The organism is Streptomyces sp. NPDC127197 (assembly GCF_042672405.1).
Classification (GTDB): domain Bacteria; phylum Actinomycetota; class Actinomycetes; order Streptomycetales; family Streptomycetaceae; genus Streptomyces; species Streptomyces flavusporus.
Map to the genome: position 1 here is coordinate 1 of NZ_JBHXVG010000038.1, position 57671 is coordinate 57671.

Below are 57671 nucleotides of genomic sequence, written 5' to 3' on the forward strand. Positions count from 1 at the left end.
GGGCGAGGTCATCAAGACCGTCCCCGAGTCCAAGATCGTCGAGACGCTCATCGAGGAGGCCATGAAGCTGGCCGAGCAGATGGAGGCGGACGGGGTGACGTCGGGCGAGCCGTCGGTGTCGGTGGCGGGCTGACGGAGCTCAGGGCAGCGTCCCCAGGGGCGCGAGGCTGTGTCGATATGCGGCTCCGCCGCGTGGGCGCGACCAGCCACACACAACCCGCACTCGCCAGACCACAAGTCCTCCCGAGTTCTCAGGCGCCCGGCAGCCGACGGTCACCTTCAAGCGAGCGGCAACCAACACAGGGCGGCGCGGCAAAGCTTCCGCAGGTACAGTGCGGGGACCAGCAGATCCGACCCTGAGGCCCCGCCCGTGCTGACCCAGACGACCTCCCGGGTCCTCGAACCGAGCGACCTGGACGCCGCGCTCGCCGTCCTCGACCGTGAGCCCGTCGCGAACGCCTTCGTGACGTCCCGGGTCCAGGTCGCCGGACTGGACCCCTGGCGGCTCGGCGGCGAGATGTGGGGCTGGTACGAGGACGGCATGCTGACGTCCCTGTGCTACGCGGGCGCCAACCTCGTCCCCATCTGTGCCACGCCCCGCGCGGTCCGCGCCTTCGCCGACCGGGCGAGAAGGGCGGGCCGCCGCTGCTCCTCCATCGTGGGCCCCGCCGAACCCACCGCCCAGCTGTGGCGTCTCCTCGAACCGCAGTGGGGCCCGGCCCGCGAGGTCCGCGCACACCAGCCGCTCATGGTCACCGACCGCATGCCCGCCGACATCGCCCCGGACCCCTACGTCCGCCGCGTCCGCAAGGACGAGATGGAGACGATCATGCCGGCCTGCGTGGCGATGTTCACGGAGGAGGTCGGCGTCTCCCCGCTGACCGGTGACGGCGGCCTCCTCTACCAGGCCCGCGTCGCCGAACTCGTCGGCTCCGGCCGCTCCTTCGCCCGCCTCGACGAGCACGGCAAGGTCGTCTTCAAGGCCGAGATCGGCGCAGCGACCGACCGCGCCTGCCAGATCCAGGGCGTGTGGGTGGCCCCCGAGTACCGGGGGAGGGGCCTTGCGGCTCCCGGCATGGCAGCGGTCCTGCGCTACGCCCTCACCGACGTCGCCCCGGTGGTCAGCCTGTACGTCAACGACTACAACACGGCGGCGAGAAGGACGTACCGGAGAGTGGGCTTCCAGGAGGTCGGCGCCTTCATGAGCGTCCTGTTCTGAGGAACGCCGAGGTGACGCCCCCAGGGGCGCGGGGCTGTGTCGATATGCGGCTCCGCCGCGTGGGCGCGACCGGCCCCACCCACCTGCACCGGGACGACGACAGTAACCCCTGTACGCTCCCCCCATGCGCTTCCCCGGTCACGACCCCCACCACCATGAAGACATCGTGATCGGCCCCCTCGACCTCCCGTCCAGGGTTGACGAGGCCCTCGCCGTCCAAGCGGTAGCGTTCGGCCTCGGCGCCGACGAAATCGCCGTACGCCGACAGATCGTGCTGCGGCACATGACCTACCCGGGCGCCCGCGCCCTCGGCGCCACCACCCCTGACGGACGCCTCGTGGGTTTTGTGTACGGCATGCCCAACGACCGCACCCACTGGTGGTCCACCATCGTCGAGCCCTACCTCCGCGCCCAGGGCCTCGACGACTGGCTCGACAACTCCTTCGTGATCACCGAGCTGCATGTGCACCCGCGCTACCAGAACCGCGGTATCGGCCGTGCCCTGATCACCGCGATCACCGACACCGCCGACGAGCCCCGCTCCATCCTCTCCGCCATCGACACCGACAGCCCGGCCCGCGGCCTGTACCACTCCCTCGGCTACGTGGACCTCGCCCGCCAGGTCCTCTTCCCCAGCGCCCCCAAGCCGTACGCCGTGATGGGCGCCCCCCTCCCGCTCCGCCGCCGCGGTTAACCGATTTCCACCGTCCCGCACCGCCCGGCTAACCTCCTTGCCATCACCCTCCCCCACTCTCGGCTTCGCTCGAGCGGGGGGACCCCCATCCGGCAGGAGTACGAGAACGATGGCGAACGCACCGGTCCAGCGCATGTCCCAGTTGATGGCGAAGACGCTGCGCGACGACCCGGCGGACGCCGAGGTCCTCAGCCACAAGCTGCTCGTCCGCGCCGGCTACGTCCGCCGTACCGCCGCCGGGGTGTGGACCTGGCTGCCGCTCGGCAAGAAGGTCCTCGCCAACGTGGAGCGGATCGTCCGTGAGGAGATGGACGCGATCGGCGCCCAGGAGGTGCTGCTCCCCGCCCTGCTGCCGAGGGAGCCGTACGAGGCGACCGGCCGCTGGGACGAGTACGGCCCCGAGCTGTTCCGGCTGCAGGACCGCAAGGGCGGCGACTACCTCCTCGGCCCCACCCACGAGGAGATCTTCACCCTCCTCGTGAAGGACCAGGCGTCCTCCTACAAGGACCTGCCGGTGATCCTCTACCAGATCCAGACCAAGTTCCGCGACGAGGCCCGGCCCCGCGCGGGCATCCTGCGCGGCCGCGAGTTCCTGATGAAGGACTCCTACTCCTTCGACCTCGCCGACGAGGGCCTCGCCCAGTCGTACGCCCTGCACCGCCAGGCCTACCAGAAGGTCTTCGAGCGCCTCGGCCTCGACTACCGCATCTGCGCCGCGACCGCGGGCGCGATGGGCGGCTCGAAGTCGGAGGAGTTCCTCGCCCCGGCCGGTGCCGGCGAGGACACCTTCGCGGACTGCCCCCACTGCGACTTCGCAGCCAACACCGAGGCGATCTCGTACGAGCTCAAGCCGGTGGACGCCTCCGACGTCCCGGCCGCCGAGGAGATCCCGACCCCGGACACCCCCACCATCGAGACCCTCGCCGCCTCGCTCGGCGTCCCGGCCTCCGCCACCCTGAAGAACCTCCTCGTCAAGGTGGACGGCGAGATCGTCGCCGTCGGCGTCCCCGGCGACCGCGAGGTCGACATGGGCAAGGTCGAGGCACACTTCGCCCCGGCGGTCGTCGAGATGGTCACCGAGGCGGACTTCGCGGGCCGCCCGGACCTGGTCCGCGGTTACGTCGGCCCGCAGGGCCTGGGAGAGAAGGTCAAGTACCTCGCCGACCCGCGGGTGGCCCCCGGCACCTCGTGGATCACGGGCGCCAACAAGGAGCACACGCACGCGAAGAACGTCGTCGCGGGCCGTGACTTCGAGGTCGACGAGTACGTGGACGTGGTCGTGGTCCAGGAGGGCGACCCCTGCCCGAAGTGCGGCACCGGCCTCAAGCTGGACCGCGCCATCGAGATCGGCCACATCTTCCAGCTGGGCCGCAAGTACACCGACGCCCTCAAGCTCGACGTCCTCGGCCAGAACGGCAAGCCGGTCCGCGTGACCATGGGCTCCTACGGTATCGGCGTCTCCCGCGCGGTGGCCGCCCTCGCCGAGCAGACCGCCGACGACAAGGGCCTGTGCTGGCCCAAGGAGGTCGCCCCGGCCGACGTGCACGTCGTCGCCGCCGGCAAGGCCCTGCAGACCGAACTCGCCCTCGAGGTCGCCGAGAAGCTCGCCGCGGCCGGCGTTCGCGTGCTGGTCGACGACCGGGCCGGCGTCTCCCCGGGCGTGAAGTTCACCGACTCCGAGCTGATCGGCGTCCCGCAGATCCTGGTCGCCGGCCGCCGCTCCGCCGAGGGCGTGCTCGAGCTGAAGGACCGCAGGACCGGCGAGCGCGAGGAACTCCCGGTCGACGAGGCGATCGCCCGCCTCACGGCATGACCTCGCGGCCTCCGGGGACGGACGGCAGAAGCTGCTCGTCCCCGGAAGCGCCCGGCGGGCCTCACAACCAGCCCGCGAACTCCAGCAACAGTTCCCCGTCCTGAGTCCGCCCCACCCGGCGGGCCCGCACCCCCGACTCCACGGCCCGGAACAGCGTCCAGCCGCGCAGCCGCTCCTGGTCGACGTCCAGGGACTCGGCGAGGCGCTTGACACGCCGGCGGGTCGTCGCGGCGCCCGAGGGCGAGGCGATCAGGTCCTCCACCCGGTCGCGGACGAGGCGGGCCAGATCGAACGCGCACTCCCCGACCACCGGGTCCGGCCCCACTGCAAGCCACGGCATGCGGTCACCGGCGAGCACCTTGCTCTGCCGGAAGGTGCCGTGCAGCAGCCGGTGTTCGGGCGGTGCGCTCAGCAGCTCCGCACGGGCCGCGAGCGCCGCATCGACCAGCGGCGCCGCCTCCGGGTCGGCTGCGACACTCGCCCGCATCGCCTCGGCCTGCCGCCCGGTCCGCTCGGCCACGGTCTCGAAGGTGTGCTCTCCCGGCGGCGCCACCCACAGCCGCCGCAGCGTGCCCGCCGCCTCCAGCAGCGCCTTCGCCTCCGGCAGCGACCGCACCGACACATCCGGATGCAGCCGCTCCAGCAGCAGCGCGCCGTCGTCGGCAACCGGTTCGAGCAGCTGTACGGCGCCCAGGCCGCCCCAGTGCGCAAGCGCGGCCCCCTCGCTCTCCGGCCGGGCCCGGGGCGGCGCCAGCTTCAGCACCGCGGGCGTCCCGTCCGCCCGCCGCACCAGCAGCACCAGGCTGCTCCGCCCGCCCGGCACCTGCACGCGTTCCACGGTCAACTCGCGTAGAGCAACGGCCCGTTGGGCGACCTCCGGCAGCTTCTCCAACCAGGCGTCACCGTCCGGTGCCGTCTCACCGAGCGCCCTGACCAGACGCCGCGGCGGTTCGAAAGCCATACGCGAGTCGATTCCTTTCTGTACGGGTCACGCCGTCGGCGCCGAAGCCGAAGGCGGTGCCGAGGCCGGGGGAGTGGCGGTTTCCGGCCCCGGGCCCGTGGCCGCCCGCTCGGCGAGACCAGGGAAGGCTACGCTCCCGCCGCGCCAGCGCACCGCCCGCACCGCCGCCTCCCGCAGCGCTGCCGCGGCCGTGCGCCGCAGCCCGCCCCCGGCCGCCCGCACCAGGTCGGAGTACACGCCGGCCACACGTTCCTCCAGCTCGGCGGCGAGTCGTACGGCCGTCGTCGAGTCCGTCACCGGGAACGGCAACGCGTATCCGCCGGCCGCGGCGACCGGCTCACCGCCCAGGTCCCGCACCTCGCGCACCAGAGCGTCACGCCGCGCGCGATGGGCGTCGTACGCCGCCCGCGCCTCCGTACGCCGACCTTCTTCGATCCTCCCGCCGACCACGCCGTACCCGTACACGGCGGCGTGCTCGGCGGCCAGCGCCGCCTGGAGTGCCCGCAGCTCCCCGTCCTCCGCCTCGCTCATCTCTCACCCTCCGTCAGCAGGTACGCGTGCGCCGCCCCGGCCGCCGCCACCGAGGCCAGCAGCCGTGCCAGCTCGCCCGGCAGGTCGAGCAGCGCTTCGGCCCGCCGGTCCGCGAGCGACCGCTCGGCGCCCGCGAGCCGCGCGAGCGCATCTTTCTCGCTGCTCGGCACCGAGGACGGCGCCGGGGACGGTGCCGAGGACGGCGCGGAAACCGTGGGCGACGCCTTCGCCATCGTGTCCCCGAACGCCTCGGCATGCCGCGCGGTCTCGTCCCGCAACGGCCGCAACCGCTCGGCCAGCGCGGGATGTACGGCCATCACCGCGTCGTACTCGTCCACGAGTCCGCTGCTGTCCCGGGCCGCACGCGCGCGTGCCCGGTCGGTGACGGACGGACTGCCGCCGGTGGCGCCGGAGTCCTCGGGCCCGCCGGAGCAGCCCGTGAGGAACGCGACGCCCGCGGCCGAGGCGAGCAGGGTCCTTCTGCGCGGTCCCGAAGGGGTGCGCGGAGACAGGGGAAACGGCACGGCTGACGTCCTCGAAGGCTCGTACGAAAGGACTGGGCGGCATGCCCGTGATCACCGTACCCGCGCACACGTGTCCGACCACTCATCGGCACCGCTCGGACACAGGTGGACGGCAACACTCCCTGCGACCGGATACCCTTTGACCAGACACGCGACCAACCCACAACAGCACACGCGGCCGAGGAGTCACCCGGATGAGCACCACCCAGAGCGAGAGGCTGCGAGAACTGCTGGAACCGCTCGTCACCTCCCAGGGCCTCGATCTCGAAGAGATCGCAGTGGACTCCGTCGGACGCAAGCGGGTGCTGCGCGTCGTCGTCGACTCCGACACCGGAGCGGACTTGGACCGGATCGCCGATGTGAGCCGTGTGCTCTCGGCGAAGCTCGACGAGACGGACGCGATGGGTGAGGGCGAGTACACCCTCGAGGTCGGAACCCCGGGCGCGGAACGCCTCCTCACGCAGCACCGGCACTATGTGCGCGCCACCGGCCGGCTGGTCAGATTCCAGCTGGCCGAGGGCGAAGAACTGGTGGCCAGAATCCTCACCGTCGACGACGAGGGCGTCGACCTCGAGGTACCCGGGATCAAGGGGCGCAAGCCCACCGCGCGCAGGCTGCCCTTCGAGGACATCGCCAAGGCGCGCGTCCAGGTCGAGTTCAGCCGCAAGGACAAGAAGGACATGAAGGAAGAGGAGGAGGCGTAGCCGTGGACATCGACATGAGTGCCCTGCGGGGCTTGGTTCGGGAGAAGGAGATCTCCTTCGACCTGCTCGTCGAAGCGATCGAGGCGGCCCTCCTCATCGCCTACCACCGCACCGAGGGAAGCCGCCGACACGCGCGCGTGGAGCTCAACCGGGAGACCGGACATGTGACCGTGTGGGCGAAGGAGGATCCCGAGGACCTCGAGGAGGGCCAGGAGCCCCGCGAGTTCGACGACACCCCGTCCGGTTTCGGCCGGATCGCCGCGACCACCGCCAAGCAGGTCATCCTGCAGCGGCTGCGCGACGCCGAGGACGACGCCACGCTCGGTGAGTACGCCGGCCGCGAGGGCGACATCGTCACCGGCGTGGTGCAGCAGGGGCGCGACCCCAAGAACGTGCTCGTCGACATCGGCAAGCTGGAGGCGATCCTGCCGGTGCAGGAGCAGGTGCCGGGCGAGACGTACCCGCACGGCATGCGGCTCCGCTCGTACGTCGTACGGGTGGCGAAGGGCGTGCGCGGTCCCTCGGTGACCCTGTCCCGGACGCATCCCAATCTGGTGAAGAAGCTGTTCGCCCTGGAGGTGCCGGAGATCGCCGACGGGTCGGTCGAGATCGCGGCCATCGCACGTGAGGCCGGTCACCGCACCAAGATCGCCGTCCGCTCCACCCGGTCGGGTCTGAACGCCAAGGGCGCCTGCATCGGCCCCATGGGCGGCCGGGTGCGCAACGTGATGGGCGAGCTGAACGGCGAGAAGATCGACATCGTCGACTGGTCGGATGATCCGGCGGAAATGGTGGCGAACGCGCTGTCCCCCGCGCGGGTGTCCAAGGTCGAGGTCGTGGACATGGCGGCCCGCTCCGCCCGCGTGACGGTGCCGGACTACCAGCTGTCGCTGGCGATCGGCAAGGAAGGGCAGAATGCCCGGCTTGCGGCCCGCCTCACCGGCTGGCGGATCGACATCCGTCCGGACACCGAGCAGCCCGGGGAATAGATCCAGGCCGCAGGGCGCTAGGAACACGACAGATCTGTGCGCGGCAACTGTTCGATCTCTGCCCCAAAGGGGTGAGGTCGGTACGGGGAGGTAGACTTAAGCGTGTCTGGCCGGACGCCTGCCCGCGTATGCCCTGAACGCACCTGTGTGGGGTGCCGGGAGCGAGCGGCCAAGACAGATCTGCTGCGCATCGTGGCGATCAAGGACGCATGTGTCCCTGATCCTCGCGGTACGCTGCCCGGCCGGGGTGCGTATGTGCACCCCGCCCTGGTCTGTATCGACCAGGCGGTGCGCCGCCGGGCGTTCACGCGGGCGCTGCGCGCCCCGGGTGCGCTCGACACAAAGGCGTTGCGCCGGTACGTCGAGCAGACAACAGTTGCTGAGCAGGCAACACCGTAAGAAGCGTCGCGCGGAACCCCGTGCGGCCCTGGTACCTCGCGAGTCGAAAGCAGGTCGAGATTGCGATGAGCACTCGATGAGTACGCGATGAGTACGCCCATGAAGTAGCGACGGTCCGGCCGCAACCCGGACCTAAAAGGAGCGAAGTGGCTAAGGTCCGGGTATACGAACTCGCCAAGGAGTTCGGCGTCGAGAGCAAGGTCGTCATGGCCAAGCTCCAGGAACTCGGTGAATTCGTCCGATCGGCGTCTTCGACGATCGAGGCGCCCGTAGTACGCAAACTGACTGACGCCTTCCAGCAGGGTGGTGGCAACGGCAAGTCCGCCGCGAAACCCGCCCCCAGGAAGGCCGCCCCCAAGCCCGCCGCGCCCTCTCCGGCGCAGGCGGCACGTCCGGCTGCCCCGCGGCCGGCCGCACCCAAGCCCCCGACGGCACCGCAGCCGACGGCACCGCAGCCGACGGCACCCGCGGCCCCCGCAGCCCCTGCGGCGTCCGCGCCGGCCCCCGGCCCGCGTCCCACCCCGGGACCGAAGCCCGCGCCGCGTCCGGCTCCGGCTGCCCCGGAGTTCACCGCTCCGCCGGCGGCCCCGACCCCGGCCGCCGCGTCCGGCCCCAAGCCCGGCGCGCGTCCCGGTGCCCCCAAGCCCGGCGGCCGTCCCGGCGGCCAGGACCGACAGGGCGGCCAGCGTCCCGGCGGTCAGGCTCCGCGTCCCGGCGCCGGCGCACCGCGTCCCGGTGCCCGTCCGGCCGGTCCGCGTCCGGGCAACAACCCCTTCACCTCCGGTGGCTCCACCGGTATGGCGCGTCCGCAGGCGCCCCGTCCGCAGGGACAGCGTCCCGGCGGTGCCGGTGCTCCCGGCGGCGGTCCCCGTCCGCAGGGCCCCGGTGCCCAGGGCGGCGGTCCGCGTCCGCAGGCTCCGGGCGGTGCCCGTCCGAGCCCGGGCTCGATGCCGCGTCCGCAGGGCGGCGGCCCGCGTCCCGGCGGTGGCCCCGCCGGTCCGCGTCCGAACCCCGGCATGATGCCGCAGCGTCCTGCTGCCGGCCCGCGTCCCGGTGGCGGTGGCCCCGGTGGCCGTGGTCCCGGTGGCGGCGGTCGTCCCGGTGGCGGCGGCGGTCGCCCGGGTGGCGGCGGTTTCGCCGGTCGTCCCGGTGGTGGCGGTGGCGGCTTCGCCGGCCGTCCCGGCGGTCCGGGTGGCGGTGGCGGCGGTTTCGCCGGTCGTCCGGGTGGTCCCGGTGGCGGCGGTGGCCGTCCCGGCTTCGGTGGTCGTCCCGGTGGTCCCGGTGGCCGTGGTGGCACGCAGGGTGCCTTCGGTCGTCCCGGCGGTCCCGCGCGTCGTGGCCGTAAGTCGAAGCGGCAGAGGCGCCAGGAGTACGAGGCCATGCAGGCCCCGTCGGTCGGCGGTGTGATGCTGCCTCGCGGCAACGGCGAGACCATTCGCCTGTCGCGCGGTGCGTCGCTCACCGACTTCGCGGAGAAGATCAACGCCAACCCGGCGTCGCTCGTCGCGGTCATGATGAACCTCGGCGAGATGGTCACCGCGACCCAGTCCGTCTCCGACGAGACGCTGGAACTCCTCGCCAGCGAGATGAACTACACGGTTCAGATCGTCAGCCCCGAGGAGGAGGACCGCGAGCTGCTCGAGTCCTTCGACATCGAGTTCGGCGAGGACGAGGGCGACGACGAGGACCTGGTGGTCCGCCCGCCGGTCGTCACCGTCATGGGTCACGTCGACCACGGTAAGACCCGACTGCTCGACGCCATCCGCAAGACGAACGTCATCGCGGGCGAGGCCGGCGGCATCACCCAGCACATCGGTGCCTACCAGGTCGCGACCGAGGTCAACGACGAAGAGCGCAAGATCACCTTCATCGACACCCCGGGTCACGAGGCGTTCACCGCCATGCGTGCCCGTGGTGCGAAGTCGACCGACATCGCGATCCTGGTCGTCGCGGCCAACGACGGCGTCATGCCGCAGACGGTCGAGGCGCTCAACCACGCCAAGGCGGCCGACGTCCCGATCGTCGTCGCGGTCAACAAGATCGACGTCGAGGGCGCCGACCCGACCAAGGTGCGCGGTCAGCTCACCGAGTACGGCCTGGTGGCCGAGGAGTACGGCGGCGACACGATGTTCGTCGACATCTCCGCCAAGCAGGGTCTGCACATCGACTCCCTGCTGGAGGCCGTGATCCTCACGGCCGACGCCTCGCTCGACCTGCGGGCCAACCCGAACCAGGACGCGCAGGGCATCTCGATCGAGTCCCGTCTCGACCGCGGCCGTGGTGCCGTGGCGACGGTCCTCGTCCAGCGAGGCACGCTGCGGGTCGGTGACACGATGGTCGTGGGCGACGCCTACGGTCGCGTGCGCGCCATGCTCGACGACAACGGCAACAACGTCGCCGAGGCGGGCCCGTCGACGCCGGTCCAGGTCCTGGGCCTGACCAACGTCCCGGGCGCGGGCGACAACTTCCTCGTCGTCGAGGAGGACCGTACGGCCCGCCAGATCGCCGAGAAGCGTGCCGCCCGCGAGCGCAACGCGGCCTTCGCCAAGCGCACGCGTCGCGTCTCGCTGGAGGACCTGGACAAGGTGCTCAAGGCCGGCGAGGTCCAGCAGCTGAACCTGATCATCAAGGGTGACGCTTCTGGTTCCGTCGAGGCCCTGGAGTCCTCCCTGCTCCAGCTGGACGTCGGCGAAGAGGTCGACATCCGCGTCCTGCACCGCGGCGTCGGTGCGGTCACGGAGTCCGACATCGACCTGGCGATGGGCTCCGACGCCATCGTGATCGGCTTCAACGTCCGTGCGGCCGGCCGCGCGGCGCAGATGGCCGAGCGCGAGGGTGTGGACGTCCGCTACTACTCGGTCATCTACCAGGCGATCGAGGAGATCGAGGCGGCCCTCAAGGGCATGCTCAAGCCGGAGTTCGAGGAGGTCGAGCTCGGTACGGCGGAGATCCGCGAGGTCTTCAAGTCGTCCAAGCTGGGCAACATCGCCGGTGTGCTCATCCGCTCCGGCGAGGTCAGGCGCAACACCAAGGCGCGCCTCATCCGCGACGGCAAGGTGGTCGCGGAGAACCTCACCATCGAGGGCCTGCGTCGCTTCAAGGACGACGTCACCGAGATCCGCGAAGGGTTCGAGGGCGGTATCAACCTCGGCAACTTCAACGACATCAAGGTGGACGACGTCATCGCGACGTACGAGATGCGGGAGAAGCCGCGGGCGTAATTGCGCCGACGGTTTGTGCTGGCCGGCGGGACTTCGGTCCTGCCGGCCAGCGCGCCGTGTACTGGGGGCTCCACCCCAGACCTCGGCCGGTCGGCCAGGAGGCGGGCGAAAAGAATCCCGTCGAGCCGTCCGCCCGTTCGTTGTACCTTTCTTGATGTCCCTGCCGACTGAACAGCGGGGGCCATCGATCCCGTACCGGCGGGTGAACCGGTTACATACATGTATGTGGGGACGCTGTCCTTCGACCTGCTTCTCGGCGACGTACGGTCGCTGAAGGAGAAGCGCTCCGTCGTCCGTCCGATCGTCGCGGAACTCCAGCGGAAGTACGCCGTGAGCGCGGCCGAGGTGGATCACATGGACCTTCATCGCAGGGCCCTCATCGGTCTCGCGATGGTGTCCGGCGACGCGGGGCACCTGACGGACGTACTGGACCGGTGCGAGCGGCTGGTCGCCGGCCGCCCCGAGGTGGAGCTGCTGTCCGTGAGACGCCGCTTCCACGGCGACGACGACTGACCGAAGAACGTAGACAGGAAAGAACGGGAGACGGACCAGTGGCCGACAACGCGCGGGCTAAGAGGCTGGCGGACCTCATCCGAGAGGTGGTGGCCCAGAAGCTGCAGCGCGGGATCAAGGACCCGCGGCTCGGCTCGCACGTCACCATCACGGACACCCGGGTGACGGGCGATCTGCGGGAGGCGACCGTCTTCTACACCGTGTACGGGGACGAAGCGGAGCGGGCGGCCGCGGCCGCCGGTCTGGAGAGCGCCAAGGGCATCCTGCGCTCCGAGGTCGGCAGGGCGGCCGGTGTGAAGTTCACGCCGACCCTGACCTTCGTCGCCGACGCCCTCCCGGACACCGCCCGGACCATCGAGGACCTCCTCGACAAGGCGCGCGCCTCCGACGAGAAGGTGCGCGAGGCGGCCACCGGCGCCGCATACGCCGGAGACGCCGACCCGTACAAGAAGCCGGGTGACGACGAGGACGACACCACCGAATGACCCAGAAGCACACCACGCCCGACGGCCTCGTCATCGTCGACAAGCCGTCGGGCTTCACTTCGCACGACGTGGTCGCCAAGATGCGCGGCATCGCCAGGACGCGCCGCGTCGGCCACGCCGGCACCCTCGACCCGATGGCGACCGGCGTCCTCGTCCTCGGCGTCGAGAAGGCGACCAAGCTCCTCGGGCACCTCGCGCTGACCGAGAAGGAGTACCTGGGCACGATCCGCCTGGGCCAGACGACCGTGACGGACGATGCCGAGGGCGAGATCACGGGGTCGGTCGACGCCTCGAAGGTCACCCGGGAGGCCATCGACGCCGGGATCGCCAAGCTGACCGGCGACATCATGCAGGTACCGTCCAAGGTCAGCGCCATCAAGATCAACGGTGTGCGCTCCTACAAGCGGGCGCGGGAGGGCGAGGACTTCGACATCCCGGCCCGCCGCGTGACGGTGTCGTCGTTCAGCGTGTACGACGTCCGGGACGCCGTGGCCGAGGACGGCACGCCCGTGCTCGACCTGGTCGTGTCGGTGGTCTGCTCCTCCGGCACCTACATCCGCGCCCTCGCCCGCGACCTGGGCGCCGACCTCGGCGTCGGCGGCCACCTCACCGCGCTGCGCCGGACGCGCGTCGGACCGTACAAGCTCGACTCGGCCCGTACCCTCGACCAGCTCCAGGAGGAGCTGACCGTCATGCCGATCGCCGAGGCCGCCACGGCCGCGTTCCCGCGCTGGGACGTGGACGCCAGACGGGCCCGGCTGCTCACCAACGGTGTCCGGCTCGACATGCCCGACGTGTACGCGGACCGTGGCCCGGTGGCCGTCTTCGACCCCGAGGGCCGCTTCCTCGCGCTCGTGGAGGAGCAGCGGGGCAAGGCGAAGAGCCTCGCCGTCTTCGGCTGACGGCTCGGGGCTGCCCGTGGAGCGGCGGTCACGGGGTCGTGCACTCCCGCCGCTCCACGGTCCCCCTCGGTTCCCCCATCCCTAGGGTGTATCCAACGACCCCTTCCCGTTCACCCGTCCGGGCAGGCGCTCGGAGTGAAGCGGGGGAGTGCAAGGGGGCGCGTTGGGTCCGCGATCTGTCCGTCTGATCATCCCGCCCCTACCGTCGAATGCAGGGCACGTGTACGACGGGGAGGTTCGACCATGGCGGTACGGGGCCGGCGGACCGCACCGCAGGGCGGCTCGCGTGAGAACGCCGGGCGCGCGCCACACCACGACGCCCTTGTACGCATCCACGACCTGGCCGGACGCCCGCGCGGCACGGGTGTCGTCGCCGACCACGACGGCACGGTCCTCACCAGCCACGAAACCGTCGACGGGCTGACCCGCCTCGTTCTCCACGACGCCAGGGGCCGCAGCTGTGTCGTCACCGCCGATGCCGTGACCCCGCTGCCCGAGCTCGACCTGGCTCTCGTACAGACCGAGGGCCTCGGCGCGAACCCGCTCCCCGTCACCGTGCGGGACCACATCGAGAGCGGCACGTATGTGCGGATCGCCGCCGGCGGCTGGCGCGAGGCCCGTGTGCTGGGCGCGACCAGTGTGACGTACACGGCCACGGACCGCTTCCATCTCCTCGACGACGTACTGGAGTTGGCGATCGGCACGGCCGGCCGGGACGCGCTGCGGCTGGGCGGTGGCGCGGCAGGGGGGCCGGTCGTCGACGTCACGACCGGCGCCGTGGTCGCGGTCCTCGGCACCGCCCTGCAGGCCGGTCACCGCGACACCGGCTTCGCCGTTCCGCTGCGCCGCACCGAGAGCGGCCCACTCGCCGACCTGCTCGCCCGCAACGCCGCGACGGTGCCGGCGTACGGGGCCGACCTCAACCTTGCCGGAGTACTGGAGCTGACGGGCACGTCGGTGGGGCAGGACGGGGCGGGCGGGGCGGTTGTGGGCTGCCTTGGCGGGGTGGGTGCCGGGGCGGTTGCGAGCCAGCTCGGCGTGGACGGTGGGGCGTTTGCGAGCGACCGCGGCTGGGCGGGCGCCGGGGCCGCCTTCGGCGCGGTCCAGCCAGTCGAACGGGCCGCGGCGGTGCGGGAGTTCGACGCGTTCACCGCGGGCCCGGCCATCGTCCTCGGGCTCGTCGGGCCGCCGGGCAGCGGTCGTACGACGGAACTCGCGGCCCTTGCCGACCGCCGCAGCCGGGGCGCGGAACCGGCGCCCACGCTGTGGCTGCGCGGCTCCGACCTGAGGGACGACGACGCCTCGGTGGCGGACGCGGCCCGCCGGGCGCTGACCCGGGCGGCCCGCATCGTGGCGGCGTCCGGCGCCGGCCTGCCGACCGACCTGCGGCATGCCGATCCCGACGGCTTCGCGGTGGATGGCGGTGACGCCGATTCCGGGGGCTCGTGCGGCGATCCTGACGCCCCCGACCCCGCTGGCCTGGGCGACATCCGGCCCGAACGGGTCGCCGCCCTGGCCCGTGCCGCGGGCCGGCCCCTGTTGTTGCTGCTCGACGGTCCCGAGGAGATGCCGCCGGTTCTGGCTCACCGGCTGCCCGAGTGGACGGACGGGACGGCGAGGTGGCTGCGGGAGACGGGGGCGCGGCTGGTGGTCGCGTGCCGGGCGGAGTACTGGGAGCGGGCGGGGGCGGAGTTCCCGCGGGAGTTCCTTCATGCGGGCGGGCAGTACGACGAAGGCCCCGGCAACCTTCCGCCCTACGTCCACCTCGGCGACCTGGACGAGGCCGAGGCCCGCGAGGCCCGCGCCCGCTACGGCCTGCCCGAGGACGCTCTCACCGGCCCCGATGCCCGCCACCCCCTCACCCTCCGCCTCCTCTCCGAGGTCCGCGCCGCCCTCCCGGATGCCCCCGTCGCCACTCCCGTGGACCGGCACGACGTCCTCTCCGCCCACCTCGACCTGATGTGCCTGCGTGTCGCGGTCCGGCTCGCCGCCGAGAACGGCCTGCGCGGCACCGCCGTACGGCGCCTCGCGGCGAGGGTGGCCGGGCAGGTCCACGAGGCCGCCCGGCGCAGCCTCGGCCCCGGACAGGGCGAACTGGACCGGGAGTCGTTCGAGGCCCTCTTCCCGTGGGGACCCGCACCCGCTCGGCTCGGCGGCGGAACCGGCTGGGCGTCCGCCGTCCTCACCGAAGGCCTCCTCGTCCCCGCCGGCACCGGCTACCGCTTCGCGCACGAGGAGCTCGCCGACTGGCTCCAGGGCACACACCTCGACCTCGACGAGGCCCTGCGCGCCCTGGTCCACCGCCCCCTCACCCCGCACACCCCGCACCCCCTCCCCGTTCCGCACCACCGCATCGGCCCCGTCGTCCAGGCCCTCCTCCTCGTCGCCCGCCAGCAGGGCACCCGCCAACTCGCCCGCCGCCTGGAAGAGCTGGTGCACGCCCTGGACGCCGACCCGCGCTCCTGGTGGGCCGCCCGCCTGCTCGCCGAGGTCCTGCGCAGGGTGCCGGACGCCACGCCGTACGTCGGTGTCCTGCGGCTGCTCGCCGACGGCATCGCCGACTGGCGGCGGCAACAGCGGCCCGTCCCCGGGGAGTTCGGGCCCGCCTTCTGGACGGACCTGCCGCTGTCCGAGGCCGAGCGTCTCGACCTGCTGCGCCGGCTCGTCCGCGCCGACACCACCACCGGTGGCGCCCGGTACCTCGACGCCGCCGCACACCTCCTCGCCGCCGACCCCACCGCCGTACAACCGCATCTCGCCCGCTGGTTCGACGACGAGCGGCCGTTGCCCGCGACCCCGCACGCCACCGTTGCCACGGCCGCACAGGCGCTGCTGCACACGCACCGGCACCGGGCGCTGGACGACCTCACCGAGGTGCTCGTGGACAGCGCGCACCCGCGCGGCGACGAACTGCTCGCCGTACTCGCCGAGGAGGAGCCGTCCGCCGTATGCCGGGCGGTCGACCGGTGGGCGCACGACGAGCGGCCCGCGCGGCGGGTGGCGGCGGTGGCGTACGGACTGCGCGCCGCCCCGCACGCGCGCACCGAGGCCGACCGGCAGCTCCTGCGCTACGCCGCCCTCACGCTGCTCGCCCGCCCCGCCGACGGCACGCTGCACGGGGGCGCACTCGGCATCCTCGTACGGGATCCGCTCGCCCGCGCCCGCCACCTCCCGCGGGCGCTCGAACACTTCGCGGCGGGCGATCCCCAGCTGCCGCCCAGCGCGCTGGCCGCGGCCCTGCCCACCCACCCGGAGGCCGTCCTCGACGCCTTCCGCACCCGGCTGCACCGGCCGGACGCCGGGGCGGCACTGCTCGCGCTCGCCGATGTCACGACACCGGCGCTGGCCCGCCGGGTCGCCGATCTCGTACGGGAGGCCGTGGCGCGGCGCCCCGACCGTGCCGCGGCCGTCGCCGCGTACGTCGACCGGCGCCTCGACCAGGGGCCCCTCGCCCGGACCGTACTGTTCCCGCTGGTCACCGGCGTACTGGACGGCGGACCGGAGCCGGTGCGGACCGCGCTCGCCGCCGTGCTCGCCGGCCCCGGCCCCCTGCGCCGCGAACTGCGCGCCTTCCTTCTCGCCCACGAGTGCACGCCCGCGGTCCTGGAGTCCCTGCTGCGCGCCGCCGCCCGGCACGACGCCGACGACCTCGGCGACCTCGTCCACCACACCGGCCTGCTCCTGGTCCGCACCCCGGACGGAGCCACCCGCTTCGACCGCGCCCTCGTCGACCTCGGCCGCGAGGTGCCGGGCTTCGCCGCACGGGCCGCGGGCTGGCTGGCCGACGCCCCGCAGGACTGGGCCGTGGTGGTCGGCCCCAGCACCCGCCGGATGATCGAGAACCTGGCCGGCGTCCGGGTCCCCGCATGACCGGGGACCGGCACGTGCGTCAGGTCACAGCCCCCATGCCGATGCGGGCCGGACCCCCGCGGCATGGCACCCTTAGACCTGCGTAAGAGGTAGACGGCAAGTACCGACACGGGTTCGAGGAGCGGTCACAGTGCAGCGCTGGCGTGGCTTGGAGGACATCCCCGAGGACTGGGGACGCAGCGTCGTCACCATCGGCTCCTACGACGGTGTCCACCGCGGACACCAGCTGATCATCCGGCATGCCGTGGAACGCGCCCGCGAGCTGGGCGTTCCCACCGTCGTCGTCACCTTCGACCCGCACCCCAGCGAGGTCGTCCGCCCCGGCAGCCACCCCCCGCTGCTCGCCCCGCACCACCGCCGCGCCGAACTGATGGCGGAGCTGGGCGTGGACGCGGTCCTCATCCTCCCCTTCACGACGGAGTTCTCGAAGCTGTCGCCCGCCGACTTCGTCGTCAAGGTCCTGGTCGACAAGCTGCACGCCAAGGCGGTCGTCGAGGGCCCCAACTTCCGCTTCGGCCACAAGGCCGCGGGCAACGTGGACTTCCTCGCCGAGCAGGGCAAGGTCTACGACTTCGAGGTCGAGGTCGTGGATCTGTACGTGACCGGCGAGGCGGGCGGCGGGGAACCCTTCTCCTCGACGCTGACCCGACGCCTGGTCGCCGAGGGCGACGTCGAGGGCGCCGCCGAGATCCTCGGGCGTCCGCACCGGGTCGAGGGCGTGGTCGTGCGCGGCGCCCAGCGGGGCCGCGAGCTGGGCTTCCCGACGGCGAACGTCGAGACGCTGCCGCACACCGCCATCCCGGCCGACGGGGTCTACGCGGGCTGGCTGCACGTGGAGGGCGAGGCCATGCCGGCCGCGATCTCCGTGGGCACCAATCCCCAGTTCGACGGCACCGCGCGCACGGTCGAGGCGTACGCCATCGACCGGGTGGGGCTGGACCTGTACGGGCTCCATGTCGCCGTCGACTTCCTGGCCTTTGTACGCGGGCAGGCGAAGTTCGACACCCTGGAGGCCCTGCTCGAGCAGATGGCCGACGACGTGAAGAAGTGCCGGGAGCTGGTCGCGGCGGCGCAGTAGTCGGGCGTGCGACGCCAGTAGTCGCGTACGACGCCGAAGGGCGGCCGGTGCCTGCGGGACACCGGCCGCCCTTCGTGTGTGGCGGCTGCGGTTACTGCTGGGGCGGCTGCTGACCGGGCTGCGGCTGCTGGGGGTGGCCGGGCTGCGGGTAGGGCTGGCCGGGCTGCTGCTGGCCCGGCTGTGGGTAGGGCTGCGGCTGGCCGGGCTGGCCGGGCTGGGCGGGCTGGCCGGGCTGGGCGGGGGGCTGAGCCGGGTGCGCCGGTTGTCCTGGGTGGCCGGGCTGCGGGTAGGGCTGGCCGGGCTGCTGCTGGTACGGCTGGCCCGGCATGGGCTGGCCCGGGAGCGGCGGCGCGGCCACCGGTGGCGGGTTGCCGTCGCTCGTCCACAGACCGTGCATCTGCTGGTGGCGGACGAAGTCCTCGGCGACCATGGCCGCGAGGTTGAAGTACGCCTCCCGTACCTTGGGCCGCATCATGTCGAGGTCGACCTCGGCACCGGCGGCCAGGTGCTCGTCGAAGGGAACGACGACCACGCCCCGGCACCGGGTCTCGAAGTGCGTCACGATGTCCTCGACCTTGATCATCTTGCCGGTTTCGCGCACACCCGAGATGACGGTGATGGACCGGGAGACGAGGTCCGCGTACCCGTGCGCGGACAGCCAGTCCAGCGTCGTACTGGCGCTGCTCGCACCGTCCACGGACGGCGTCGAGATGATGATGAGCTGGTCGGCGAGGTCGAGCACACCGCGCATGGCGCTGTAGAGCAGACCGGTGCCCGAGTCGGTGAGGATGATCGGGTACTGCTTGCCCAGGACGTCGATCGCGCGCCGGTAGTCCTCGTCGTTGAAGGTCGTGGACACGGCCGGGTCGACGTCGTTGGCGATGATCTCCAGGCCCGAGGCGGCCTGCGAGGTGAACCGCCGGATGTCCATGTACGAGTTGAGGTACGGGATCGCCTGGACGAGGTCACGGATGGTGGCCCCGGTCTCGCGGCGTACACGGCGGCCGAGCGTACCGGCGTCCGGGTTGGCGTCGATCGCGAGGATCTTGTCCTGCCGCTCACTGGCGAGGGTGGAGCCCAGCGCGGTGGTCGTCGTGGTCTTGCCGACGCCGCCCTTGAGGCTGATGACGGCGATGCGGTAGCAGGACAGCACCGGCGTCCGGATCAGCTGGAGCTTCTGCAGCCGCTCGGCTTCTTCCTTCTTGCCGCCGAGCTTGAACCGCGAGCCCGCGGTCGGCCGGCCGCTCTTCGGCTTCTGCCGCTTGTTGTTGAGCAGCCGGTCGGAGGACAGCTCCACGGCCGCGGTGTAACCGAGCGGCGCGGCACCGGGATTGGTGGGCTGCCGCTGGTCATGCTGCACGGGCTGCGGCCATGCAGTGCCGGCTCGGGGGTCTACGGGCGGCTGGTGCGGGGCTTGGGGCTGCTGCGGAGGCTGGGGCTGCTGTGGAATTTGCGGGGCGAAGCCCTGCGGGGCTCCTTGAGGGGCGCCGGCCGGGTTCTGGATGTCGGGCTGCGGCTGCGCCGGCTGTGCGGGCACGCCGGGGTGCCCCTGCTGCCCGGGCTGCTGCTGCGGGAAGCCGTAACCGCCAGGCTGAGCGGGGGAGTTGGGGGCGGGAGGGGGGTTGGGGATGGCGCCGGGCTGGGGGAAGCCGTAGCCGCCGGGGGTGTTGGGCGGGGTTGGTGCCTGGGGAGCGGAAGGCGCTTGGTGCGGTTGGGCATTCGGGGCGGCGGAGGCCGGGGTGCCGGGCCGGGGGAAGCCATAGCCGCCCGGTGTGGTGGCCGGGGCCTGAGGGGCGGAAGGTGCTTGTTCCGGCTGGGGGTTGACGGCGGTGGGGGCTGGGGAGCCGGGCTGCGGGAAGCCGTAGCCGCCCTGGGCGTTGGGCACGCCGGGGGGCGGGAAGCCGTAGCCCTGTTGCGGGTTGGGCGTGGGCGCGGAGCCCGGCTGCTGGGCGGCTGGAGCCGGGGTGCCGACCGGCGGGAAGCCGGGGGTGGGCGACGGTGCCGGCGGCGGAGTCCAGGCGGCCGGCGCGGGCTGCGGCGGCTGCGGCTGGAAGGTCGGCTGCTGGGGCGGCACGGGCGGCTGCGGCTGCGCGGGTGCGGCTGGTTCCGCCTGCTGCGGCTGGGGCTGCGCGGGCCACTGGGCGGCGGGTGCCGGGGCCGCGGGCTGGTACGACGGCGGCAACGGCGGCAGCCCGCCCTGCGGCGCCGGCGGGGGCGTCCAGGCCGACGGCGTGTCCTGCGGCGCGTCGGACGGGGCCGGTACGGCGTCCTCGGGGGTGCTGTCCTGGGGTGCGTCGTCGTGAGGCGTCGCGTCCGAGGGCACCGCATCCGACGGCGCAGTGTCGGCCGGCACGGCATCGGACGGTTCGGCAGCCGCGTCGTCGGAGGCCCCGTCGTCGGCGAACTCGGCGTCGGACCGCTCGGCGTCCTCCGTCTCGCCGTCCGCGGTTGCCGCCTGTCCGACGACCTCCGCCTCGGCATCCTCCGGTTCCGCCCCGCCAGGTTCCGCGCCCTCGACGCCGACGTCCACGGAGGTCACGTCGTCGACGTCGCCCGCGACAGCGGCAGCGCCGTCCTCGTCAGCCGCGTCGCTCGCGTCCGTGACCTCTTCGGAGGCCTCGTCCTCGGCGTCGGCCGGGGAGTCCGCCTCGTCCTCGCCTTCCGCGTCCTGCGATGCGTCGGCAGCGGCCTCTGCCTCTGCCGCGGCAGCAGCCCGCTCCTGGATCTCCCGCTTCAGGGCGGCCGAGGAGAACCGCATGGTGGCACCGCTCTCCAAGTCACCGTTCCCGGAGTCGGCCTCGTCCGAAGCCTCCGCGGCCTCCGCAGTCTCCGAGTCCGCCGGCGACGCAAACCCACCGACCGGAATGCTCGGCACGGCCGCAGGAGGGGTGGGATCAGCAGAAGCGCCGTCCCCGGTCTCCGCCTCGGGCCGCTGCGGCTCGAACCCACTCCCCACCGGAAGCCCGGGCACGCCGGCCTGCCCACCGGTTGGCGGCGCGGGCGGCGTGTACGGCGCCCCGGGAGCCGGCGCCGGAGGCGTGAAGGGAGCCCCGGGTGCAGGCGCCGGCGGAGGGGGCGTGAAGGGCGCTCCAGGAGCGGGCGCAGGCGCAGCCGCGGGCGGAGGCGGTGTGAAAGGAGCCCCCGGAGCCGAGTGCACCGGCGGAGTCAACCCGGGCAGGTATTCCGGCGCTGAAGGCGCCGAAGGAGCCGAAGAGGAGGGCGACGGAGAACCCGCGGAAGGCGACGACGAGGACGATGCCGACGACGAACCCCCCGACGCGTTCTGCGTGTACCAGGCAGGCGGCGCATAGTCGATGGTGAACTCGCCCGTCGTCTCGACGGCGGACTCCGCGTCGGGCTGGTCATCGCCGGGCGTCGCCCAGCCCCCGCGGATCCCGTCCCGATCGCTGCTCACAGTTCCTCCTGGTGTGGTCGAGCACCCTCATGCCGTGCTGGGGCGACCAGTTCTTGTCGTCCGTACGTGTTCGAGGTCGTCCGATCCACCGGCTCTCCCCCTGCAGACGCCGACGCCCGCTCCACGGGTTCTGGCGTCGCGCCCGGTCCCAGCCTAATCACCACAGGGCGAACCCCGGCAGGCCCGTCCACCCTCATCGCCCGCCCGCGACAGACACAACCTGTCAGCTACAACCGTACGCGCCACCACACCAGCAAATGAACCGGGAAATAACGGCGCCAGGCCGCTCACGATTGGACACGAAACCCCCTCAACCACCCCATGACGGCCAAGGAGTCGAACCGTCAGTCCCTCAGTCCATCCGCCGCGCCGTACCCAACAATCCGATCTCGGCGTCCGTCGGCTGCGTCATCACGTACTGACGGTCCCGTTCCGTGCACCACAGCGTCACGCCGTCGGCGAGCGTCGGCAGGGACTCGTACTCGGCGCGGGGCAGTCCCGTCACACGCCCTATCTCCGCCGCTTCGTCAGGTGAGACTCGCTGCACGCCGACGAGACGCGCCTGGCGGAGCAACCGCGGTGCGACCGGGCTCAGATACGGCAGGAGCGTCAGCACCGACTGCCAGGGCGCCGATGCCACGCGCCCGCGCGGCGGACGCATGCCGCAGTCACGGATCACGAGAACGGGCCCGCCCGCAGAGGCGCCCTGCGGCGGGACCCGCCCCACGTCGTGCACGGTCATCCCGGACTGGCCGCCGCCCACCGCCTGGACCACCTGCGCCCATTGCTGTGCCCTGCCGGTCTCCACGGCCACCCGCGCTCCGGTCGCCGCCGCCCGCAGCGCGAGCACCTGCGCCGTCCACAGACCGCCGATGAGCACGATGTCGTACGGCGTGGGACGGTTCACCCCGAGCACGGCGGGCTGACCCTCCGCGTTGACGCCCACCACGACGCCGTCGTCCCCGATGGGCAGGGACAGCGCGTCGATCTGCTCCACGGGCAGTGCATGCCGCGAGTGCCGGGGGCCCAGCAGGCCGAAGCCCGTGCGCAGGCGCTCCGCGAAGCCGGTGCCCTGCGCGCCGTCGGCACCCGCCGGGGAGGTACGGGTGGATGTCGTCATGGCCATCAGCGGGCACCTCCGAGCGGCAGAGTGGCGAGAACGCCGGGGAGTTGTTCCCGGTCCAGACGCGCAAGGCCCGTCCGCATCTGCCGTGCGCACCGCTCGAGGTCACGCCGCGACGTGGCCAGTTCGCTGCTGCTGCGGCCGGTGATCCGCACATGCCCGGTGACCGAGACGTCCTGCCGGTCACCGCGGGCCAGCGTCAGACTGAACGTCGTCGCCAGCGCGGGCACCGCCGTCAACTGCGCCACCAACTGCGGCAGTCCGACGCCGGAAGAGCCGCCGAGCGGGGGCCAGCGGCGCACCCAGTAGGTGGTGTGCCGGCGGTTGTCGCAGCGCCAGCTGCGGCTGGACTCCTCGGTCCGCCGCCGGGGCGCCTCGCTCTGCCCGGCCTGGGCCGTCACCATCGGGTTGGCGCAGGCCGAGGTGGCGATGGCGGAGGTCACCTCCTCCTCCGTGAGCACGCTCACCCGGAACCCGGCACCCGTCAGCCGGCTCGACAGATGCTCCGCCGACCGCACCAGGCACTTCTGCGCCCCGACGAGCCCACCGCCGCGCGCGGCCACGGCCTCCGGGCACAACTCGGGATCCAGCTTCAGCGCGATCCACATGATGCGGACCGCGGGGGAGGCGGTCCCCGCCTGGAGCTGTGTGTAGTTGGTCACCACGACCGACTGCTGGGGCAGATGCGGTGCGGGCGCGGGCTGGGTGTGCACCACGATCTGCGCCGACTCCAGACGTATCCCGTCCACGTCCAGGACGTCCCGCACCAGCGCCACAGGCAGCGGTCTGAGGCTGCGCTCGGCGCGCAGGGCACCGGCGTCCGCCTCCACCTGGAGCACCGCGGTCAGGAAGCCCCCGTCGCCCACCATGCCCACCGGCCGCTGGTCGCGGTCGTCGCCGCGGCTGTAGCTGTACGTGCGCAGGCTCGGGTCGCACTCGACAGCGGGCGCCAGCCCGGCGTCGGTGCCGGGCGGTATCGGCGTGTTCTCGGCTCTCCGGCGGCGGGACCGCAGGGCCTGCACGCCGGCCAGCCACTCGGGCAGGGAGCGCCCACGGCGTCGTACGACCGCAAGCACCACGAGAATCACGGCGACGACGGCCGCCGGCACCAGCGCATACGTGCCGATGACCCAGCCGCACGCCACAAGCGCCGCCGCCAACTCCAGCAGGACCAGCCGCTGCACCGCGAACGAACCGCCGCGGCCCGAACGTCCCCTCAGCTGGGGCGTGACAGCACCGCCGAGGGTCGCGGCCGGACCCGTCGTACGAGGTGCGGCGGGCGCGGGGCCGTGGGAATCCGGTCGGCCGTCGCCACCCGATCGCGCCCTCGATTGCGATCGCGACCCGGCCCGCGGTGCGGAAGCCATCACTCCAAACCCCCCGAACTCTCCCGAATTCCCTGCAGCACAGGCCACTTAAAGCCTTGAGCACCCTACCCGTGACACAGGTACGGCCACGCAACAGGCATAGTAGGGGCCGGGTCTGACAACTGAGTCACCAGAGGCAACCATGGGCGGGGGACGGATCATGACGGGTCCCCATGGCTCCGCACGGGGAGTGAGCGGACAGAGATGGCATCACGGCGCGATGAACTCAACGCCTACACCTTCGCGAAGCGCCGCACACTCGCGTCGTTCCTGCAACCCTCGCCGTCGGGTTCGGAGGAGGGCGCACCGAAGCCGCTGAGCGCGGTCTGGCCCGGCGTCGTCGTCGGCATTGTGATCCTCGCGGTGTTCGGCGCCATCGGCCTGTTCAGCCCCACGGCACCCAAGGGCTGGGACTCGCCGGGCGAGCACGTCATCGTCGCGAGCGACTCGACCACCCGCTACGTCGTGCTGAAGACGGACGGCGAGAAGCAGCTGCACCCGGTGCTCAACATGGCGTCCGCCAAGCTGCTCCTGGACCCGAACAAGAACAGCATCATTACCGTCGACGAGAAGGTCCTCGACAGCGGCAAGCCGCCGCACGGCGCCACGATCGGCATCCCGTACGCCCCCGACCGGCTGCCCTCCGACGGCGAGGCGGAGACCGCCAAGCGCTGGGCGGTCTGCGAGCGCCCCGGCGACGGCGGCCGGGCCATCCAGAAGGCGGCGTTCGTCCTCGCCGAGAAGGAGTGGTCGAAGACCGAGGGCCGCAACAAGCTCTCCGGCGGCGACCTGATGTACGTCGTCGCCCCGGACGGCAAGACGCAGTACGTCGTCGACTCCCGTGGCTCCGCGTACCAGCTCGCCGACCCGACCGACAAGGAACTCCTCAAGGCCCTCGACACCCAGGGCCGCGACCCCCAGCGCGTCTCCCAGGAATGGCTCGACACCCTGCACAAGGGCGACCAGCTCGAGATCCCGTCGATCGAGGGCACACCGGGAGAGCCCGCGGGCGCCTCCGAGATTCTCGGGGAGTACGACAAGGTCGGCATGGTCATCAAGGCCTACGACGGCACGCGGATGCAGTACTACGTCGTGCTGCCCGGCGAAGTGGCCCGCATCTCCGAGTTCACGGCCACGCTGCTGCTCAACAGCGGCGCCCTCGTCGCCGTCGGCCAGGCGGGCGAGGCGCAACAGGTCAGCCCCGGTGCCGTCGTCGACAGCACGACGTTTCTCGGCGACAGGAAGTGGCCGACGTACAAGCCGAAGACGGTCAACACCGGCGCCGGCACCACCACCAGCCGCAACGCCGTCTGCAACGTCCTGCGCTCGGTGAACGCCGACAGCGGCGCGACAACCCTGTCCACCTGGGTGGGCACCGACTTCCCCGCGCAACTGCCCACCGGCTCCTCCAGCGCGTACGTCACCCCCGGCTCCGGCCAGCTCTACCGCCAGTTCAAGGGCACGGAGACCAAGGCAGGCAGCGTCTTCCTGGTCACCGACACCGGCCTGCGCTACGCCCTGCAGTCCAACAGCGACAGCGCCACCGACGACCAGGGCATCGGCACCTCCGCGGAGCAGCGCAAGCGAGAGCTGACCGAAGCGAAGATCGCCCAGACCCGGCTCGGCTACGAGAAGGTCAACCCGACGCCCGTCCCCGCGGAGTGGTCGACGTTCCTGCCGACCGGCCCGCGCCTGTCGGAGGCTGCGGCACGCCAGCCGCAGGGTTCGTAGCCACGGGTCACGTAGGAGAGCGAACTCATGCTGAAGGCAGGCGACATGAGGCCCAAGGGCCGTACGGCCGTGGCGGCCCTCCTCGCCACAACCACCCTCACGGCGACGACACTGCTCGTCCTCCCGGCCCCCGCAGCACAGGCGGACGACGGCGGCCAGTGCACCTTCCCGTCCAAGCAGTACGAGGGCCTGCCCTGGGCACTGCAGCGCGTCAACCTCGACGAACTGTGGGCGCAGTCGAAGGGCAAGGGCGTCCAGGTCGCCGTGATCGACACCGGGGTCGACGTCAAGAACCCGCAGCTGAAGCCGGCCGTCGACGCGTCCAAGGGCAAGAATCTCCTGCCCCCGAAGAACGCCAAGGGCGAGAAGATCGAACGCGGCAACGAGCAGGGCACCACGGACACGGTCGGCCACGGCACGCGCGTAGCCGGCATCATCGCGGCCCGCCCCGCCAAGGGAACGGGCTTCGTGGGCCTGGCTCCGGACGCCACGATCATCCCGATCAAGCAGAACGACGCGGAGGGAAACGGAACGGCGGACACCCTCGCGGACTCGATCCGCTACGCGGTCCAGGCGGGCGCCGACGTCATCAACATCTCCCAGGACACGGCCAACGCCGTCGAACCCACCTCGCGCCTGAAGGACGCCGTCGACTACGCCCTGGCCCAGCAAGTGGTCGTCGTGGCTTCCGCGGGCAACGACGGCCTCGGCGGCAACGTCAAGGTCACGTACCCGGCGTCGTACGAGGGCGTCCTCGCGGTGGCGTCCTCCGACCGCAACAACGAGCGAGCGGCGTTCTCCCAGTCAGGCGAATTCGTGGGCGTGGCCGCTCCCGGAGTCGACATGATCTCCACGGTCCCCGGCAACGGCCACTGCTCCGACAACGGCACCAGCTTCTCGGCCCCGTACGTAGCCGGCGTCGCCGCCCTGCTGAAGGTCAAGTACCCCAAGTGGACCGCCCAGCAGATCGTCGCCCAGATCCAACAGACCGCGGAACGCTCCATCCCCGGCCACGACCGCCTGGTCGGCTGGGGCGTGGTCGACCCGGTCAGGGCCCTGACGGACGTGGACCCGGCGAACCCGGTGGAGTCCCCCAGACCCGAGAACGGCGTCGCGAGGGGCGAGGCACCGTCGGTTGCACCGGTGCACTTCGGCGAGACACCGGAGGAGCGGAACACGCGGCTGGGCACGTACGTGGTCGTGGGGGGCCTGGTGCTGGTGGCCGGCCTCGGGGGTACGGCGGTGGCGATACGGGATGCGCGGCGGCGTCGGCGAGGCATAGGAGACACGGCATGCTGACAAAACTGTCGGTAATCCTTTTCGTCCTGTCCGCGGTGCTGGTCGCCATGGCCTGCGTGAAGGCGGACCGAGTCCGCGCATGGCGAGAGTCGCTCAATCCGTCCGCGCCCGAGGTCCCTGATGCGGCGTTCGTCGTCGCTCGCATCATCCTGGTTGGCGTCGCGGTGGGCGGCGTCGTCGCGGGAATCCAAGGCCTGACAGTCGAGGACGACTCGAAGTGGAGCGACAACGAGCTGACAAGCGCGGTAAGGGGCGCCACGGAGGCCCTGGACGGCAGCTTCACCTACGGCAGCTCGCTGGAGGGCGACGTCCCTGCCGACTTCGAGGGCGAATACGCCACGAACATCGAGGACGAGGTCGTCGAGCACGGTGGCGGCGACGCCCCCCAGTTTGGCGTGGAAGCGGCGGTTACCGGCCAGACGACGTCCGACGAGGCCTACTACCGGATCACGGCCAGTGGGGCGGGGGTGTCCTTCTGCATGCACGTCAAGCGCACACACGAGGGTTACATCGAGACGGTGGCACCTGGACTCTCGGGCGACGCGGCGGTGGTGAAGGAGCCGAAGTACACGTTCGCGGTGTCGAGCCGTGTGGGGGAGTGCTGATCTCCGCCGCCGAGGGACGGGGGGAACGGGAGCGATGGAACGGATACCGAAGAGGCTGCGGCTTCCCCTGGCCGGGGTCCTGGCGCTGGGCCTGCTCGCGGCGGCTGGCGTGACGCTGATGCCGGGCGACGAGGGCGGCCATCTCGCCGCCAACAGGGCCCAGTTGAAGAAGGCCTGCGGAGGCCTGCTGCCGTACGACGAACTCCGCGACCACGTACCGGACGACGTACGAGGAACGCTCGACCAGTACGGCACCCTGCTGCAACCCGGTCAGGAGAGTCGCTCGCTGCTGAACTGCACCCTGGACTGGGAGGAGCGCGGTGGTGTGCACGTCGAGGCCGCGACGCTCGTCAACCATCTTCCGTACGAAATGAAGACAGAGGACCTCCTGGCGCCGGGCTACGAAGCTCCCGGCGTCACAGGCCGCGAAAGTGACGACAAGGGCAGGCCCTGGATCGTCGCGGAGTGCCCGAAGGGCCTGCCCGGGCGCGCGCGCCCGGCGTCACAGATGTACGTCTCCGTGGGAATGGACAAGGTGCCCGTCCGCACGGAGTTCCGCATCGCCGTACATGTCGCCAACGCCATAGCGGAACGGCAACACTGCGGAACCACATCCACGCCGTCCGGCACCGCGTTGAATCTCCCCACCCGGGTGATCGACACCTACGAGGAACACGACGCGAACGGCGGTTCGGTCGACGAGGGGGACTACGACGGCATCCGCGTCGACGAGCCGGGCCGGGGCGCCAAGAAATGCGGATGGATGTCGGCCAAGGGATCGGCACCCGTGCGGGGCACCTGGACCACGACAGGCGATCTCCAACAGTCCCGCCTGCTGAGCGTGTGCCGGGCCGATCGCCGGGCCGACGAATACGGCGACTACACCGACCCGCAGCCAGCCGACCTGGAGCCTGTCACTCTCGACGCCACCAGCTGGGTGGGTGAGCTGGGGCGCAGCGCGTACCGCGACTACGAGCGGGACGGCGAGTACCCCGGCTTCGACGACGGGCCAGACACCATCAGGGACGACGACGCGGAACTCGCCCTGTGGGCCCGCTCGGAGTGCGCGGGCGGCACGACGTACCACCGGGTCTCGGTGCGTCCGAACCTCGACGAGCACTCCGTGGACCTCGAGTACGGCGGGATTGATCTGACCCGCTCCCAGCGTGCCGAACTCTCGGGTTCCGCAAAGAAACTGATGATCAGTTACTTGAACGCCCCCGACGGATGGCCGAAGGCACAGGACTGCCACGGCACGAAGCTGCTCGGGGAGGTGGAGCAGTGGAGGTGAGACGAAAGCGGATCATCCGCAATACGGCACTCGCGACGGCGGGAGTGCTGGTGGTCCTGGGCGGGTCGGTCTGGCTGTACGGCATGAACGACCGTGAACTGGGCGGCGCCTGCGGAGGCATGCTGCCCGTGGACGACGTCCGTGCGGTACTGGGTGACGACCGCCTGGATGTGGAGAGCAGATCCAGCGACGGAATCGACACCTGCGAGGTGAGTGCGAGCACCGACGGCGGGGGCAGTACGAAGGTGAGCATCGTCGACACGACGTGGATCGGCGTGTACAGCCGGCTCTCCGTTTCCTTTGCCGGGGTCCCTGCCAATGACATGCTCCCCGTACCGATCGGAAATGGCTGGTTGGGCCTCTTCGCCGCGGACACCGCACCCATCAATGACGGTGAGGCAACAACCACACTGCTCCTGACCTGCGGCGAGGGCAGCTCGAAAACGTCGGCGGGCAAGCCGGTCAAGGGTCTGGCGGTGACGGTCGAGACGGAACTCGACACGACCCTTGACGACCCAGCCAACCGCCCCGCCTACATACGCATTGCCACAGGTACGGCAGCGAAGGCGGCCAAGGCGTACGGCTGCGTGACCCACCTGGGCCAGCGCCGGGTCCGCACGGTCGGACTCCCGGTGACGGAAGAGGAGTTCGAGCCCCTGTCAGGCGCTTCCGGCACGTGCCTAGGCATCCGCCCGACCTCCGGCGTCACGACGGCCTGGGAGACCGCCCGCGACAGAGCCCCCCTTGAGAAATGCCGCCTGGGCGACGACGGCGTGGGCAACCACCGCTACTCCCTGGTGGCTTACTTCGGCGCGTACGCGGCTCAACTGAAGGCCGGCTACAAGGAAGAGCTCCGGTACACCTCGGACCCCACACCCGCCGACGCACCCAAGGGGCGACTTCCGGGAGACGGATCCTACTGGGGGTCCGCCGCGTGCCCGGCCGACGCGGAGCGGGCGGTCTTCATCGTGTCCCGCACACGGGACACTGACGGACAACGGGCAACGGAAGCGGAGCGCGAGTATGCGAGAACCGTCCTCCGAACCTTCGCCGAACGCTCTTCGAAGGCGCATGGCTGCTTGGCGCCTACGACTCCGTGACTCCGGGCAGACGGTTGGGGAAGCCGAGTGCCAAGGCGGCGGCGAGTCGGGATCCCGTCGGCCTCACAGCTTGCCGAAGATCACGCTGCGCCAGGTCCAGCCCGACTTGAGGACGGCGTCCTGCAGGGGGTTACGCAGGTCCGCACCGTTGAAGCGGAAAGTCTCCGTCGCTTCGAGGCCGCCGTTCTCCCCGCGTTCGATCGTGTAGTGGCGGGAGACGGTCCTGTCGGGTCCACGCGAGTACGCCCCTGAAATCTTGAGCCTCGGCGGATTCCCGACCCGGGTGACCTCCCACGATTCCTCGAGGGCGCGCACCTCATGGTTCTCCGGGACCAGGCGCATCCGGATCCGGACGGCGCGAGTCAGTTGGGACTGGGCGAAGATGGCCTGCCAGGCGGGCTCCGCCATCCGCCACTCCGCCATCAGGTCGGCGCCCTCCGCGGCGCCGTTGCGGATGATGTACGGGACATCGGGTCGGTTGACGCCGAGCAGGGCTGCCCGCACCTCCTCGGCCAAGCGCGGCGCGACACCGTCGTCGGGGTGCTTGGTTCCGGTCAGCTTGTCGAAGAGGCCCATGAGGTCAACCTATCCGGCATCCGGGTGCGGGTGCCGCGCGACGAACGCGGCACCCGGTGCGCCGGCCTCATCCGGTGGTGCGGCGCGCCAGCCTTCCGGCAGTTCGAACTGGATCGGTACGGGCAGGGCCGTGGGCATCTCGGGCCATCCTTTACTACGGCAGTGCATCTGCGGGGACGTGCATCAGAACAGGCTGCCGACCCCATCGGCGACCCACTCGGCTGCGTCCCCCACGGCGTCGGCCGCGGAGCCCGCGGTGTCGGCGATCTTCCCTGGGTCGACGGTGACCTCGAAGCCGACGGCGCCACCGAGGATGGGGGAGACGCCCACTTTGGGGGCCCAGTGCCATGTGCCGTTGGCGTCCTTGCTGAAGTTCAGGGTCGCTTCCACGCCAGGACCGGCCCATCTCTCGGCTGTGGCGCCCACTCCGATTCCCCCGATGTCCACACCTCCGGAGACGCCCGCCCTCGCACCAGCGAACGCCTCACCGCCCAACTGCACACCATCGAGACCGGCCCCCGCGTAGGCTTCGGCCTCCCCGGCGAGCTTCATCGGCCCGTTGGTGAGCGAGCCCTCCGCGCTGGCGCGGCCGAGGTCAGCATGCGCCTTGGCCTCGCCCAGCTTGCCGGCCCCGGTGTCGGGCCCGGTGACCGATGTCCCGACGCCGGGGCCGGAGGCCTCGCTCTCACCTTCGGAGACCCACCCGTCGGTCTTCGTGGTGGCCTTGGGATCCGGCTTACCGGCCTTCGCCAGGTCACCCACAGCCGAGGCGTTGAACCCGCCGATCCCGATACCGTCCGTCGAAACATCGCTCGTCGCGCGGGCCAGCGCCCGTTTCACGCTCTGGTCGGCCTCATCGACGGCCTTGACCGCCTTGGCGATGTCGCCAGTCCAGCCCTGTGCCTTCTCGCGGGCGTCGGCCAGCAGTTAGGGGTAGTCAGGGTCGTGATGGAGGGCGTACTGGGGCAGCGGTGCTCCGGGCATGTTGGAGGGGGCGTGTGCGGGACGGTTGCGCATCCAGCGCCGCTGCCCTTAGGTGATCTTGGTGAGAAGGGACCTCAGTCTATCAGTTTTGCACGGTGAACCGTATGAAGGCGGCCCACCCCTGAGAGGAGACGGACAGGACCTTCCGCGTCCTGTCCTTCGAGTCGCGGACATGCACGGTGCTGGAGCGGGGCGCGACCTCGACGCACTGGCCACCTTCGGCGCCGCTGTAGCTGCTCTTGACCCACGCCAGTTCATCGACGGTACGCGTGGTCGGTTCGGCGTTCATAGCTCCTCCAACAACTTCTCGATGTAGGCCAGCGACTCACGTGGGGTGAGGGCCTGCGCTCGGATGATCCCATAGCGCGCCGCGAGCGCACGGACCTCGTTTCGGTCCGTCACCAGTGTGCTCTTGCCCTGCGCTTCCATGTATCCGAACTGGTCGCCCCCCTGCCGGGTCAGCAGGGTAAACGGGCCGTCCACACCCGCGTTGTCCTCGCGGTCGAGCGGCATGATCTGGATCTCGACGTTGCGCTTCTGGCCGATCAGCAGAATCTGTTCGAGCTGTCCGCGTTGTACGGCTCGACCCCCAAGGCGCCGCTTCACCACCGTCTCCTCCATGACGAAGCTGAGCAGGGGTGCCGGCCACCTGTTGAAGATCTCTTGCCGGGCCACTCGGGCGGCGGCACGTTGCTCGATCGTGTCCTGGTCCAGCAGCGGGCGTCGCATGCTCAGAACCGCGCGGGTGTACTCCTCGGTCTGCAGCAATCCGTTGACGATGTACGTGTCGTACACGCACAACTCAACCGCCTCCGCCTCCAGCCGAGCCGCACTCCGAAAGAACGCCGGATACTGCGCCTGTGCCACCACCTCCTTCCCTGCCTTCAACACGCCGCCAGCATCCAGGACTTCGTCCGCCCGGTCGATGAACTTCGGCGGCGGAATGCGCCGCCCCTGCTCGAACGACGCGATCGTCGACGCCGAATAGCCCGTCAATGATCCGAACCGAGCCCGGTCCATCCCCGCCCGCACCCGGCACAACTTCAACTGCTGCCCGAATACATGCAGAAGCGCCACTCCGAACTCGGCATCGGGCAACGCACCCGCACCCGCATCCGAGACTGCCTCGCCCTCCGCGGCCCGCTCCCGCTCCTCCAAAGCCCTGCCACCCCTTACACCGTCGTCGCACCCCGCCTGCCCGCGCCAACGCGGCGGCCCGGAACCGGTCACGCCCCAAGCCGCGTACAACGCCGGCCGTGCCGCGTACGGCCCGCCCGTGTCATAGCGTTACGCCTGGTCAACGCTACGCACACGGCGAGACCGTATGCGTCATGAATCAGGCAACTCACTCCGAAGAGCACCCGCCGCAAAGCTGCCTGCATCCAACGGAGTTCGCGATGTGCTTCACATCCACCCCACGGGGCGCGCGACTCGCCCGCCGACTCGTCGCGCACAGGCTCGCTCAGTGGGGTCACCCATACGACTCCGACGCCAACGAGGCCGTCACTCTCGTCGCCGCCGAACTCGCTGCCAACGCCATCCGCCACGGGCACGTCCCCGGCCGCGACTTTCATCTCCGGCTGACGGCCACGCCGTACGTCCTCCGTGTCGAGGTCGCCGACACCCGCGGCGAGCGCGTCCCCGACCCGGTCGCGCCGAGTCCGCCGGCCTCGGACGCCGAGTCCGGTCGCGGCCTGATCCTGGTCGCGAGCCTCGCGGACCGTTGGGGTGTGACTCCCCGCGAGGCCGCCCCGGGCAAGTGCATCTGGGCGGAATTCGACATGCCGAGATGTGCCGCGGCAGTCCTGCCTGCGTGTTCCGGTGCCTCCTCGCCAAAGCGTTGCGATTTTCGCAAGCTCCGGTTACTGTGAGTGTATGGATGAGACTGTGATCGACCGTGTGCGCAGGGTCATGGAAGCAGCCTCAATGAGTCAGGCTGCGTTCGCCGAGAAGGTGGGGCTCACGCCCGACAAGCTGTCGAAATCGCTCAAGGGCGTGCGCCGCTTCACCTCGCTCGATCTCGCGTTGATCGCCGAGGCCGGCGGCAGGACGGTGGACTGGCTGCTCACGGGGCGTGAGCCGTCGCCCCCCTCGTTGGCCGCGCGGACGGCGGACGCAACGGTTCCCGGACGGGAGCACGTGGGTGATATCGCGAGCCGGTTCACCGCGGCGTACGAGGTGCTGGAGCTGCTGGGGCGATTGCCGAAGCTACCCCCGCTGCCCACTGTGCGTACGGATCTCGCGCGTTGCGTCGATCAAGGGGAGAAGCTGGCTCAGGATGCTGCCGCATCCCTCAAGCCGACGGACGCCCCCTGGACCGTAGCCGATCTCGAAACCGACGCCCTGATCACCAGGTGCTCCGAGAGCTTCGGCGTGGACATCGCGATCACGCAGCTGCCCGACGGCGTCGACGGACTCGCGTGGCACACGGACACCTTCCGTCTCGTCCTCATCAAGCCCACGGAGATCTGGACCCGGCAGAGGTTCACCTTGGCGCACGAACTTGGCCACATCCTGGCCGGGGACGCTCAGGAACCTGTGGTCGAGTCCGATGTCACGCCGGGGCGCCAGAAGGATCTGACAGAGGTGCGGGCGAACGTATTCGCCTCGAATCTGCTGATGCCCGAGCCGGAAGTCAGGTACCGCTTCCAGCAATTGGCCGACAGACACGGCAAACTCAGCGACGACGCATTCTCCGCGCTCGTCGTCGGCTTCAAGGTTTCACCAAGTGCCCTGGCCGCACGTCTGAGCCAACTCCGCCTGATCGATGCGCAGTCGGCACAGCACTACCGCGGCCTCACCACACAGATCTGCCACCTGCTCGCCGGAGCGACAGACGCCTTCCAACGGCAGCTCGCCTGGGCCGCCGCCGGGCGATTCCCCGTGCGCGTCGTATCGGCTCTGTACAAGTGCTACGCCGACGGGGAGACTACCCTCCGGCCCCTCGCGGCCCTCTTGCGAAGGGACGTGGACGAGCTGCACGACATCCTCGACCCGACGCAGCCCGAGGTTCCGGAACCGACAAGCGGTGAGGCGGAAGAGGGAGACCTGGTCTTTCAGCCATGAGAATCTGCTGGTTCCCGGACAACACGGTCCTCTGCAACTTCGCCGCCGTCGATCGCTTACCGCTCCTCGAAAAAGTGCTGGACGGCCGCGGACGCTGGACCGAGGCCGTGGCCTACGAGGCCAAGCAGTCCGCCAGATACCTTCCACCGATGCGAGGTCTCGAGGAAGCGGGCTGGTTGGGCGAACCCATCAAGATCACCGAGTCCCAGGAGCTGGCCGAGGTCGACCGCGTACGTCGAGCTGTCTTCAACGGGCCCGCGTCCGCACCGACGAAGCACCTCGGCGAAGCCGAGACCTGCGTACTGATCACCATGCGGACCGAGTTCCGCGACTCCGTCTGGATCACCGACGACCGGTCGGCCGGCGCGTTCGCGCGCCGTCGCAGCATCACCACGAAGGAGACCTTCGATCTGATGAACGAGGCCGTTGTGGATGGATTGATCAGCGCTGTGGAAGGGCACGACCTCCTTGGTCGAATGCAGGAGGGCGGGCGCCACTTGCACTGTGTTTCGACGTGCCCTGAAGATCTCATGCGTTAACCGGACAAGGGCCTGATAGAGCGCCAGCGGCACCGCTGACATCACGACGGTTATCTCCGATGCACTTCATCCGTCATTCACAGCCGATGACGTTGCTTTGCCGCCCTAGGACCCGTTGACTTCACTGGCATTCATCCGAGTTCTCAACGGCCTTGGTGTACGCCATGATGAGCTCCTTCATGGCGGAGTCCTCGGCTTGGTCCGATGCGTAGACCTGCATGGCGGTGTACAGAGTGTGCTCGGGGTGATCCTGGTTGGCGCAAGACTTTACCTGTCCCATTGCTCCAGTGCTCGAATAGATGTAGGTGCCGTCCTCCGGCAGTTCAGCCGACTTGAGCTGGGGATGGGCGTCGGCCACCTCGCTGATTTGTTTTTCCCTTGGCCACCACTCTTGGCTCGCGATGAGCACCAATTTGCCATCCACGTTCACCTGGCAGCGCTTCCTGCTGGGTACTGGATTCTTTTCCTGGACGTCAATTTCCTTTCCTGAGGGAAGGAAAACTGAGATCAGATCTCGTTCCACCGAGATGCCGCACAGGGATTTGGGGATGTCATACTCCTTCTTTTCGGTAGATCCTGAACAGCCGACGAGCAAGCCGCCCGCCACTAGCATTACTGACGCATCCGTGATCCGCCGAGTAAACAATTGAAATCCCTTGGGCGTAGGGTGACTGCAGGCGAATAGCCCCAGTCGTTGATTCAGATTCCTGTCACGATCCCCTACGCTACCTGTTCTATGTAATCTCCGGCGTTCAGGAATCCCTGGGAAGCGTCGGTCTCGGTCCAGGTGGCCGCGTCAACCGGGTGAGCTGGGCCATAAGCCCTGGCGGCCTCCGATGCTGCCCTGTCACCGTTGTCAGCGAGACACGTGTTGTCATCCGGGATAGAGACAACAATGCTCTCGAAAAGCTTGGTTCGCTCGCGACTTTCAGGCGGAAAGGAATGCTGATCTGACCCGTTACGCGACGTCATCCAAGGTGAACGAAGGCGTCTTGCCTTGCAGTGCCTGTTCGGCGCGCTCTGCGAAGACAGTGACGAATTTCTTGAGCGTGTTTTGCATCTCAATGCCGGAGCCGGCTCTGCCCGTAGTCAACATGATGACGCTCTCGACACGTACCTGAGAGATCAGACCCTGCGACCCCTTCTCGAGCGATGCACTCAAGCCGCTCACGGCATCGTTCTGGTCTCCGATCTCTCCAAGATTCAGCGCACGAGCCTCAGGGATTCGACTGCTCCAGGCCTTCCAGACGGGCTCATAGGCCGATTGTGCGGCAGCCGAGTCCGGGTACGTCAGTAGAGTGAAGTCAACCGTGGGCTTGTTGTGGTCATGGAGACCTGAGACTCCGACAAATTGGACCTTCGAGCATTCCTCCGGTCCCTCGTAACACCGGGCTACACCGAATTCCTTTGCCTTCCCTAGTGGGTAAGCGACGGGGTCGATCGTGACCTTCCATCCGGGGGCGACCTTCGCATCAGGCAGTGTGGCTCTGTTCTGCTGGGCGTCGAGAGTTTTGGCCTCTCCTGCATTTCCGCCGCAGCCAGCCAGGAGCACAAGGGCCGCACAGGATGCGGCAGTGTGTCGGATCACCCGACGGGCTTTTCCAATCACGGAACGGTTCCTTCCTGGCCCATCAAAGAACGCATTTGGTCCGACGATCTTCCGCCTGTCGGCTCGGCACCCGTAAGCCGACTTGTCCTTGCGTCAGCGGCACGTGTCGGAGTCTTCGATAGCCTGCGTATAGGCCGTGATCAGCCTTTTCGTGGCGTCCGCGTTGTCCACGCCATCTGCGTGGACCTCCAGTGCCGTGTACATAGTGTGATCGGGATGATCCGGGCTGGCGCAGTCCTTGGTCTTCATTACCGCGCCGGTGCCAGAGTGGATGTACGTGTTGCTCTCATCCGTAAGCTTGGCCGATTCCAATTGAGGGACGGAGGCAGCAACGTCGACAATGCTGTCACTGTCTTCCCACCACTCCTGGCTGGCGATGAGGGCAGCTTTGCCGTCGACGTTCACCTGGCACTCGGTCCTGCGGTGCACTGGGTGCTTCTCCTCGACTTCGATCTGCTTTCCAGGTGGCAGAAGTTCAGAGACAACATTGCGGTCCACTGCGACGCCGCACAGAGCGTTGGGTACCTGGAACTCCTTCTTCTCGCCAGACCCTGAGCAGCCGACGAGCATGCTGAATACGGCAAGGAGCGCTGATGCTTCCGCGACTCGTCGTGCCATCACCTGGAGAGCCTCTCGTTCGTCTCGGGCACAGGTTCTTGGCGCTACTCAGGATAGAAGAGTCCCAATAACGCCGATTCCTGTGTCAGATGTCCGTCACCAGTTCTGGTGCAATCTGCCTCATGTAGCCTCCAGCATCTAGGAACGCCTTGGAGGACTCATCCTCGGCCCACGCCGCGACATCCCCAGAATGCTCGAGGTGGTACAGCCTGGCGGCTTCCGACGCAGCTCGTCGGGTGTACTCCATGTTGGCCTCGCGGCCGTTCTGCCAGTCCTCACCGATCTTGGGACCTGCGTTGTCCTTGGCGCTGCCCTCTACATCCTTGAACAATTCCTCTAGGACTACGCTTGTAACGGTGCCGGTGACACCAGCGACACCTGCTCCTACGGCAGGAGTGGCAATGAAAGACGTACCGATGCCAACGCCGGTGCCGATAGTGCCCGATGCGATGTTCTTCCACTGGGCCATCGAGTGGTCGTACTCCTCGTCCGACTTTACGGCTTCGGATGCGACAGCCTCGTTGCGGCCCATGGCCAGGACCCCTGATACGTCACCCGAGTGGCGGGCGATGGATCGAACCGTGAGCTCCGTATCGTGATGGGGGCGCTGGCTCTCGGGCAGGTCTGGATTTAGGTGGTACTCCATCAAATCGGCCATGTACTTCGTCTGGCCAACCTCGACAGCTGCGTACCCTTCCGGGTTCTGTCCGACAGCGAAGAGGAAACGTGAAACCTCGCTGTGTTCCAGCTCGGCAGACGAGCCGAAAACGGGGTAAAGCTTCTGAACTCGATCCCAGGCCTCCTGCGCATCCCTGTCATTCTTGTCCGGATGCGGGTCCACTTCTGTAGTCGCGCGGTCGATATCGGGCAGGTACTCCGAGGCGATCTGCCCCATGCTGTCTGACATGTAGCTGTTGTCGGTAAGGCGCGTATTGTCATCCGCGATGGAGGCCACAATGCTCTCGAAGAGCTTGGTCTGCCCCTCATTGTGAGCAGGGGTATCCGCGGTGGGTCGTTCACCAGCTGGATGCCCGGTTGTGGCTGCTTCCAGCGCCAACGCCAGGTTGTTCTTCCCCGTGTGAAGGTCGTCCCCCTTGGAGTCGGTCTCCTGAGGCCACTCCCGCTCCTCGAACAGGTACTGGAAGTTGGACAGCGTGACCTTGCCCTCCTTCTCGTCGCCGTCCTTGTCCCGCTCGAAGGGGTTGTCCGGGTCGTTCCTGGAGATGAACTCCTGGTTGAAGAAGTCGGTTGCCGCGTCAGGGCTGTTGGAAAGGCCCTTCAGATAGCCGGTCAGCGGGTCGGATCCACTGTCCTCTCCGATCCGGTTCAGCCACGGGTCCATCCCCATGTGCTGCCACGCCATGTTGGCGTGCTCTCCATTGCCGGTGAGCTTGCGCTCGGTGGCCATGAGTTTGTTTCCGTAGTCCTTGAGGAACTGGTCGTCGTAGTCACCGGTCCTCATCAGGTTACTCATGACCTGGAAGCCCATGGGGCCGCCCTGGTTGCCGTAAAGCGGCTTGTCGCCAGTGTCGATCATCGTGCGCTTCCACTCGGTCATCGCGACCGAGTCGCTCTGGGTGGCGTTGGCCAGTGTCGTCCCCAGGCTGCGCTGCAGGTCGTCGAACTGGTCCAGGCGCTTCTGCCCCAGCTCGTAGTTGCCCCTATGCGGGTCGTTGATCCCAGTCCAGAATTCCAGCGTCTTCTGCGGCCCGAGAGTCGTGGCGAACCGTTCGGCGAACAGATCGTCGTTGCCGTATTTCTTGAGCCCGGCATTGAGCCGGTCGAACTCCTTGACGGTGAGGTCCTCGGGGTTCTTCCGCGCCAACTTCGCAAGCTCGTCGGCCTGCTTGATGGCCTCGGCCGCGGCGTCCCGGCTGGTGTAGTCGGCATCCGAGAAACCGAGCTTGCTCTGATCGGCGATGGCAGTGAGGACGGTCTTGGCCGAGTTGTCGCTCTCCGTCGCCTTGTCCAGGATCTTCTGCAGCTCGTTGCGGAGTGTGGTGATCTCGGTCTGGTTGTTTTTGTCCTGCTGGGCTCGTCCCTCCGGCGGGACGTTCGAGGTGACGGTGAATCCGCCCTCGTACCCGATGACCGTGAGGTTGTTCTTCCGGCCACCCTCGATGGCGTCAACGAGCTGCTGGTGAAAGAGCTTCAGCTCGTTCCGTGTGTCGTCGAGAATTTTGTGGATCGTTCTCGCCTGAATGTGCGCGTCGGTGAATTCTTCGGCCGTCTTGCCGATGAACTCCTTCGTCACCTGGGCGTTCACGCCAGCCCAGTCCGCCTTGTTGGCGGCTTGGCGCAACTCGTCCTGGGCGTCCTTCTTCAACGTCTCGAGGTCATCGACCAGGGTCGACCAGTCCTTGACGGCATCGTCGAGCAGCTTGAAGTTGGCGTTGCGCAGAGTGTCGAGGTCCATCGGTCTCTATCCCTAGAGGTGTCGAGCAGTGGCTGAGTGAGTCGGTGAGGTTGTGCCGGTCCGGGCAGTGACGACGGGGCTCGCCGTCGTCCGCCCCATCCGCAGTTACTCGTCCTTCTTCTTCTCGCTCTTCTCCCCGTAGATGGGATTCTTCTCGCCTGGGTGACCGACCCGTTCGTCGAAGCCGACGTCCAGTGCGTCGATACTGCTCATCTGCCGCACGATGTAGTTCTCGTCACCGGCGTGGATCTTCGTGCTGACTTGCAAGTGGTTCGTGATGTGCGCGCAGGCGTCCATCAAGGACTTGAGCTGCTCCTCCCACCGGTTCGACACGTGCTGCAGCCCGGCCCCGAGCGCAAAGCCCTGCTTCGACAGATCGCCGGCTGCGGAGTCGCTGGTGGGGACGGCGACGCGGGCCTTGTCCCATAGCGCGTTGTACAAGGTGTGCGCCGATTTGCTGATCTTGGTCAGTGAGGCGTTCGGAACTTCCAGGCGGCCGTAGTGGGTGGGCCCCCCGGCAATGCCGGGTGAGCCGTCACCGGGGTCGAGCTGGTTCAACTGCATCTGCGTGGACTGCCGTTCGGCCGCCTGGGCCTTGAGCTGCTCCCACTCGTCCCATGCCATGCGTGACCCTTCCCCCGTGTCGCTCTGGCCACCGGAGCGCGTGTCAGGTGGATGCCGCGGTTCCGGTGTGTCGGTTGCCAGCCAAATTAGCAACCCGGTTCAGGGGAGATCAGAGGCAGTGCTGTTGTGTGTGCTTTGTCCGATGTGAAAGTTCGGAGGAGAGGCCAGCTGGGGAGGCGGGCAGCGACTGGGCAGGGCAGGGTGTGGGGTGGCAGGTGCGGACTGGCTGTCGAGGCGTCGAACACGTTGCTGTTTCATGGAGATTCGCAGCGAAGGGGCAAATAGGGCAAAGTGCAGGGGTACTGTAACTGGATTAACACACACCTCAGTTGGAGCGGATGCGCTGGGTGACTACAGTGGTGACTGCGATGTGAGGCTCGACTTGCTTTGCGATCGTAGGGGCGAGTGGTCGGTTGGCCTCAGCCCATCGGCGTACGGGGAAACGGGGAGGGAGCACCATGCTTCCGGCAGACATGGTGGGGGGCGTGTCCGCCGCCAGGGCGGCGGACCTTGAGGCCAGCGGTGAGGCGCTCAGTGACTTTGTGTCGCGGGTGGACGCGGTACTTCGTGGCCTTGAGGAGTCGGCCGGTAACCCATCGAAGGTCGGCGCACAGACGATCAAGGCGTCGTCCCTGAGTAACGGGCGGGCCGACGTCTTTCCGGAAGCCCATAGCCTGTACGCCCAGTACAACAGCGTGCACGAGCAGCTCACCACGTTGTCCAAGACGCTGCATCTGCAGATCGAGGCGATCGGCATCGCGGTCAAGGGCGCGTCCATCGGCTTCGACAACCTGGAAGAGGAACAGCGCCAGCGGTTCTGGGCGATCCAGTGGGAGATCGACCAAATCCAGGACAGGAAGAGCGGCCAGCACGCCGGCGAGGGCAAGTCCGGGATGGGGGCCTGACGATGACCGACGAGCAGCACAAGACAGACCTGGAGCGCGTCTCCAACCAGAACTCCTTCGCCGACATCGCCCGGAATGTCGAGCACTCGCATGGCAACGGGTTGTTCACGCGGCTGGTGAGCGATCCTCTGCGAGCGGTGGTCGGGTCCACCAAACCGGGGAAGGCCGTCTTCGGCAGTACAGACTTCGATGCGAAGAACCTCGACCTCAACGAGATGATCGACCTGGTCGAGCAGACGGACGCCGAGGACTTGGAATCGTCCGGCAAGGCCCTGTGGGATGCACGCGACGCCATCAAGGAGGCAGCGGACGAGCTTGACGGCCGTATCAACAAGGTCCGTTGGGTCGGACAGGCCGGCACGGCATTCCGCGAGTGGGGCGGTTCACTCGTCACGAGCACGCAAGACCTGAGTGACTTTGCCGGCAAGGCGGGCGATCAGATCACCGCTGCCGCGGTGGGGCTCGCGTCGGTACGCAAAGCCATGCCGGCGCGTGACCCGAATAACCGGAAGCGTCCTGAGAGCTTCACCGACGCCGAGAAGGCTGCGAACAAAGAAGACTACGACGCTGCCGTAAAGGTGGAGAAGGACCGCCAAGAGGCGATCAACCAGATGAATCGGTTGGCGTCCTACTATGCGGTCTCAAGTCAGCAGCTCCAGGTCTTGCAGGAGAATCCTCCGACGTTCAAGCCGATGCCGAATGTCGGGGTGCCTGAGCCTGAACGTTTGCCAGGCTCTGGTCCTGGCGGGTCTGCCTCATCGGGTGATGGCGCGGTGGCAGGCACAGGTCATCATGCGCAGGTTGAATCATCTGGGCGTGCAGGAACGTACGGCACAGGTGATGCACCGTCCCCTTCGACATCCGCCAAGGGGACGGTCACGTACCCCGACAGTCCTGTCGGCACGAACATCAACAGCGTCGGCACTCTGCCACCCACCACCACACCCGCGACGGGGCATACGCCGCCAGTCACCGGAACCCCACCCACGGTGAGCGGCCAACCCGGCGTGCTTGAGAATTACGGGCCTCAGATCCCGAATCGTGCGTCCGGCAGGACTACGGGCGGAACGAGCGGTCTTCGCACCCCTGCCTCCGCTCAGGGCCGCACTCAGCCCGGCTTGGCCAACTCCATCACGGGGCGCACCACGGGGCCGGGTGGCACGAGCCAGATGGGACGTCCCACGGCGACTGGCCAGCCGGTTGCCAGGGGGAACGGCTCCGGTTCGAAGCCGTTCCCGATGGGGCAGGGGGGCGTGACCGGTGGCACACCCCTCGCCAGCGGTACGACAGGACCACGAGCCAACGTCGGCCCGGCTACTGGCGCGGGTCGTGCGAACGGTGTGGTCGGGGGGCGGCCTGCGACCCCGGGTGGTACTGCGGCGAAGGGAGGGCCGAGGATTCCTCGTGGCACGGTGATCGGCGCTGGTCCGACGGCCAATCCCCGGCCGTCGACCGGTGGCCCCGGACAGCGTGGCGTCTTCGGAGCACCTCAGTCGAGCGTAAGGCCCGGTACTGGCGCTGGTGGTGCTTCTCGAGGCGGCACCACGGGCGGGTCTAAGCCTGTGAGTAGCAGCCCGACTGGGCGCAATTCCGCCATCCACGCGGAACGGAATGGCATGACGCGCGGTGGCACGGGCCTCGTGCGTGGGCCTGGTAACAAGGGCAAGCCTGGGGACGAGAGAAACGCGCAGGATGCAGCGCGTCCGGACAACTTGGTCGAAGGTGACGAGACCCACCTGCCCAACAAGCCCCGGCGCGATGTGCCGCCGGTCGTCAACTGAGCGCTAGCGAGGACTAACAACGCCATGAAGTCAGGGATCAGCCGACGAGCCGAGCGGGCTGCGCATCTCGCGACATGGTGCGGTAGACGAGTGCGTGCTGTGAGCGCGATCGTCGGCACCCTGGCTGCCGTGAGTGTGGGGCTGGCTCCGAATGCCGCTGCGGCTGACGCCCAGTCGAAGCAGTGGTACCTGGGGCCGATGCAGGTTGAGCAGATGTGGAAGGTCAGCAGAGGGGAGGGGGTCAAGGTCGCTGTCATCGACAGTGGCGTGAACGCGAATACACCCTCGCTGAAAGGACAAGTCCTCGTCGACGAAGTCCCCGAGGCGGTCAGCTTCCGTGCCACTGACGACTACTCGGGCCATGGCACCACCATGGCCGAATTGATTGCAGGTACGGGCGCGGGCGGGGGCCTCCAGGGACTGGCGCCTGGCGCAAAGATCGTCCCGTATCGAGTGCAGCTCGAAGGGCTCAAGGATGGGGCGGAGAAGGAGAAGACGCCCTTGTCCTGGGAGGCGCTGAAGGCGGCAGCTGACACCGACGCCAAGATCATCAACATGTCCATCGGGGGCATGACCAGTGAGGAGGGCGAAGCAGCGGTCAAATACGCTGCTTCAAAGGGCAAGCTACTCGTTGCCGCCGTAGGCAACGACGGTCATCCCGATATGCCGGCTGCTTACCCCTATGTAGTCGGTGCTGCGGCAGCTGACTCAACGCTCACCATAGCGAAGTTCTCGGAAGAATCGTCACAGGGCTTTGCCGACCTCGTGGCGCCCGGTGTAGCGATCCCTCGGTGGTGCGACGGGACATTCCGTGCGTACTGTGATGCAAGCGGAACGAGCCACTCGACCGCCCTCATCTCTGCCGCCGCCGCCCTGATCTGGTCCGCCCACCCCGACTGGACGGTCAACCAGGTCACCCGCGCCCTGATCGACACGGCTGGCCGCTCGTGGCCGAAGGACAAGCCGAGCAAGTACGCGGGCTATGGATTCATCCGCCCTCGCCTGGTGCTGGAGAACCCCAACTACGACGCAGGCGCACCGAACGTCGATCCGCTGGCGAAGGTGAACGGCGGAGATCTGTTGGCCAAGTCGGCGGACAAGGACGAGAAGGCCGACAAGACGTCGCCCTCCGCGTCCGCTTCTGCATCAGCTGCTTCACAGGCACCGGAAAAGGGTTCGACCGGCGGCACCTCGGCGGCAGGATCAAGCGCGGAATCCGCCGACGACAGCAACACCCTGTGGATCGCCCTGGGCGCCGCAGCCGCGGTGATCGTGATCGGGGGCGCCGGCGCGGCCGTCCTGCGGACACGGCGTGCGAGGTGACGTGATCAGCCGCCCGAACCGAGTGGCCAGATGCCTCATGGGTCACTGGGTACGGCCTCCACAGTGTCATCGCCCCGTTAGGCGATGACGCGGGACCAATCGACCAGAAAACAGCCAGAGGAAGGGAAGGCCGGTCATGGCTACGGACCAGAAACTTGAAGATGCAGCAGTAGTCAAGCTGCAGAAGCAGATGTACGAGAAGTACGAGAACATCCGGAAGCGTGTCCACGGGCTTCAGGGCGTCATCGACGGCCTCGAGGGTCAGTGGCACGGTATCGGTCGTGCCGAGTTCGACCGGAAGCAGTACGAGATCAACGAGTCGCTGAAGAACATCGGCGTCATCCTCGGCGATGTCATGGAAGCCATGACCACGGCGCGCAACATCAAGGACAGCAAGGAAGACGAGGTGCGCGCGTCGGTCAACCGGATCAACGTCAACGACGGGGCTCCGACGGTTCAGCCTTCTGCTTTCAACTCGATGTGAGACGCGCGGGAACCGAGGACATCGGTTCACGACATCGGGCATCGGTAGTTCACCGCACATCACCGGCACACGCGAGCGAGACGAGGTAGGCAGGCATGAGCCGTAACAATGACGGTCTTTCCGTCACTTATGACGGGCTGGACTTCGCGGCCACCACGATTGGTAACGAGGCGAAGCAGCTCGAGCAGGATCTGCAGGAGCTCCGGCAGATGGTCGAGAACAGTCGGCAGTACTGGGCGGGTCAGGCTCAGGGACAGTTCGGCGAGAAGCTGCGCCGCTGGGACAAGGAAGCCAACGACATCCACCAGGCCCTGATGGGCATTGGCCACGTCGTCGGCCAGTCCGGCGGTACCTACATGGAAGGCGACAAGAAGGCCGCCAGCTACTTCCTGTAGATCACGGTCAGTTCGCAGAGCAGTTCCGGGGTGGGCGTGCGCGGGAGACGCCCACCCCGTTGCGTTTCCGTCCGAGTCCGAGCGCCACCAATCCGTTGATCAACCTGGCAGCTTCATATCCGTACATCCGTGCCGCGCCGCAGATCGCTCCGCGAACGTCCGCAGGGCGGACAGGAGAAAGCTCTTCGTCGGCGCGGCGTACTCCGTCGCGTAGATTCTGAAGATCGCCCGCGCCTCACCTGGACATGCCGCGGTCGCCCACGCCAGGCCATGTGAGACACCGGAGTCTTCGTTCAGCGACCCCGGCTCATCCGTCGCTGATCGCAAGCGCTGTGCGTAGGGACCGTACGAAGCACTCAAGTAGTACAGCGCCTCATCCCGCGCCTTCGACTCGCCCAGCACGCAGCTCTCCACCGGCGCCGTGCTCGACTCGTCGACCTCTGCCTCCTGCATCCAGTCGATCCATTGGGATTCCGGGATGCGGATGCCCTTGCAGGTACCTGTTTCCTGGCCCGGTCCGAACATCGCCTTCGACGCCGACACCTTCGGGATGCGGCTGCCGAACTCCGCCTCGCAACGCCAGCGCTCGGCCGCGTTGCGGGCGGTCGCTGCCGCCAGTTCACCCATGGCGCGGGCTTCGGACGGATTCTCGTGCGACTCGTCCCCGGTGATGGAGACGGCCACAGAGGCGGGCCTGTTGTCGCAGGGCAGTACGACGGCAGTGTTGCGCAGGTCGGTGAAGCCGTGCCAGCCGCCGCCGAGGGGCGCGGGCGGGTAGTCGGATGAGACCATCCTCAGCATGTCCAGAATGCCGGAGTCGTATTCCCACCCGATCGCGGCATCGGGGATCAGTCCGATGTTCACGGTCAGATCGGCGACCTCGCATACGTGGTAGGAGTCGTCGCCGTAGCCTTCCCGCCGGTCCCCGGACAGGCCGACCTCTGTATTGAGGCTGGTGAAGACCGCGGACTCCTCGTACGGGATCAGGCCGTCGCAGTACGTGGCCAGCTTGTCCTCGTACCGCCAGCCTTTGCCCGTGTCGCTCAGGCGGTACCAGCTGTAGGCCGCCGTGAGAACGATCGCCACCGGGATGACGACGAAGACGGCGGCCCGCCGCAGACGTTTCACCGTCCGTGGCCTTCTGGCACCAACCCCACCTGAACCAACGGCTTCCCCCGCTTCCGCGACACGAACACACCCCGCCCCGCAGGCATAGCCCGAGGCCGTACCCCGCCCAGCAGGTCGCCTTCGCCCGGGTCACCGGCAAGTACCACACCTTGCGCCCCGAGCTCCTTCATGCGCTGCATGAACGGTTCGTAGCCGGCCCGGCCCGCGCCCGCCGTCGAGCGCGCGATGATGAAGCGCACGCCCACGTCGCGGGCGAACGGGAGCAGCTCTGTGAGTCCCGACAGTGGATTGCCGCTCGACGTGGACACCAGGTCGTAGTCGTCGATGACGATGTAGACCGTCGGGCCGCTCCACCAGCTGCGGTCGCGCAGCTGTTCCGGTGTGACGTCCGCCGTCGGTGTGCGGCGTTGCATCAGGTCGGCCAGGGCGTCCATGTGGTGCTGCATCTGGTTGGACATGGGGATGTACTCGGCCAGATGCGAGTTCGGCGTCACGCCGAGCAGGGAGCGCCGGTTGTCGACCACGAACAGCTTGCAGTCGTTGCCGTCGTAGCGCTCGGTGAGGCGTTGGATGAGCAGTTTCAGCAGGTTGGACTTGCCGGACTCGCTCTCGCCGAAGACGAGGAAGAACGGGTCCTGGTCGAAGTCCACGAACACCGGCTCGAGGTTGTCCTCGTCGAGCGCGAAGGCGATGCCGCGGTTCGGGAAGCGGTTGCCGGGTGGGAGGTGGGTCGCGGCGAACTCCCGGGGAAGCAGGCGCACTTCTGGGGCGCCCGGCTGCTGCCAGTGCCGTGAGACCTCGGCCGCGAGGGCCTGCGTCGCCTCGGCCAGGTCCGTGTCGGAGGACAGGCCGTCGATCCGCGGGACCGCCGCCATGAAGTGCTGCTTCTGCGGGGTCTGCCCGCGGCCCGGTACGCCGGTCGGCACATTGGCCGCGACCTTGCGGTCGAACTCGGAGTCCATGGGGTCGCCGAGCCGCAGCTCCAGGCGGTTCATCAGGTGGTCCTTGAGGTTGGAGCGGACCTCCATCGACCGCGAGGCGGTGAGGATCACGTGGATGCCGTAGCCGAGACCGCGCGCGGCGATGTCCACGACCACCGGCTCAAGGCCGTCGTAGTCCGAACGGAAGTTGCCCCAGCCGTCGATGACGAGGAAGACGTCGCCCCACGGCTGATCGGTCGTCGAGATCTCGCCACGCGCGCGGCGGGTGCGGAACTCCGCGATCGACGAGATGCCGGCGGTGCGGAAGTACTCCTCGCGGCGGGTCATGATGCCGTACACCTCGGCGACCGTACGCCGGACCTTCTCCGGGTCCAGGCGCGAGGCCACCCCGCCCACATGCGGCAGGCCCGCCACGGCCGACAGGCCGCCACCGCCGAAGTCGAGCCCGTAGAACTGCACTTCCTGCGGGGTGTGCGTGAGCGCGAACGAGGCGACGATCGAGCGCAGCAGGGTCGACTTGCCGGACTGCGGGCCGCCGAGGATCTGCATATGGCCGGCCGCGCCGCCGAAGTCGGTCCACAGCGGGTCGCGCCGCTGCTCGTACGGCTTGTCGACCAGGCCGACGGGGATGACCAGCCGGCCCGCGCCCTCATAGCCGGGCTGGGTGAGGCCGCGGCCCGGCACCGCGGCCAGGCCGGGCAGCAGTGCGTCCAGCGACGGCGGGCTGTCCAGCGGGGGCAGCCATACCTGGTGGGCCGCCGGGCCCTGCGCCTCCAGTCGCCGCACGATGACGTCGAGCACGGTGTCGGCGAGCGCGTCGTCCGGCTGGTCCGGCTCCTCCTCCGGACGCTGCTGCGGCACCGCCACGTACTGCACCGGGACCTGGGCGGCCGTGAACAGCACGGGCCGGCGGTCCACCGGGAGCGGACCGCCGTACGACGCCGCCTGCTGAGCGCTGGAGCGGTACACGCCGGAGACGTACGCCGCCTTGAAGCGGACCATTTCGTCCGTGCCGAACTTCAGGAAGCCGGAGCCGGGGACGTTCGGCAGCTCGTACGCGTCCGGGACGCCGATCGCGGCGCGCGACTCGGCCGCCGAGAACGTCCGCAGACCGATCCGGTACGACAGGTAGGTCTCCAGGCCGCGCAGGCGACCCTCCTCGAGGCGCTGGGAGGCAAGCAGCAGGTGCACGCCGAGCGACCGGCCGATGCGGCCGATCTGTACGAACATCTCGATGAAGTCCGGCTTCGCCGTGAGCAGTTCGCTGAACTCGTCGATCACCAGGACGAGCGAGGGGATCGGCTGCAGCGGGGCACCGGCCGCGCGGGCCTTCTCGTAGGCGTGGATGTTGGCGTAGTTGCCCGCGTCGCGCAGCATCTCCTGGCGGCGGTTGAGCTCACCGCGGATCGAGTCGCCCATGCGGTCGACGAGGGTCAGGTCGTCGGCGAGGTTGGTGATGACCGCGGCGACGTGCGGCATCTGGGCCATGCCCGCGAAGGTCGCACCGCCCTTGAAGTCCGCGAGGACGAAGTTCAGGGTCTCGGAGGAGTGGGTCACGGCAAGGCCGAGGACCAGGGTGCGCAGCAGCTCCGACTTGCCGGAACCGGTCGCACCGACGCACAGGCCGTGCGGGCCCATGCCCTCCTGCGCCGCCTCCTTGAGGTCGAGCATCACGGGCCGGCCGTCCTCGCCGACACCGATCGGCACCCGCAGCCGCTCGGACTGCGAGCGGGGCCGCCAGGTGCGCCTGGGGTCGACGGCTGCCGCGTCACCGAGGTTGAGCAGATCCGTGAACTCCAGGTTGGCGAGGAGCGGTTCGTCGTCGTCCCCGCCCGACGCCATCCGCAGCGGCGCCAGCTGCCGGGCCAGGGCCTCGGCCGCCTCGTACGACAGGACGTCGGGTGTGCCCTCGTAGACCATGCCGTGCGCCGACTCCAGGCGCAGCTCGCGCGGGTGTACGACGACGGAGAGGTCGCCGCGTCCGGACGTGAGGTCGCCGGGCACCACCTCGAGGACCGTGACGCCCTGCAGGCCCTCCGGGCTGGCCAGCAGCGAGGTCGGCGGCAGCGAGACGCCGTCGAGGACGACCACCACGTGCGGCTGCTCGGGAACCGGCGGCGCGGCCGGGTGGAAGCGCGGGCGGCCCTGGAGCCGGGCGTCCAGCAGCTCCTCCAGCTGGACCGGGTTGGTGGTGATCAGGCGCAGGCTGCCGGCGCCGTCCGCCTCGCCCCGCGCCTGTACGTGCGGCAGCCACTTGGCCCACTCCCACTCGGGTGCGGACTCGCGCGCGGTGGCGACGGCGATGACGAGGTCCTCGGGGGAGTGCAGCGAGGCGAGGGAGGCGGTCACCGCGCGCGCGGCGCCGCGCACGGTGACCGGCTCGCCGCTGATCGACACGTGGTAGAAGGCGCGCAGCGAGACCGCCATCGGCAGGTCCTCGAGGGTGCTGTGCGTGGCCAGGAAGCGCTGCATGGCGCCCGCCGTGAGCGGCTCCAGCTGGTCCACCGGCGCGCTCTGCGGCGGGATCAGGGGGGTGGCCAGGGCCTGCGCCCCGAGGCCCACGCGCACCTGCCCGAAGTCCTCGTCACCGGCGCGGCGTTCCCACACCCGGCTGCCTTCGGCGACCAGCGCCCACAGTTGCTCCGGCGAAGGGTGCAGGTAGTACTGGGTGTCGCGCTGGGCCTTGGCGGTCTTCTGGGCATCGCGGCGGGTCTGCGACAGATACCGGAGGTAGTCGCGGCGGATGTCGGCCAACTGACCCTGGTTGCCCCGCCGGTAGCGGATCAGCATCGCGACGCCCATGGCGATCGTCGAGGCGATCATCACCATGCCCATGATCTTCATGAAGGGCTGGGCCTGGGGGTTGAAGAAGAACACCACGGACCCGCCCATGCCGAGCATGGGCAGGAGCTGCATCAGGGCGCCTTCCTGCTGCCCGCGCGGGAGCTCCGGCGGTGGCTGCAGCACGACCTCGTCCGTGGGCACTCCCTTGGGCAGTGCCCGCGGTGGGCGCTTGACGACGATGTGGCTCACTTCGCACCAATTCCCTTGCTGCACCGATCCGTTCCGTCCGCCGCCCCGTGTCCGGCGAACGTCGATCGTGCAGCGCGATCCTACTGACAACCACTGACAACGGCGGGCGGTAGGGTGCCCGTGAGACGTATGAGCAGTTGCGAATCGACCCGGGAAAAACGGGCAATCCGCAACGCTTCGATACGAGTGCTCCCCGCTGATCCCGGGCAACGCGGCGCATGTGACCGGCGGCGCGGGCAGCGGGGCGCAACGTACACGGGATCTTTACCGGCGGTCGCGCGCTCGGTGCCGCGACCGCCGCCACCACCGACGAGGGGGAACAGCAGGTGAGCATGACGGCCTCCGCGCCGGCCGGCGCGACCGGCGGAGCGGGCACCGGAGCCCCTTCCGGGGCGGGAACCGGGTTCGGGTTCTGCCGGGTCACCATCGTGGCGCCCGACAGCCGCATCGACGTGGCGCTGCCCGACGACGTACCGGTCGCCGACCTCTACCCGGAGATCCTTCGGCTCTCCCGGCAGAGCCCCGCCGAGGGCGCCCCGGTCGGCTACCACCTCGTACGCCGTGACGGCACCGTCCTCGACGGTTCCCGCTCCTTCGCCGCCCAACGCATCCTCGACGGCGAGCTGCTGACGCTGCGTCCGTTCGCCGAGTCGCTGCCACCCGCGGTCTTCGACGACGTCTCCGAGGCCGTCGCCTCCGCCGTCACACAGGACCGCACGCTGTGGAGCGGCGCGCTCACCCGCGCCGCCGGCCTGGTCGCGGGCGGGATCCTGCCCGCGCTGCTCGCCTTCGTGGTCTGGAGCTCCCAGATCCGTCACGACATGCACAGCCTCCAGGGCATCCTCGCCGCCGTCACCGGTGTCCTGCTGACCACCATCGCGTGCGTCCGCGCGCGGGTGTACGACGACCGGGGGTCGGCGATCGCCCTGGGGCTCGGCGCCCTGCCGAACATCGCCGTGGCGGGCTCCGGACTGCTGCCGTTGTCGGAGGGGCAGGGCATCGGACGGCTGCAGTTCCTGCTCGCGTGCGCGGCGGTGCTCGTCGCCTCCGTCGTCCTCACGCTGGTGTCGCCGGGCGGTGACGGCCCCTTCGTGGCGTTCGTGTTCGCCGCCACGATTGGTCTGCTCACCACGTTCGTCGCGATCCTCACGGATCTGAAGCCCATCGAGACGGCCGCCGTCTGCGCCCCGCTCGCGGTCTGTGCCCTCGCCTTCCTGCCCGGCCTGTCCATGCGCTTCGCGCGGCTGCCCATCGGCTTCGAACCGCCCAACCCCGCACGCGGTTACACGACGGAGGAGACCGCCGCGCAGGAGCCCGTCGACGCCGAGCGCATCGCCGCCCAGGCCCGCCGCGGCCACGAACTCCTCGTCGGCCTCGTCGGCGGGTGTGCGCTCGTCACGGTCGGCGCGTCGATCGTCCTCGGCTTCTCCAGCAACGTGTGGGCGCAGCTCCTCGCCCTGGCCACGGGCGTCGCCATGCTGATGCGGGCCCACCTGTTCCGTTACACCGCGCAGGTCGGCGCCACGCTCGCCGCCGGTCTCGCCGCCCTCGTCTTCCTCGGCCTCGGGCTCGCCCTGAACCCGCCCGTGGAATACTGGCGTGACGCCCTCCAGGGCGACACCGCCGGCCTCGACATCCGCACGGTCTGGCTCGCCGCCGCCATCGCCGGGGCCACCGCACTGGTGACCGCGATCGGCCTGATCACCCCGCGCAGCGGTGTCACCCCCTTCTGGGGGCGCTTCATGGAGATCGCCGAGACCTTCGTCCTGCTGACCCTGGTCCCTCTGGCGCTCGCCGTGTTCGACGTGTACGCGTCCGCCCGGTCCATGGCCGGCAACTGAAGCCGACAGTGGGGGCGGCACACGCGCGTGCCGCCCCCACTGTCGTTTCACTCCGACGCAAGCCCGCCATTGTGCGGCGCCGGCTCCAGGTCGAACTCCCCGTCCCGCGCGCCCAGTACGAACGCCCGCCACTCCGCCTCCGTGTACCGCAGCACGGTGTCGGGGTCGAGGGACGAGCGCATGGCCACCGCGCCACCGGGGAGATAGGCGATCTCGACGCGCTCCTCGTGCTCCTCCGTGCCCGGCGCGCTGTGCCACTCGACGTCCGAGATGTCGAGCGCGTAGAGCTCGTCCCGCTCCCGCTCCTTGCGCGCCTTCATCTCCGCTTCCGTCTCCGCCATGCCGAAGCGACCCCTTCCCGACGTACGAACGATCCGATCACTCACCCTAGTGGCCGAGCCCGGGCCGGCCGGGCGGTTCGGGGAGCGGGGGACAGGCGGTCACCAGCTGCTGGTACCCTGAGTGACGGCCGTTTGTGTACGCACCCCCGGAGCGCCGCTCTGGAGGCCGCGCCCAGCGGATCCCCGCCTCCCGAGTAACGGAAGCTCTCCCGCGATGAAGACCGGGGGCACTCGGTGGCCACTCACAGACTATGAGGAGTACGCGTGTCGCTCGACGCCGCTACGAAGAAGCAGATCATCTCCGAGTTCGGTACCAAGGAGGGTGACACCGGCTCCCCCGAGGTCCAGGTCGCTCTGCTGTCCCGTCGGATCTCCGACCTGACGGAGCACCTCAAGACCCACAAGCACGACCACCACTCCCGCCGTGGTCTGCTGATCCTGGTCGGTCAGCGCCGCCGGCTGCTGCAGTACCTCGCCAAGAAGGACATCCAGCGCTTCCGTGCGCTGGTCGACCGCCTCGGCATCCGCCGCGGTGCGGCGGGCGCCAAGTAAGACGCCGTGAAGGGAGCGGTTCCCACTGCTGAGGGGGCCGCTCCCTTTGCCGTACGTGCGGAAACGTGCGCAGTGTCACTGCCCCTTTGTAGTGTGGTAGCACAACGCAAGACGTACGACACAGCGTGATGCCGCGTACCAACAGGGGTACGGCGGGATCACAAGACGAACGAGGAGAAGCGCACCTCGCCGCCGCCGGTCCTCGGTAGTGGCCCCCGGGGGGAAGCGAGCCCCGGGTGCTTCGATCGAAGACCGGCCCGCACCAGACGGCGCGCTTCTCCGCCACCGTCCCCCCGCCATCACGGGCGAGGAGGGACGAAGACGAGGAGAAAACACTAGTGGAGAACGAGACCCACTACGCCGAGGCCGTCATCGACAACGGCGCCTTCGGCACCCGCACCATCCGCTTCGAGACGGGCCGCCTGGCCAAGCAGGCCGCCGGTTCCGCCGTGGCGTACCTGGACGACGACACCATGGTGCTGTCGGCCACCACCGCCTCCAAGCAGCCCAAGGACCAGCTGGACTTCTTCCCGCTGACGGTCGACGTCGAGGAGCGGATGTACGCGGCCGGGAAGATCCCCGGTTCCTTCTTCCGCCGTGAGGGCCGGCCCTCCGAGGACGCCATCCTCACCTGCCGCCTCATCGACCGTCCGCTGCGTCCTTCGTTCAAGAAGGGCCTGCGGAACGAGATCCAGGTCGTCGCGACCATCATGGCGCTCAACCCCGACCACCTGTACGACGTCGTGGCGATCAACGCCGCCTCCGCGTCCACGCAGCTGGCCGGTCTGCCCTTCTCCGGCCCGATCGGCGGCGTCCGCGTCGCGCTGATCCGCGGCCAGTGGGTGGCCTTCCCGACGCACACCGAGCTCGAGGACGCCGTCTTCGACATGGTCGTCGCGGGCCGCACCCTGGAGGACGGCGACGTCGCGATCATGATGGTCGAGGCCGAGGCCACCGACAAGACCATCAAGCTGGTCGAGGGCGGCGCCGAGGCGCCGACCGAGGAGATCGTCGCCGCCGGTCTGGACGCTGCGAAGCCGTTCATCAAGGTCCTGTGCAAGGCCCAGGCCGACCTCGCCGCGAAGGCCGCCAAGCCGACCGCCGAGTTCCCGATCTTCCTCGACTACCAGGACGACGTCCTGGAGGCGCTGACCGCAGCCGTCCGCCCGGAGCTTGCCTCCGCGCTGACCATCGCGGGCAAGCAGGAGCGCGAGAGCGAGCTCGACCGCGTCAAGGCGCTCGCCGCCGAGAAGCTGCTGCCGGAGTTCGAGGGCCGCGAGAAGGAGATCTCCGCCGCGTACCGGTCGCTGACCAAGCAGCTGGTCCGTGAGCGCGTGATCAAGGAGAAGAAGCGCATCGACGGCCGCGGTGTCACCGACATCCGCACGCTGGCCGCCGAGGTCGAGGCCATCCCGCGGGTGCACGGTTCCGCGCTGTTCGAGCGTGGCGAGACCCAGATCCTGGGCGTCACCACCCTCAACATGCTCCGCATGGAGCAGCAGCTGGACACCCTCTCCCCGGTGACCCGCAAGCGCTACATGCACAACTACAACTTCCCGCCGTACTCCACCGGCGAGACCGGCCGCGTCGGCTCCCCCAAGCGCCGCGAGATCGGCCACGGCGCCCTCGCCGAGCGTGCGCTCGTGCCGGTGCTGCCGACGCGCGAGGAGTTCCCGTACGCGATCCGTCAGGTGTCCGAGGCCCTCGGCTCCAACGGCTCGACGTCCATGGGTTCGGTCTGCGCCTCCACCATGTCGCTGCTGAACGCCGGTGTGCCGCTGAAGGCCCCGGTCGCCGGCATCGCCATGGGCCTGATCTCCCAGGAGATCGACGGCGAGACGCACTACGTCACCCTCACCGACATCCTCGGTGCGGAGGACGCCTTCGGCGACATGGACTTCAAGGTCGCCGGCACCAAGGAGTTCGTGACCGCCCTCCAGCTCGACACCAAGCTGGACGGCATCCCGGCCTCCGTGCTCGCCGCCGCCCTGAAGCAGGCCCGCGACGCCCGGCTCCACATCCTCGACGTGATGATGGAGGCCATCGACCGGCCCGACGAGATGTCCCCGAACGCGCCGCGGATCATCACCGTGAAGATCCCGGTCGACAAGATCGGTGAGGTCATCGGTCCCAAGGGCAAGATGATCAACCAGATCCAGGAGGACACGGGCGCCGAGATCACCATCGAGGACGACGGCACGATCTACATCGGTGCCGCCGACGGCCCGTCCGCCGAGGCCGCCCGCACCACGATCAACGGCATCGCCAACCCGACGATGCCCGAGGTCGGCGAGCGCTACCTGGGCACGGTCGTGAAGACGACCACCTTCGGTGCCTTCGTCTCCCTGCTCCCGGGCAAGGACGGCCTGCTGCACATCTCGCAGATCCGTAAGCTGGCCGGCGGCAAGCGCGTGGAGAACGTCGAGGACGTCCTCGGCGTGGGCCACAAGGTCCAGGTCGAGATCGCCGAGATCGACTCCCGCGGCAAGCTCTCCCTCATCCCCGTGATCGAGGGCGAGGAAGCTGCCGAGGACAAGAAGGACGACGCCGACCAGTGACGTCCCGTAGCTCCAAGGCGACGGCCCGCACCTCTTCGGAGGCGCGGGCCGTCGCCCGTACCCAAACCCTCATCAAGGGCACGAACGGTATCGGCACCGTCCGCAAGACCACCCTCCCCGGGGGCCTGCGCGTCGTCACCGAGACCCTGCCCTCCGTGCGCTCCGCCACGTTCGGCATCTGGGCGCACGTCGGCTCCCGCGACGAGACCCGGTCCCTCAACGGCGCCACGCACTACCTGGAGCACCTGCTCTTCAAGGGCACGCAGAGAAGAAGCGCCCTGGACATCTCCTCCGCCCTCGACGCCGTCGGCGGCGAGATGAACGCGTTCACGGCGAAGGAGTACACGTGCTACTACGCGCGCGTCCTCGACGCCGATCTGCCGCTCGCCATAGACGTCGTCTGCGACATGCTCACCGGCTCGCTGATCCTCGAGGAGGACGTCAACATCGAGCGCGGCGCCATCCTCGAAGAGATCGCGATGACCGAGGACGACCCGGGCGACTGCGTGCACGACCTGTTCGCGCACACCATGTTCGGCGACAACCCCCTCGGCCGCCCGGTCCTGGGCACGGTCGACACGGTCAACGCCCTCACCGCCGACCGCATCCGCCGCTTCTACAAGAAGCACTACGACCCGACCCACCTCGTGGTCGCCTGCGCCGGCAACATCGACCACAACAAGGTCGTACGCCAGGTCCGCGCCGCCTTCGAGAAGGCCGGCGCCCTCACGGACCCCGACGCCACGCCCCTCGCCCCGCGCGACGGCCGTCGCGCCATCCGCACCGCCGGCCGCGTCGAGCTGCTCGGCCGCAAGACCGAGCAGGCCCATGTCGTGCTCGGCATGCCCGGCCTGGCCCGCACCGACGAGCGCCGCTGGGCCCTGGGCGTGCTGAACACCGCGCTCGGCGGCGGCATGTCGTCCCGCCTCTTCCAGGAGGTCCGCGAGAAGCGCGGCCTGGCCTACAGCGTGTACTCGTACACCTCCGGCTTCGCCGACTGCGGCCTGTTCGGCGTGTACGCGGGCTGCCGGCCCTCGCAGGTCCACGACGTGCTGAAGATCTGCCGCGACGAACTCGACCACGTCGCCGAACACGGCCTGCCCGAGGACGAGATCGACCGCGCCATCGGCCAGCTCCGCGGCTCCACGGTCCTCGGCATGGAGGACACCGGCGCGCTGATGAACCGCATCGGCAAGAGCGAGGTGTGCTGGGGCGAGCAGATGTCCGTCGACGACATGCTGGCCCGGATAGCCTCGGTCACCCCGGACGACGTCCGCTCGGTGGCCCGCGAGATTCTGGGACAACGGCCCTCCCTGTCGGTCATCGGCCCGCTGAAGGACAAACAGGCGTCCCGGCTGCACGAGGCCGTCGCCTGACCCCCTGTATCCGTAAGGAAGCAAGATCATGAGCAAGCTGCGCGTGGCGGTCCTCGGTGCCAAGGGCCGGATCGGTTCGGAGGCGGTACGAGCCGTCGAGGCCGCCGAGGACATGGAGCTGGTCGCCGCCCTCGGCCGGGGCGACAAGCTGGAGACGCTGGCCGAGACCGGCGCCCAGGTGGCCGTCGAGCTGACCACCCCCGCCTCGGTGATGGGCAACCTCGACTTCTGCGTACGGCATGGCATCCATGCCGTCGTCGGTACGACCGGCTGGACCGACGAGCGCCTCGCGCAGCTCAGGGGCTGGCTGGCCCAGTCCCCGGAGACCGGCGTGCTGATCGCGCCGAACTTCTCCATCGGCGCCGTGCTCACCATGAAGTTCGCGCAGATCGCCGCACCCTGGTTCGAGTCCGTCGAGGTCGTCGAGCTGCACCACCCGAACAAGGTCGACGCCCCCAGCGGCACCGCCACCCGCACCGCCCAGCTCATCGCCGAGGCCCGCCGTGCGGCCGGCACCGCCCCGGCGCCGGACGCCACTGTCACGGCCCTGGACGGGGCGCGCGGCGCCGACGTCGACGGCGTTCCCGTGCACGCCGTCCGCCTGCGCGGTCTGCTCGCGCACCAAGAGGTGCTGCTCGGCGGCGAGGGCGAGACCCTCACCATCCGGCACGACTCCCTGCACCACAGCAGCTTCATGCCGGGCATCCTGCTGGGCGCGCGCCGCGTGGTGACCACTCCGGGCCTGAC

The 57671-nt window shown here is 69.4% G+C and carries 48 protein-coding genes and 1 pseudogene (1 of these 49 running past the window's edge); 31 read left to right on the plus strand and 18 right to left on the minus strand.

Features of this window, described 5'->3' with window-relative positions:
* The 4 genes and pseudogenes from ACFVJQ_RS36790 to ACFVJQ_RS36805 form a co-directional block, all read left to right on the plus strand.
* Nucleotides 1-133 (plus strand): annotated as a pseudogene (locus ACFVJQ_RS36790) (4-hydroxy-3-methylbut-2-en-1-yl diphosphate synthase); the annotation flags it as partial.
* Nucleotides 134-370: 237 nt separating this feature from the next.
* Nucleotides 371-1219: a GNAT family N-acetyltransferase gene (locus tag ACFVJQ_RS36795; protein ID WP_224739063.1), complete on the plus strand. Its 849-nt coding sequence runs from the start codon at nucleotides 371-373 to the stop codon at nucleotides 1217-1219.
* A gap of 124 nt (nucleotides 1220-1343) precedes the next feature.
* Entirely contained in the window at nucleotides 1344-1913 is a 570-nt protein-coding gene (locus tag ACFVJQ_RS36800) for a GNAT family N-acetyltransferase (RefSeq protein WP_385516759.1), read from the plus strand.
* A gap of 109 nt (nucleotides 1914-2022) precedes the next feature.
* Nucleotides 2023-3726: a proline--tRNA ligase gene (locus ACFVJQ_RS36805; protein WP_385516757.1), complete on the plus strand. Its 1704-nt coding sequence runs from the start codon at nucleotides 2023-2025 to the stop codon at nucleotides 3724-3726.
* 61 nt (nucleotides 3727-3787) lie between these two features.
* On the opposite strand, the gene ACFVJQ_RS36810 is transcribed toward ACFVJQ_RS36805, so the two are convergent.
* From ACFVJQ_RS36810 to ACFVJQ_RS36820, 3 genes are read right to left on the minus strand one after another with little or no spacing between them, the layout of a single operon-like run.
* Entirely contained in the window at nucleotides 3788-4687 is a 900-nt protein-coding gene (locus tag ACFVJQ_RS36810) for an aminoglycoside phosphotransferase family protein (RefSeq protein WP_385516755.1), read from the minus strand.
* A 27-nt stretch (nucleotides 4688-4714) separates the two neighbouring features.
* Complete coding sequence (locus ACFVJQ_RS36815) at nucleotides 4715-5218, minus strand: ferritin-like domain-containing protein (protein WP_385516753.1); 504 nt, start codon at nucleotides 5216-5218, stop codon at nucleotides 4715-4717.
* Nucleotides 5215-5742 carry a hypothetical protein gene (locus ACFVJQ_RS36820; protein WP_385516751.1) on the minus strand — a complete coding sequence of 176 codons (528 nt, stop codon included), beginning with the start codon at nucleotides 5740-5742 and terminating at the stop codon, nucleotides 5215-5217. The genes ACFVJQ_RS36815 and ACFVJQ_RS36820 overlap by 4 nt, the downstream gene beginning before the upstream one ends.
* Nucleotides 5743-5936: 194 nt before the next feature.
* Between ACFVJQ_RS36820 and rimP the strand changes: the two genes are divergently transcribed.
* The 9 genes from rimP to ACFVJQ_RS36865 all read left to right on the plus strand — a co-directional run bounded on the left by rimP (nucleotide 5937) and on the right by ACFVJQ_RS36865 (nucleotide 17903).
* On the plus strand, nucleotides 5937-6446 hold the full coding sequence (rimP, locus tag ACFVJQ_RS36825) for a ribosome maturation factor RimP (protein ID WP_224735947.1): 510 nt from the start codon (nucleotides 5937-5939) through the stop codon (nucleotides 6444-6446).
* Nucleotides 6447-6448: 2 nt separating this feature from the next.
* A complete protein-coding gene (nusA, locus tag ACFVJQ_RS36830) occupies nucleotides 6449-7435 on the plus strand; it encodes a transcription termination factor NusA (RefSeq protein WP_224735948.1) in 987 nt (328 codons plus the stop codon).
* A gap of 102 nt (nucleotides 7436-7537) precedes the next feature.
* Nucleotides 7538-7834: a YlxR family protein gene (locus ACFVJQ_RS36835; RefSeq protein WP_224735949.1), complete on the plus strand. Its 297-nt coding sequence runs from the start codon at nucleotides 7538-7540 to the stop codon at nucleotides 7832-7834.
* 146 nt (nucleotides 7835-7980) lie between these two features.
* Nucleotides 7981-11055 (plus strand): translation initiation factor IF-2, encoded by a 3075-nt coding sequence (gene infB / locus ACFVJQ_RS36840; RefSeq protein WP_385790026.1) that lies wholly within the window; start codon nucleotides 7981-7983, stop codon nucleotides 11053-11055.
* Nucleotides 11056-11274: 219 nt separating this feature from the next.
* Nucleotides 11275-11568 (plus strand): DUF503 domain-containing protein, encoded by a 294-nt coding sequence (locus ACFVJQ_RS36845; RefSeq protein WP_129801140.1) that lies wholly within the window; start codon nucleotides 11275-11277, stop codon nucleotides 11566-11568.
* 38 nt (nucleotides 11569-11606) lie between these two features.
* Nucleotides 11607-12053 carry a 30S ribosome-binding factor RbfA gene (gene rbfA / locus ACFVJQ_RS36850; RefSeq protein ID WP_385516749.1) on the plus strand — a complete coding sequence of 149 codons (447 nt, stop codon included), beginning with the start codon at nucleotides 11607-11609 and terminating at the stop codon, nucleotides 12051-12053.
* Nucleotides 12050-12955: a tRNA pseudouridine(55) synthase TruB gene (gene truB, locus ACFVJQ_RS36855; RefSeq protein ID WP_385790029.1), complete on the plus strand. Its 906-nt coding sequence runs from the start codon at nucleotides 12050-12052 to the stop codon at nucleotides 12953-12955. Before rbfA ends, truB begins: the two co-directional genes overlap by 4 nt.
* Before the next feature lie 243 nt (nucleotides 12956-13198).
* On the plus strand, nucleotides 13199-16825 hold the full coding sequence (locus tag ACFVJQ_RS36860) for a trypsin-like peptidase domain-containing protein (protein ID WP_385790031.1): 3627 nt from the start codon (nucleotides 13199-13201) through the stop codon (nucleotides 16823-16825).
* Nucleotides 16826-16955: 130 nt separating this feature from the next.
* Nucleotides 16956-17903 carry a bifunctional riboflavin kinase/FAD synthetase gene (locus ACFVJQ_RS36865; protein ID WP_385516743.1) on the plus strand — a complete coding sequence of 316 codons (948 nt, stop codon included), beginning with the start codon at nucleotides 16956-16958 and terminating at the stop codon, nucleotides 17901-17903.
* Between the two features lie 91 nt (nucleotides 17904-17994).
* On the opposite strand, the gene ACFVJQ_RS36870 is transcribed toward ACFVJQ_RS36865, so the two are convergent.
* From ACFVJQ_RS36870 to eccE, 3 genes are all read right to left on the minus strand, one after another.
* Nucleotides 17995-21318, minus strand: coding sequence for an SCO5717 family growth-regulating ATPase (locus tag ACFVJQ_RS36870; RefSeq protein ID WP_385790033.1), 3324 nt, complete (start codon nucleotides 21316-21318; stop codon nucleotides 17995-17997).
* Between the two features lie 352 nt (nucleotides 21319-21670).
* Nucleotides 21671-22444, minus strand: coding sequence for a hypothetical protein (locus ACFVJQ_RS36875; RefSeq protein ID WP_385516740.1), 774 nt, complete (start codon nucleotides 22442-22444; stop codon nucleotides 21671-21673).
* On the minus strand, nucleotides 22444-23808 hold the full coding sequence (gene eccE / locus ACFVJQ_RS36880; protein WP_385790035.1) for a type VII secretion protein EccE: 1365 nt from the start codon (nucleotides 23806-23808) through the stop codon (nucleotides 22444-22446). Before eccE ends, ACFVJQ_RS36875 begins: the two co-directional genes overlap by 1 nt.
* 204 nt (nucleotides 23809-24012) lie before the next feature.
* Between eccE and eccB the strand changes: the two genes are divergently transcribed.
* From eccB to ACFVJQ_RS36905, 5 genes are all read left to right on the plus strand, one after another.
* The gene (gene eccB, locus ACFVJQ_RS36885) at nucleotides 24013-25539 is read left to right on the plus strand and encodes a type VII secretion protein EccB (protein WP_385516736.1); all 1527 of its coding nucleotides are present in this window, start codon (nucleotides 24013-24015) and stop codon (nucleotides 25537-25539) included.
* A gap of 27 nt (nucleotides 25540-25566) precedes the next feature.
* Nucleotides 25567-26838, plus strand: a complete 1272-nt coding sequence (mycP, locus tag ACFVJQ_RS36890) for a type VII secretion-associated serine protease mycosin (protein ID WP_385790037.1) — start codon at nucleotides 25567-25569, stop codon at nucleotides 26836-26838.
* Nucleotides 26832-27443, plus strand: a complete 612-nt coding sequence (locus ACFVJQ_RS36895) for a hypothetical protein (RefSeq protein ID WP_385790039.1) — start codon at nucleotides 26832-26834, stop codon at nucleotides 27441-27443. The genes mycP and ACFVJQ_RS36895 overlap by 7 nt, the downstream gene beginning before the upstream one ends.
* Nucleotides 27444-27477: 34 nt before the next feature.
* Nucleotides 27478-28734 carry a hypothetical protein gene (locus ACFVJQ_RS36900; RefSeq protein WP_385790041.1) on the plus strand — a complete coding sequence of 419 codons (1257 nt, stop codon included), beginning with the start codon at nucleotides 27478-27480 and terminating at the stop codon, nucleotides 28732-28734.
* 128 nt (nucleotides 28735-28862) lie between these two features.
* On the plus strand, nucleotides 28863-29834 hold the full coding sequence (locus ACFVJQ_RS36905; protein ID WP_385790043.1) for a hypothetical protein: 972 nt from the start codon (nucleotides 28863-28865) through the stop codon (nucleotides 29832-29834).
* A 63-nt stretch (nucleotides 29835-29897) separates the two neighbouring features.
* On the opposite strand, the gene ACFVJQ_RS36910 is transcribed toward ACFVJQ_RS36905, so the two are convergent.
* From ACFVJQ_RS36910 to ACFVJQ_RS36925, 4 genes are all read right to left on the minus strand, one after another.
* Complete coding sequence (locus ACFVJQ_RS36910) at nucleotides 29898-30410, minus strand: hypothetical protein (protein WP_385790045.1); 513 nt, start codon at nucleotides 30408-30410, stop codon at nucleotides 29898-29900.
* Between the two features lie 183 nt (nucleotides 30411-30593).
* A complete protein-coding gene (locus ACFVJQ_RS36915; RefSeq protein ID WP_385790047.1) occupies nucleotides 30594-31250 on the minus strand; it encodes a hypothetical protein in 657 nt (218 codons plus the stop codon).
* A gap of 226 nt (nucleotides 31251-31476) precedes the next feature.
* Nucleotides 31477-31683, minus strand: a complete 207-nt coding sequence (locus ACFVJQ_RS36920) for a DUF397 domain-containing protein (RefSeq protein ID WP_385790049.1) — start codon at nucleotides 31681-31683, stop codon at nucleotides 31477-31479.
* Nucleotides 31680-32552, minus strand: a complete 873-nt coding sequence (locus tag ACFVJQ_RS36925; RefSeq protein ID WP_385790051.1) for a helix-turn-helix domain-containing protein — start codon at nucleotides 32550-32552, stop codon at nucleotides 31680-31682. Before ACFVJQ_RS36925 ends, ACFVJQ_RS36920 begins: the two co-directional genes overlap by 4 nt.
* A gap of 239 nt (nucleotides 32553-32791) precedes the next feature.
* On the opposite strand from ACFVJQ_RS36925, the gene ACFVJQ_RS36930 reads away from it, so the two are divergent.
* The 3 genes from ACFVJQ_RS36930 to ACFVJQ_RS36940 are packed head-to-tail and all read left to right on the plus strand — an operon-like array spanning nucleotide 32792 to nucleotide 34999.
* Complete coding sequence (locus tag ACFVJQ_RS36930) at nucleotides 32792-33265, plus strand: ATP-binding protein (RefSeq protein WP_385790053.1); 474 nt, start codon at nucleotides 32792-32794, stop codon at nucleotides 33263-33265.
* A 4-nt stretch (nucleotides 33266-33269) separates the two neighbouring features.
* Nucleotides 33270-34460 (plus strand): helix-turn-helix domain-containing protein, encoded by a 1191-nt coding sequence (locus ACFVJQ_RS36935; protein ID WP_385790055.1) that lies wholly within the window; start codon nucleotides 33270-33272, stop codon nucleotides 34458-34460.
* Nucleotides 34457-34999 (plus strand): hypothetical protein, encoded by a 543-nt coding sequence (locus tag ACFVJQ_RS36940; protein ID WP_385790057.1) that lies wholly within the window; start codon nucleotides 34457-34459, stop codon nucleotides 34997-34999. The genes ACFVJQ_RS36935 and ACFVJQ_RS36940 overlap by 4 nt, the downstream gene beginning before the upstream one ends.
* 121 nt (nucleotides 35000-35120) lie before the next feature.
* On the opposite strand, the gene ACFVJQ_RS36945 is transcribed toward ACFVJQ_RS36940, so the two are convergent.
* The 5 genes from ACFVJQ_RS36945 to ACFVJQ_RS36965 form a co-directional block, all read right to left on the minus strand.
* Nucleotides 35121-35612, minus strand: coding sequence for a hypothetical protein (locus ACFVJQ_RS36945; RefSeq protein WP_385790059.1), 492 nt, complete (start codon nucleotides 35610-35612; stop codon nucleotides 35121-35123).
* A 345-nt stretch (nucleotides 35613-35957) separates the two neighbouring features.
* Nucleotides 35958-36608: a hypothetical protein gene (locus ACFVJQ_RS36950; protein WP_385790061.1), complete on the minus strand. Its 651-nt coding sequence runs from the start codon at nucleotides 36606-36608 to the stop codon at nucleotides 35958-35960.
* Between the two features lie 93 nt (nucleotides 36609-36701).
* Nucleotides 36702-37229: a hypothetical protein gene (locus tag ACFVJQ_RS36955; protein WP_385790063.1), complete on the minus strand. Its 528-nt coding sequence runs from the start codon at nucleotides 37227-37229 to the stop codon at nucleotides 36702-36704.
* An 82-nt stretch (nucleotides 37230-37311) separates the two neighbouring features.
* The gene (locus ACFVJQ_RS36960; RefSeq protein WP_385790065.1) at nucleotides 37312-39642 is read right to left on the minus strand and encodes a hypothetical protein; all 2331 of its coding nucleotides are present in this window, start codon (nucleotides 39640-39642) and stop codon (nucleotides 37312-37314) included.
* A gap of 105 nt (nucleotides 39643-39747) precedes the next feature.
* Nucleotides 39748-40266: a hypothetical protein gene (locus ACFVJQ_RS36965; protein WP_385790067.1), complete on the minus strand. Its 519-nt coding sequence runs from the start codon at nucleotides 40264-40266 to the stop codon at nucleotides 39748-39750.
* A 458-nt stretch (nucleotides 40267-40724) separates the two neighbouring features.
* Here ACFVJQ_RS36965 and ACFVJQ_RS36970 point away from each other — a divergent pair, with 458 nt between their 5' ends.
* From ACFVJQ_RS36970 to ACFVJQ_RS36990, 5 genes are all read left to right on the plus strand, one after another.
* Entirely contained in the window at nucleotides 40725-41171 is a 447-nt protein-coding gene (locus tag ACFVJQ_RS36970) for a hypothetical protein (RefSeq protein WP_385790069.1), read from the plus strand.
* A gap of 2 nt (nucleotides 41172-41173) precedes the next feature.
* Nucleotides 41174-42952, plus strand: coding sequence for a hypothetical protein (locus ACFVJQ_RS36975; protein WP_385790071.1), 1779 nt, complete (start codon nucleotides 41174-41176; stop codon nucleotides 42950-42952).
* Between the two features lie 90 nt (nucleotides 42953-43042).
* Entirely contained in the window at nucleotides 43043-44275 is a 1233-nt protein-coding gene (locus ACFVJQ_RS36980; RefSeq protein ID WP_385790073.1) for a S8 family serine peptidase, read from the plus strand.
* 136 nt (nucleotides 44276-44411) lie between these two features.
* Nucleotides 44412-44759 carry a hypothetical protein gene (locus tag ACFVJQ_RS36985; protein ID WP_385272480.1) on the plus strand — a complete coding sequence of 116 codons (348 nt, stop codon included), beginning with the start codon at nucleotides 44412-44414 and terminating at the stop codon, nucleotides 44757-44759.
* Nucleotides 44760-44854: 95 nt separating this feature from the next.
* Entirely contained in the window at nucleotides 44855-45154 is a 300-nt protein-coding gene (locus ACFVJQ_RS36990; RefSeq protein WP_224733539.1) for a WXG100 family type VII secretion target, read from the plus strand.
* Between the two features lie 99 nt (nucleotides 45155-45253).
* Here ACFVJQ_RS36990 and ACFVJQ_RS36995 read toward each other — a convergent pair whose 3' ends face one another.
* Together ACFVJQ_RS36995 and eccCa are read right to left on the minus strand one after the other, a co-directional pair.
* Nucleotides 45254-46282, minus strand: a complete 1029-nt coding sequence (locus tag ACFVJQ_RS36995; RefSeq protein ID WP_385790075.1) for a hypothetical protein — start codon at nucleotides 46280-46282, stop codon at nucleotides 45254-45256.
* Entirely contained in the window at nucleotides 46279-50256 is a 3978-nt protein-coding gene (gene eccCa, locus ACFVJQ_RS37000; RefSeq protein WP_385790077.1) for a type VII secretion protein EccCa, read from the minus strand. Before eccCa ends, ACFVJQ_RS36995 begins: the two co-directional genes overlap by 4 nt.
* 332 nt (nucleotides 50257-50588) lie before the next feature.
* On the opposite strand from eccCa, the gene eccD reads away from it, so the two are divergent.
* The gene (gene eccD / locus ACFVJQ_RS37005) at nucleotides 50589-52097 is read left to right on the plus strand and encodes a type VII secretion integral membrane protein EccD (RefSeq protein WP_385517211.1); all 1509 of its coding nucleotides are present in this window, start codon (nucleotides 50589-50591) and stop codon (nucleotides 52095-52097) included.
* Between the two features lie 47 nt (nucleotides 52098-52144).
* Here the strand turns inward: eccD and ACFVJQ_RS37010 are convergent, their stop codons facing one another.
* Nucleotides 52145-52438 (minus strand): DUF397 domain-containing protein, encoded by a 294-nt coding sequence (locus tag ACFVJQ_RS37010; protein WP_224733280.1) that lies wholly within the window; start codon nucleotides 52436-52438, stop codon nucleotides 52145-52147.
* A 264-nt stretch (nucleotides 52439-52702) separates the two neighbouring features.
* Here ACFVJQ_RS37010 and rpsO point away from each other — a divergent pair, with 264 nt between their 5' ends.
* The 4 genes from rpsO to dapB all read left to right on the plus strand — a co-directional run.
* The gene (rpsO, locus tag ACFVJQ_RS37015; protein WP_004982702.1) at nucleotides 52703-52990 is read left to right on the plus strand and encodes a 30S ribosomal protein S15; all 288 of its coding nucleotides are present in this window, start codon (nucleotides 52703-52705) and stop codon (nucleotides 52988-52990) included.
* A 338-nt stretch (nucleotides 52991-53328) separates the two neighbouring features.
* Entirely contained in the window at nucleotides 53329-55548 is a 2220-nt protein-coding gene (locus ACFVJQ_RS37020; RefSeq protein ID WP_385517209.1) for a polyribonucleotide nucleotidyltransferase, read from the plus strand.
* Nucleotides 55545-56924, plus strand: coding sequence for a M16 family metallopeptidase (locus ACFVJQ_RS37025; protein ID WP_385517208.1), 1380 nt, complete (start codon nucleotides 55545-55547; stop codon nucleotides 56922-56924). Before ACFVJQ_RS37020 ends, ACFVJQ_RS37025 begins: the two co-directional genes overlap by 4 nt.
* 28 nt (nucleotides 56925-56952) lie before the next feature.
* Nucleotides 56953-57671: the 5' portion of a 4-hydroxy-tetrahydrodipicolinate reductase gene (gene dapB, locus ACFVJQ_RS37030; RefSeq protein WP_385790081.1), read on the plus strand. 34 nt of this gene lie beyond the right edge of the window; the window shows 719 of its 753 coding nt (coding positions 1-719); it begins with the start codon at nucleotides 56953-56955; the stop codon falls past the right edge of the window.

Excerpts from the sequence above, each read along its gene's own strand:
- ACFVJQ_RS36965 (WP_385790067.1), bottom strand. The coding sequence starts at position 40,266 with ATGGCATGGGACGAGTGGGAGCAGCTCAAGGCCCAGGCGGCCGAACGG.
- eccD (WP_385517211.1), top strand. The coding sequence starts at position 50,589 with ATGACGGCCTCCGCGCCGGCCGGCGCGACCGGCGGAGCGGGCACCGGA.
- ACFVJQ_RS36875 (WP_385516740.1), bottom strand. The coding sequence starts at position 22,444 with ATGGCCATGACGACATCCACCCGTACCTCCCCGGCGGGTGCCGACGGC.
- ACFVJQ_RS36945 (WP_385790059.1), bottom strand. The coding sequence starts at position 35,612 with ATGCTAGTGGCGGGCGGCTTGCTCGTCGGCTGTTCAGGATCTACCGAA.
- ACFVJQ_RS36895 (WP_385790039.1), top strand. The coding sequence starts at position 26,832 with ATGCTGACAAAACTGTCGGTAATCCTTTTCGTCCTGTCCGCGGTGCTG.
- truB (WP_385790029.1), top strand. The coding sequence starts at position 12,050 with ATGACCCAGAAGCACACCACGCCCGACGGCCTCGTCATCGTCGACAAG.
- ACFVJQ_RS36990 (WP_224733539.1), top strand. The coding sequence starts at position 44,855 with ATGAGCCGTAACAATGACGGTCTTTCCGTCACTTATGACGGGCTGGAC.
- ACFVJQ_RS37010 (WP_224733280.1), bottom strand. The coding sequence starts at position 52,438 with ATGGCGGAGACGGAAGCGGAGATGAAGGCGCGCAAGGAGCGGGAGCGG.
- ACFVJQ_RS36935 (WP_385790055.1), top strand. The coding sequence starts at position 33,270 with ATGGATGAGACTGTGATCGACCGTGTGCGCAGGGTCATGGAAGCAGCC.
- ACFVJQ_RS36900 (WP_385790041.1), top strand. The coding sequence starts at position 27,478 with ATGGAACGGATACCGAAGAGGCTGCGGCTTCCCCTGGCCGGGGTCCTG.
- rimP (WP_224735947.1), top strand. The coding sequence starts at position 5,937 with ATGAGCACCACCCAGAGCGAGAGGCTGCGAGAACTGCTGGAACCGCTC.
- ACFVJQ_RS36960 (WP_385790065.1), bottom strand. The coding sequence starts at position 39,642 with ATGGACCTCGACACTCTGCGCAACGCCAACTTCAAGCTGCTCGACGAT.
- ACFVJQ_RS36800 (WP_385516759.1), top strand. The coding sequence starts at position 1,344 with ATGCGCTTCCCCGGTCACGACCCCCACCACCATGAAGACATCGTGATC.
- ACFVJQ_RS36940 (WP_385790057.1), top strand. The coding sequence starts at position 34,457 with ATGAGAATCTGCTGGTTCCCGGACAACACGGTCCTCTGCAACTTCGCC.
- ACFVJQ_RS36970 (WP_385790069.1), top strand. The coding sequence starts at position 40,725 with ATGCTTCCGGCAGACATGGTGGGGGGCGTGTCCGCCGCCAGGGCGGCG.
- ACFVJQ_RS36805 (WP_385516757.1), top strand. The coding sequence starts at position 2,023 with ATGGCGAACGCACCGGTCCAGCGCATGTCCCAGTTGATGGCGAAGACG.
- eccE (WP_385790035.1), bottom strand. The coding sequence starts at position 23,808 with ATGGCTTCCGCACCGCGGGCCGGGTCGCGATCGCAATCGAGGGCGCGA.
- ACFVJQ_RS36975 (WP_385790071.1), top strand. The coding sequence starts at position 41,174 with ATGACCGACGAGCAGCACAAGACAGACCTGGAGCGCGTCTCCAACCAG.
- ACFVJQ_RS36845 (WP_129801140.1), top strand. The coding sequence starts at position 11,275 with ATGTATGTGGGGACGCTGTCCTTCGACCTGCTTCTCGGCGACGTACGG.
- mycP (WP_385790037.1), top strand. The coding sequence starts at position 25,567 with ATGCTGAAGGCAGGCGACATGAGGCCCAAGGGCCGTACGGCCGTGGCG.
- ACFVJQ_RS36860 (WP_385790031.1), top strand. The coding sequence starts at position 13,199 with ATGGCGGTACGGGGCCGGCGGACCGCACCGCAGGGCGGCTCGCGTGAG.
- eccB (WP_385516736.1), top strand. The coding sequence starts at position 24,013 with ATGGCATCACGGCGCGATGAACTCAACGCCTACACCTTCGCGAAGCGC.
- ACFVJQ_RS36910 (WP_385790045.1), bottom strand. The coding sequence starts at position 30,410 with ATGGGCCTCTTCGACAAGCTGACCGGAACCAAGCACCCCGACGACGGT.
- ACFVJQ_RS36815 (WP_385516753.1), bottom strand. The coding sequence starts at position 5,218 with ATGAGCGAGGCGGAGGACGGGGAGCTGCGGGCACTCCAGGCGGCGCTG.
- ACFVJQ_RS36810 (WP_385516755.1), bottom strand. The coding sequence starts at position 4,687 with ATGGCTTTCGAACCGCCGCGGCGTCTGGTCAGGGCGCTCGGTGAGACG.
- ACFVJQ_RS36920 (WP_385790049.1), bottom strand. The coding sequence starts at position 31,683 with ATGAACGCCGAACCGACCACGCGTACCGTCGATGAACTGGCGTGGGTC.
- ACFVJQ_RS36930 (WP_385790053.1), top strand. The coding sequence starts at position 32,792 with ATGTGCTTCACATCCACCCCACGGGGCGCGCGACTCGCCCGCCGACTC.
- ACFVJQ_RS36985 (WP_385272480.1), top strand. The coding sequence starts at position 44,412 with ATGGCTACGGACCAGAAACTTGAAGATGCAGCAGTAGTCAAGCTGCAG.